Below are 57,671 nucleotides of genomic sequence, written 5' to 3'. Positions count from 1 at the left end.
TTAAGGCAAGAGATGAAAACTCAATCCAAAAGAAGACGGAAACCGAGATTAAGATGCCTGCTAGGATGATAGTTACTAGATTCAGCTTCTTGAATTGTAAGGTGATTCCTGAAGCAAAGGTGCAGGCGGTTGCGATAGATAGGCAGACTAGGTTGATCATTGATGGGGCATAGTTTGCTAAATCACGGAATTCTGAGACCAAAGAAAGCCCCAGAATTAAGGCGATAAGTATTAAAAAATGTCGTGCATAACTGTCTATTTTCTCCATATTGTTTGTTCAACTCCTGTAATCAATGTTAATAGCATATAGAAAAGTGAAAAATTTTTCAAGTTGAGCAAAAAGAGATAGGCGTTTTCTTGTCAAAATTACAAAATGAGACATTTTCTGTAATTTTGCTTAATTTGATAGTATTAATTTTAAAACATAGTTGTAATATTTCTCAGGTAATATATAAAGCGTCGAAAGATAAAAAGTATTTAAGGAGAAATATCAATTGAGTTTTAGACGTAATTTAGTTAAGCTTGCCGCAGTTTTATCAGTATTTTTCACAGGAATTTCTTTTATTAATGTTCCTAATCAAACACAAACTGTGCACGCAGCAGATCAAAGTACTACAGAAAAACGTGAAGCAGTTGCTGATCTTGCTAAAAAACAAGTAGGTAAGCGTTACGTTTACGGCGCTACTGGCCCATCTGCATTTGACTGCTCAGGCTTGACCCAATACGTTTATAAGAAAGCAGCTAACAAGTCATTGCCTAGAACTACTTACACTCAAGTAAACAAGGGGAAGCATGTTTCAATGAAGAACCTTAAGAAGGGGGACTTGTTGTTTTGGGGCTCAACCTCATCTCCATACCACGTAGGTATTTATGTTGGTGACAATAAGTATGTTCACGCTGCAACACCAGGTCAAGGTGTGATTAAGCAAGCTTTGAGTTCATACTTTTACCCATCAGCAGCCAAGCGTGTATTAAACTAATTTGACAAAATAAGCCTAAAAGAAAAGATCAATCGGAAATAATCCGGTTGATCTTTTTATTTTATTCAGCTACTTTTTCTTGTTCGCTAACGCGTTGCTTGTGCCAATCTAAAATCATGTTAACGATGGCGTTTGCTACATTAGTGTTTTTAAGAAGTGGGCCATGTGAATATGAACCGATAAAGTTGCGGTAACGTAAACCTTCAACGTGGTCTTGTGGGTTGTTGCCGTAGCCTTCGATCATGTCGCCGAGGGGATGCAACTTGTTTTTGTTGTCGAAGTAGGTTTGACCTGAGTGGTTTTCAAAAGCCTTAACTTCGCCCCATTCGGTCATGTAACGAGTATCACCGATCATTCTCTTGTCTGACTTGAAGACAGTGTGTAATGGCAAAATATCAAGTCCTGGAATAGTTACACCAGAGTTGGTCTTGTAGTAGCTGCCCATGAGTTGGTAACCACCACAGATGCAGAGCATTGGCTTGTCACTGTTGATGTATTTTTCAAGAGTTTCTTTGTGTCTTGGTAAATCTTTGGCAACCACAGTTTGTTCAAAGTCTTGGCCACCACCAAAGAATACGAAATCGTAGTCAAAAGCATTGAAATCGTCGCCAAGTGAAATGTTATCAACTTGTGTGTCATAGCCTTCACGCTTAAGCAAAAAACGAAGAATTTTAACGTCGCCGGAATCACCATAGGTGTTCATCAAGTCTTCGTAAAGATATGCAATTTTGATTAATTTATCGCTCATTTTATCGTCCCTTAATATGCTAGAAATTTATGTACTTAGTATAACTTAAATCAATAAGTTTTTGCGATAAAACATCTTGAATTCATGTTTCAGTTATAACTGATAAAAATATGCTAAAAGTTTCAGATATAATCGAAACTTTTGCGGTAAATCTTTCAGATATAATAAAAAGAAAATAAATTTTAGGTAAAAAAGATAATTTCATGACCGGAGACTTGTCTATGAAAAATGAAATATATGGTATTAAATTCCGCAAGCTACGTAAACAACAACATCTAAGTCTGAAAAAAGTCGCTGAGGGTATTACTTCAAGACAAACCTTAGGAAACTGGGAATTGGGTAAGGGTGAAATGGATTTTACTAAAGTGTTGCTTTTACTAAGAAAAATCCACGTACAACCAATTGATTTTTTAGAAAATAGTGTATCGGAATATCTACGACAAATTACAAGTGAAATTTCTGGTATGTATGTAAACGATCAAACAGATAGTTTACATCAATATGCACAATATGCTTTAAATGTTAGCCATGATAATGTTAAGGATAAGATTGTTTTCTTTCGAGCATGTGTTGCCTGTAACTATCTATTGGATTCAACTGGAAACGATCTAATGAATAAGAGTGATAAGCTTCGGCTGAATTCATATTTTAATAAAATACAAAATGAGGATGAAAATTGGCACTACGAAGATGTATATTTCTTTGGAAATACGCAAAGTGTTTTGAAGGCAAGAAAAATTTATGAATTAGCTTATTCACTTAGTTATTATGCAAAGGAACATTCAACCCAAAATAAAGAATGGACTACGGCGGTGTTAAATACATTAATTAATGCATTGTTTGTACTTATCAAAAAGGACATTGGTTTAGCACAAAAGTTAGATTCAATTTTAAGTGAGAATTTAAAGCAAATATCGGATGGCTATTCTTTTGAAAAAATCAGATTTAATTTTATGCATAGCTTAATTGAATACATTTTTACCAAAGATAATGCCGAGATACTAAGGCAGTTTGATTTTTTGCAATTTGAAAATCTAGCAGATTTAGAGTCAGGATTTAGAACCGCTTATAAGCAGGTTGAAAGAATTTATTTTGGCTAATATATTGGCATTTTTATAGAGCGACCTATAAAATATGGTATTTTTAAATAAAAATTAGGTAATGTCTTAGGTGTAAACCATTGGGATTGGTGACAATTATGAAAAAGGATCTAAGAATACTGTATTTTGTAATAGCATTTACTCTTTTTGAAGTATTGTATACTACTTACGTTTCACCACATTTGTCTAATTTTTGGATTAATGCTTTGGTGAGTGCATTATGTGGTGGAGTTTTAGCTATTATCCTTTACAAAATTTTTGAAAGTGAGAAATAAATAAAGTTAGAGAACAAAAATAAGCATCGTTAAATAGGATATATATGGATTTGAATGGCACTTTCAACATTCTTTTTGTACATTTTAAATAAAAAGGAGAATAAAATGAATCTTGGCATAATTGTGGGAATAATATTCGTGATAGTTATGTTAGTGCTAGCTTTTACACCGGCTTATCATGAATACAGAAATACATATATAGAAAAAGTGGGATACTGGGATATCCTAATTCAGTTTCTGGTAATTGCTGGGATTAATTTGTATACATATATAAATTATGGCCCTGGGGCGTTATTCTTATTAATTGTTCCAATTCCATTAGATATTATCTTTTTAGGGATGATGATTGCATCGTATTTACGGGTAAGAAAATACGAGCAAGAACATTGAAAATAAGCATCTAGTCGAGAAAAAACTAAAAAATCCTATTAAATCAAGGTTTATTAATACCGAGATTTAGTAGGATTCTTTTAATTTGTGAGTCTTTCTTGTGTTGCTATTTTCTCTTTAAAATAACAAACCAAACTATATAACCAATAATGACAGGAATTGCGAAAATAAGCCAAATTAGTAATGTTATCTCTTTCAGCTGAACTGTCTGAGCTACTCCTGCTCCGTCAACATTTCTAAACCAAATAAGAGCTGCAACTACTATCCAGATTATCAAAACAATTAATCCGCTAATTTTCCATGCTTTCATAATTTTTCTCCATCTAAAAAGAATTACTTACTGTCTACTAACTTAAGTATTGAACTAACAATAGTACAAATAAATGCAACTGTTATCATCCAACCAATAATTCCTTGCGGTCTATTATAAGCAATAAAAGGTGTTAATTGCCAAAACTGATGTCTCGCAATAGCAATTACTATCACTAAAATTACCACAATCCACAATACGACGGCCATAATGCCTACCAATTTTTGTAAAGTTTTAATCATAACTATCCCTTTTCAATTAATCTTACTTCTGTAATAATTGTTGCAACTTTCTTTTTCTTCTAATTGCAACCTTATGCTTGATTTCTTTAGCTTCATCAAAATAGACAATTCTATTTTGATAATCAAAGCTTTTAACAGTATTTACATTAATCAAAGTCTCGCGGTCTACAAAAACCAGGCTTTCATATTGATGCTCTAAGTTCTTTAATACTCCGCTACAATCGAAGATCATATCCTTAGCATAGACACGCAATTGGCCGTACTTCTTCTCATGTAATTCAACATAATAAACCTGGTTCAATGGAATTCTTTCAATCATGCCATTAATTCTACTATACGTAAAATATTGTTCTTTCTCAGAATTATTAATCAACTGAAGATACCATTGATAACCTAAATCAACAGTTTCATAGATACGGTTTTGAATCTCTTCAGGCTCTGCATCTTTAGTGATGTAATCCAATGGAGCAACATGACGCTGAATCGTGTAACGTAAAGAGTCTGCATCCCCAGTAACAAAAACAATTTGGCTATTCAAATTCGATCCTTTAATTCGACTAGCAACTTCAATACCATCAACTGTGGTTTTTAAATCAATATCCAAATAAGCTAGAATTTCTTTTTCATTATTTTCTTTTACAAATGAAATTACTTCCTGCGGCTCTCCTGTACTCAAAACAACCTTGGCATCATATTCTTCAGGGGAGTTATTCACGCTAATTCGATTTTCAATCATTTTTTGAATAATTTTACGTTCGTTTTCATTATCCTCAAGTACGATTATCGCTAGCATTAATTCACCTCCTGAATTAACAATTCAAATGAAATTTGTTTATCAGTTTGTTTTATTTCCAATGATAAATTTGGGTCATTATTCACCATTTCATTTAAATTAGCTAACCCTAGACCTGAATGATGATCTTTACTAGAAAAACCAGTCCGCAAAATTTGTTGGACATCTAGCTTATGACTAATAGAATTCTGAATTGCCAAAGAATAAACGTTTTTACCATACTTTGTCAGCAAAAAATTTAACCATGGATTTGTTTGGCCATCACAAGCTTCAACGGCATTATCAAGTAAAATTCCTACTGCTTTGATAAGCGTAACTATACTTCCAGGTAATTTTGTAATCTCTTGATTTACTTCGGCTTTCACTTTGATATGTTCATCTTGAGCTTTTTGTAGTTTCTCAATGACTAGATATTTTAATTCTTTAATTTTTAAATTAGATAGTTCTAAAGTCATTGTTCTGCTGGCATTTTGGGCCTGATCACTTTCGCCGATAATTTTGGCTAAGTATTTCTTGGCACCATCGACATCATTTTCAAGTAAATAGCCATTTAAGCCCAGAAGACTATTTTTATAATCGTGTCGTGCTTTTCGAAGCGACATATTGGCTTGCTCTAAGCGTTCAGAATATTCTTGAATTTGTTTTAACTCTGCTTTCTTAATTAAAGCATTCATATATTTTTTATTTTGCCGGATGGCTTGATATAAATTGGCTATCGCTACAAAAATCAAAATAAACCATGCTGCAATTATCGCTGTATTTTCACTGAAATATAATGCGATTTCTACAGTAAGTACAGCTAATGTTAATGAAAAGATAACCCAATTAATCGATCTTATAAAAGAAATATTTTGCCCATCAAAAGAGATTACCTTTTTAAAATTAAATCTTCGATAATCTAAGAATTTGAAAATGGCTAAAAGTAGAATTAATGTTGCAAGTCCAGCAATCCAATTGATTTGAAAGTGATCTAAGTATGTATGAAAGAACGTTTTGGCTATTAGCTCAATGATACCTGCAACTCCTTCGGCCAATGAAGGTGTAACTAAAATAGAAATATAATAGGCTATATTCCAATCAAATAATTCTGGATATTTCTTTGAGAAAATGACAACTATGATTTGCATGATAATCAAGAAAGCTAATTGGGCATATGGGTAAAATATATCAGGAATAAACAACAATACTGCAAGTGGAATTTGCCATTTAACAGGTTTAATCAAATAAAAAAATACTAGTGTTTCTAACAAAAATGGCACATAAGCTACAGTATTAAAGAAGTCATAAATTGCCTGCCCCATTATGATGTCCTCCTCAAATAGACTTTTATTTATCATAGCAAAAATTGAGCTTGTTACTTAAAATTTGCGTTCATTGCCTATTTTTCGACGTTCATTATATATTTTCTTTTAAACGTAATTTTCTCAGTAAACTATAGCCAACTGATAGGGATAGAACGGTGGAGAAAGAAAATGAAAAAGAAATTTGTAGTAGCTTTATTAATTTTATGTGGCTGTCTTAGTTTAACAGGGTGTCATATTATATCTGATCTAGCAAGTGCTAATTTTGTGTTAAATAAAGGACCTATGATTACTAAAACATATCGTGAAAAAGTATTTCATAGTATTAATATCGATAGCATCAATGGAGATATTCATTTTAAGAACGCCAATCATTGTCGTGTAATTTACAAAGGTAATAAAAATTTAATGCCAACAGTAAAAATGTACGGAACTACATTAAACATAAAAAACAAGAGAGTAGCCCGTATAAATTCGATACAAGATATCACTGTGGAGATGCCTAAAAGATATCTAAATTTTGTTGACGCTAATGCCTCTAATGGTGATATTTATGGTTCAACAATAATGATGCGTACGGGGACAATTACTTCTGACAATGGAGATGTAGATATAAAAAATCTATTTTTAAAGAAAAAAGTAAAACTCGATTCAGCTAATGGGGATATTAATGTAGATTATTGCAACGCAAAAGGATATAACCTTTCTGCCGATAATGGTGATGTTACCTTCAACGATAAAAACATGGACGACAGTTATAATAAGAATTCTTCAAGTCAGCAATTGTTATCTGCATATTCTGATAATGGAGATGTTAGTGTTAATTAAAAAAGAGTAGTACGAAATTTCATTCGTATTGCTCTTTTGCTTTTTTAAATAGTTATTTATTCCTTCTCATTATTTTGTGCAGCCAAGTGATTGATTGGTCCCCATTTAGAACCAACGTCAATTGGATGTGAAATCGCCTCATAGGTGAAGTCCTTAGCAATTTTTACACTGTCAATCAAGTCGTTACCTTTTGCCAGTTCAGCAGCAATAACGGCAGATAATGTGTCGCCAGTACCGTTTACGCGGTCAGTCTTAAAGTATGGCTTGGTAAAGGTATGAAATTCGCCATCTTCAGTCAACAAAATATCAGTTACCTCAGTTTGCTTTCCGTCATGACGACCCTTCATCAAAACGTTCTTGGCACCCATGTCTTGCAACATTTTAGCACCTTTTTTAACCTCATCTAAATCGTTTAATTCAAGGCCGGTTAATTTTCTTTGTTCATAGAAATTAGGCGTAATGATGTCCGCAAGTGGTACCAGGCGCTTGATAAAGGTGTTGTAAGAATCATCGTCCATTAAGGTATTACCGTGTTTAGTAGAAATCACGGGATCGATGACAATTTTACCGAAGTCGTATTTCTCAAGGTTATCGGCAACTACGTTCATCACTTTAGAATCGGCAACCATGCCAGTCTTAGCGGCATTAATCGTGAAGTCGTCAGCTAAAACATCGAATTGCTTTTGAATGAAATCAAGTGGCATCACTTGTTGAGCATAAATTCCAGTTGTATTTCCCGCAACGGCTGCAGTTAATAAACCCATGCCGTAAACGCCACGTGCATAAAATGAGTGTAAGTCTGCAGGCATCCCTGCGCTACCATCACTGTCATTACCAGCAATAGTTACTGCAATTTTTTGATTTTGATCTTTCATTTGAAGGCCTCTCTTATTAGATATTCACCAAAAATTATAACGCGATTAATTGGACAACTGCTAGCAACTACACTTTAAAAACTGTAAACTAATAAGAAAGCGCTTTTGATAGGAAGAAATAATATGAAAGAAAAATATATTTTATCGATTGATGAGGGAACTACATCAACTAGAGCAATTATTTTTGATCATAATGGAAAAGAAATAGCCTCAGCTCAAAAAGAAATTAAGCAATACTTTCCTGAACCAGGCTGGGTTGAACACGACGCCAATGAAATTTGGATGGCAGTGCAGACCACAATAGCCAATGCTTTTATCCAATCAGGCATTTGGCCAGGACAAATCGCGGCAATCGGAATTACTAACCAACGTGAAACCACCGTTGTTTGGGATAAAGATACTGGCGAACCAATTTATCACGCAATTGTATGGCAATCACGTCAAACCACTGAATTAGCCGAGAAATTAAAAGAAGAAGGCTATGGTGAAAAGATAAGAGAAAAAACGGGTTTAATTATTGACCCATATTTCAGTGCAACAAAGATTCGTTGGATTCTTGATCATGTGCCAGGTGCGCAAGAAAAGGCAGAGCAGGGCAAGCTTTTATTCGGTACAATCGATAGCTGGCTTGTTTGGAAATTGACCGATGGACAAAAGCACGTGACTGACTACACCAACGCTTCAAGAACCATGCTCTTTAACATTCATACTCTTAAGTGGGATAAAGACATTTTGAAGCTGCTCAATATTCCGGAGCAAATGTTGCCAGAGGTGCGTTCTAACTCTGAAGTTTATGGCAAGACTGCAACTTACATGTTCTTTGGTGGAGAAGTACCAATTGCCGGCATGGCAGGTGACCAACAGGCTGCTTTGTTTGGTCAGCTCGCTTTGAAACCAGGCATGGTGAAAAACACTTATGGAACAGGTGCCTTTATCGTGATGAACACTGGGAGCAAACCAACCAGGTCTAACAATAATTTACTAACGACGATCGGCTATGGCATCAATGGCAAAATTACTTATGCCTTAGAAGGTTCAATCTTTGTGGCAGGTAGTGCAATTCAATGGCTACGTGATTCGATGAAACTAATTAAAAATGCGCCTGATTCTGAAAAGGCGGCGTATGAATCAACTTCTGAAAACGAAGTCTACGTTGTGCCTGCATTTACAGGACTTGGCGCACCATATTGGGATGCGGAAGCACGTGGTGCAATTTTTGGTGTTACACGTGGAACTACTGACAAAGATATGATTAAAGCAACGCTGCAATCACTTGCCTATCAAACTAGGGATGTGGTTGATACGATGCAAAAAGATTCTGGTATTGATATTCCATCCCTTCGCGTTGATGGCGGTGCAAGTAACAACAACTATTTGATGCAATTCCAAGCAGATATTTTAGGTAAAAAGATTGAACGTACTAAAGTGCTTGAAACAACGAGTATGGGTGCCGCGTTTTTAGCTGGTCTTGCAGTTGGCTATTGGAAAAATATTGATGAATTGAAACACATTTTTACAATTGGTCAGGCCTTTGAATCTAAGATGGGTAATCTAGAACGAGAGAAGCTATATAACGGCTGGCAGCGTGCGATCAAAGCTACACGTGTTTTTGCTCATGGTGAATAAATATGAATTTGAGTTGACAGCTGTCAGCTCTTTTTTTGGTATAATAAAAGTAATATATTAATTCTTTCACAAGGAAGGCGAGACGCATGGAGCACGATAGAATAGTAGCTTTAGATGGGCCACTTAACTTTAGAGATATTGGCGGCTACAAAAATAATAAAGGCCAGCATGTAAAGTGGAATAAAATTTATCGTTCCGATTCGCTTAGTTCTTTATCAAAAGAAGATGAACAAAAACTAGCTGATCGCCGGATTGTTGTAGATATCGATTTGCGTTCTACCTATGAACAAAATGCCGCTCCAGACAAGCAATGGCCTGGTGTTAGATATGTAGATGCACATATTTATTCGGATAATCCTAAGGAAAATAAGGGTGATAATAAGCTGTTTCGCTTTATTCACCATATCCCCGACATGGGTGACAATTTCCTAGGTAAAATTTACCAACAGGTTTTGCTTAATTCACACAGCCAAGAAGAATTTGCAAAAATCTTCGCGGAGTTAATTGAACTGCCTGAAGAAGATGCTCTTGTCTATCACTGTAGTGCCGGCAAAGACCGTACCGGTATGACATCAGCCTTGATTTTGACTGCACTCGACGTTGATGATGATACGATTGCACAAGATTATCTGTTGACCAATGAACTTTACGATTTTGCTATTTCCAAGCAATATCCTGATGAAAATCAAATTGCTAAGCTTGTTTCAAAGATGAATTTAACTAAAGGTGAAGGACCAGCTATCCGCGGCATTACCGAAACTATTCGTAAAGGTTGGGGCAGTTTTGATAACTTCTTCAAAAAAGAGCTTGGTTTTAGTCAAAAAGATCTAGATAGATTTAGAAAGATGTACTTAGAATAGGAACAAAATGACAACTTTATCTGATGTAGCTAAAGAAGCAAACGTCTCCAAAATGACGGTATCACGGGTAATCAACCACCCTGAACAAGTAACGCCAGAATTGCGTGCCATGGTTGAAAAGGCGATGGAGTCTTTAAACTATCATCCAAATTCTATCGCGCAGGCTTTAGTCAATAATCGTTCTAACGTGGTTAAGTTCGTTACACTAGAAGATATCGATACAACAGAGCCATATTATATGAACCTGCTGTTTGGTTTTGCTCGCGGCTTGAATTCTAAGCAATATGCGATGCAACTGGTAACGGATCCTGATCAGATTGAAAAGGGCCGTGCCGATGGCTATTTGATTACTGGTGCCCGTAACAAAAACTACGATATGTTTGATAAGCTGGATAAGCCATTTGTTTTATTTGGTGAAAATCACCGCGGCTATGATTTCGTTGATAGCGATAATCAAATGGCAGAAAAAATGGCCACGCAGTATGCCTTAGATCGCCTGTATAAGCACGTTATTTTTATCGGGATCGATATTAAGGAACCATTCGAATATTCGCGTGAAGCCGGTTATATCAACACTTTGCAACAACACCAGCTTATTCCACAGATTTACCGTGTAGCTAACCATAGTCATATAGCAGAGAAACTTGTCCATGAGCACTTTAAAGAATTCAAAAAAGATACTTGTTTTATCTGCGCTAGTGATCGTATTGCAATAGGTGTAGTGCGTGCATTGCAAAATGAGGATGCACGTATCCCAGAAGATTTCGGTGTAATTGGCTTTGATGGCGTCTTCTTGGATCAAGTTTCAAATCCTAAGTTAACAACGATTAAGCAGCCAATTTTTGAAATGGGTGAAATGCTAGCTAAGATGCTTTTACAAAAGATCGCTCAATCAGGTTCACCTCAAGGCGAGATTATGCTCAAGCCCAAATTAATTAGACGACAAACAACTAGATAAATGAAAATGCACATTTGACACAAGTCATGTGCATTTTTTGATTTGAAAAAACTTTTCACCTCGTAAATGAAAGCGCTATACTTAAAACTAAGAGATAAATTATAGAGAATCAATTCGGAAACAGAGGTCAGGTTATGAAAAAAGTTTTAGCAATTAATTCAGGCAGTTCATCTTTTAAATACAAGCTATTTTCTTTTCCAGATGAAAGAGTAATCGCTTCAGGTATGGCTGACCGTGTGGGAATGGAAAACGCAGTATTTAAGATTAAACTTAGCAACGGTAGAGAATACATCAGAAACACTGCAATTCCTAATCAAGCTGCAGCCGTTAAATTATTAATGGATGACTTGAAGAAATTCAATGTCGTTAAAGATTTAAAGGAAATTGCTGGTGTAGGCCACAGAGTCGTTAATGGTGGTGAAATCTTTAAGGATTCAGCTGTCATTAATCAAAAGAAACTTCAACAAATTTTTGATTTAGGCGAATTAGCACCATTGCACAATATTCCCGAAGCAACGGGTATTAAAGCCTTTATGGAAACAGTTCCTAATGTACCGCAAGTAGCAGTTTTTGATACTTCTTATCACACAAGCCTTGATCAAGTTCACTATCTTTACTCGATTCCTTATAAATATTATGAAGAAGATGCCATTCGTAAGTACGGTGCTCATGGTATTTCAGTTGAATATGTAGCTCGCCGCGCCGCTAGAATGATGGGCAAAAACCCTAACATTGTTAAATTGATCGTGTGCCACTTAGGTTCAGGTGCTTCAGTTACTGCCGTTAAACATGGTAAGTCATTCGATACTTCAATGGGCTTCAGTCCTTTAACCGGTGTAACGATGGGTACGCGTAGCGGTGACTTTGATCCATCTGCTTTGCAACAATTAATGCATAAAAATAATATGTCAATCGATGATGCGATTGATATGCTTAACCATGAATCCGGCTTGCTCGGTATCTCAGGCGTTTCATCTGATATGCGTGATTTGATTGAGAGTAAAGAAAAGAGAGCTAAGCTTGCTCGTCGTATCTTTATCAACCGCGTTGTCCGCTATGTTGGTGCATATGCCGCAGAAATGGATGGTGTTGATGGTATTATCTTTACGGCCGGTGTTGGTGAACACGATCCAGGTGTCCGTGCCGGTGTAATGTCATATTTGAAGTATTTAGGCTTAAAGCCAGACTACAAAGCTAATAGAACTGACGGTGAAAAGTTTATTTCAATGCCTGATTCAAAGGTGAAAGCATTGATTGTGCCAACTAATGAAGAGCTAATGATTGCTCGTGAGGTTATTCGTTTGACGCGTTAACAATGAAAATAATGCAAGAAGATGAGTGCATCCCCCAACAGGGATGCACTTTTTTGATACCGCTAACATATCGCTACATATTGAAAACGGTTTCTTTAATCAACTAAAATATGCATGGAGGAAAAAATTATGGCACATTGGTACGATCACGCAATTATTTATCAAATTTATCCTAAGTCTTTCCAAGATAGCAACGATGACGGTATCGGCGATCTTAACGGTATTCGCAAACGCATCCCATATTTAAAGAATTTGGGAATCAACGCAGTATGGTTGAATCCGGTCTTCGTTTCACCTCAAGTAGACAACGGCTATGACGTTTCAAACTACTTTGCTATCGATCCTCACATGGGGACGATGGAGGACATGGAGAACTTAATTAAAGACTTACACAAAGCAGGTATCCACATCATCATGGATTTTGTTTTGAACCACACTTCAGACCAACACCCCTGGTTCCAAGATGCGATTAAGAATCCAGACAGCTTGTATCGTGATTATTACATTTTTGCTGGCCACGACAACAAGCGTCTAATAACTGGGGTTCATTCTTTGGTGGCAGTGTATGGGAACCAGATCCAGCAGGTACTGGTCAATCATATTTCCACTTGTTTGATAAGCGCATGCCTGACCTTAATTGGAAGAACCCAGAAGTTCGTCACGGGATGCTTGAAGTGGCTGAATTTTGGCTTAAGAAGGGGATTGATGGTTTACGTCTTGATGCCTTTATTCATATCGGCAAGGCAGATTTAAGACAAAACTATCCTAACGCTGACGGCAGTAATGAACCTGTTATTGCGGAACCATTCTTTGCCAACTTACCACAGGTACAAGAATGGATGAGACCATTCTGTGAACAAATCAAGCAAGATTACCCTGACGCATTGCTTTTAGGTGAAGCTGCTAGCGCAAGTGTCAACTTAGCGGTTGACTATACTTCAAAACGCAATCATTTAATGGATAGCGTAATCACATTCCGTTACTTCACAGAAGATGAAAAAAATGTTGATAAACGCTATTCTGCACAATATCAACCTAAAGAACTGGATATGACGGCTTTTAAGCAAAATCAAGTTGTTTGGCAGCAGACTTTAGCTGGTGTATCTAAACCTACGCTTTACTGGAACAACCATGACATGGCTAGAATCGCAACTAGAGTTGCTAAGACACAAACCCAAGCTAAGAGTTTAGCAATGCTTATGTACTTACAACGCGGTATTCCAGTTATTTATTACGGTGAAGAACTTGGCCTGAAGAACTTGCACTTCAATAGCGTTGACCAATTTGAAGATCAAACTGTTGGTCCTTGGCTTAAAGATGCAGAAAAAGTTATTGGCAAAGATAAAGCACTAGCGATGGTTAGCGACACGCATAAGTTGCCAGCTCGTGGTCCAATGCCATGGAATGACACTAAGAATCATGGCTTTACTGAAGGTACGCCATGGATAAGCGGTACTAGCCAAAATGATGCCACTGTAGCTAGTGAAGTTAATGCCGATGGCAGTATGTTTACTTTCTATAAAGATATGCTGGAACTTAAGAAAGAGAATTTGTTCCAAGACGGTACTTACTACATGATCTCAACTGATAGAGACAGTTACGTATATCAACGAGATTTAAACGACGAAAGTGCCGTCGTAGCCGTTTCATTGAGTGATAAAAAGACAAAAATTAAACTTCCTGCTGGCTATACAACAGAAGTTTTGAAAGCCGGAGAATCCAAATTAACTGACGGAGTATTGACCTTGATGCCTTATGCAGGCGTTGTGTTGAAAAAGGAGAATTAAAATATGCAATTAGCTGCTTTAAAGCACCGAACTGAAAGTGAAGATAGTTTTGTAGTTGATCCAAAGCACGTTCGTGTTCGTTTTCACAGTGCAAAGAACGATGTTGAAAAAGTAATCGTACACTACTGTGATAACTATTTGCCATTGAAATATGCCAAGACGATCGAAATGAAAAAAATCGGTGAAGGTCAAGTAGAAGATCACTGGGGCGTTACACTTGAAGCACCATTTCATCGTTTAAAGTACACCTTTGAAGTTATCGGCAAAGATGGTACTAGCGTAGTTTACGGCGATCGTGCTATCAGTAGCGATGTCGAAGCTGCAGTTAACGAGGATGGCGCATACTTTAAGATTCCTTACTGTCACGAAATCGATATGGTTAAGACACCAGAATGGGTTAAGCACACTGTTTGGTATCAAATCTTCCCTGAACGTTTCGCTAACGGCGACAAGTCTAACGATCCTAAGAATGTAAAGCCATGGAATCCATCCGATCACCCTGGCCGTGAAGACTACTACGGCGGCGACTTACAAGGTGTTTTAGATCACTTGGATTACCTTAAAAAGTTAGGCGTAAATGGTTTATACTTCTGCCCAATTTTTAAGGCAAGTTCTAACCATAAGTACGACACTATTGACTACTTGCAAGTTGATCAAGAATTTGGTGATAAAGACTTATTTGCTAAAGTTGTCAACGAAGCCCATGCACGCGGCATGAAAGTAATGCTTGATGCAGTCTTTAACCACTTGGGTGACCAATCAATGCAATGGCAAGATGTAGTTAAAAACGGTCCAAGTTCTCGTTTTGCTAACTGGTTCCACATTAATGAATATCCGGTTGAACCATATCATGATCCATTGAAGGGCGAAGGCGATCCTCAATACGATACTTTTGCCTTTGAAAAGCACATGCCAAAATTGAACACTGCTAATCCAGAAGTTCAAGATTTCTTGCTTGAAATTGCAACTTACTGGGTAAAATACTTCGATATCGATGCATGGCGTTTGGATGTTGCTAACGAAGTAGACCACCACTTCTGGAAGAAGTTCCACAAGGCAGTTACTGACATTAAGCCAGACTTTTACATTGTCGGTGAAATTTGGCACTCAGCTCGTCCATGGCTTAACGGCGATGAATTCACTGGTGTTATGAACTACCCTTACACTTTGCAAATCGAAGATCACTTCTTTAAGAACAAGTTGACTGCTACGCAATTGACTAGAAGATTGACCGATCAATTGATGAAGTACAGGGATGAAACTAATGCAGGCATGATGAATATGCTTGATTCACACGACACTGCTAGAATTTTGACTGTAGCTAATGGCGATCAAGATTTGGCTTTACAAGCTCTTGCCTTTGAATTTATGCAAAAAGGCAGTCCATGTATTTATTACGGTACTGAAATGGGCATGTCTGGTGGCAACGATCCAGATTGCCGCAAGCCAATGGATTGGTCAAAGGAAGATGGTCCAGTATGGCAAAGAGTTCATAACTTAATTGAATTCCGTTTAAAGCATGATGAAACCTTCGGAAAAGGCAGAATTCAGTTACACGTAACAGAAGATGGCCTAATTGAGGTCGATAGAACGGGCAAAGAACATATTCATGCATACTTTAATACCACAAAAAAGAATGTAAAAATTTCTTGTGAAAATGCATTTAGTCAAAATTATGAAAATGGAGAATTAGCTCCAAAAGGCTTTGTAGTAGAGGTTCACTAAAAGTTACTTTTAATAAGCAATCAAAAAGAAGACAGATTAAGTTCTGTCTTCTTTTTTTATTAATTAATTCTGATACCGGTAACAGGGGTTTTAATATTGTAAACCGCTTTCAATTCAAGGATAATGTAAGCGTAAACAAATGAGACCTCAATATTTGCGGGAGATATGTAATTTATGAAACGAATTTTTGAAATTGACCCTTGGAAAGTAATTACCCATAACTTCGATCCAAAAGATAAAAGATTGCAAGAAAGTATGACTGCAATCGGTAACGACTACATGGGTATGAGAGGAAACTTTGAAGAAGGCTACTCAGGTGACAGTCTTCAAGGTACATACTTAGCTGGTGTTTGGTTCCCAGACAAAACTGTAGTTGGTTGGTGGAAGAACGGTTATCCAAAATACTTTGGTAAGACCCCTAACGCACCAAGTTTTATCGGAATCGGAATTACAGTAAATGGTGAAAAGATCGACTTAGCTAAAGTAAAATTTGATGATTTTGAATTAGCACTCGATATGCACCAAGGCCTTCTTACAAGAAGCTTCGTTTATGAAGGCAAGGACGTTAAAGTAAAATTTGAATTTGAACGTTTCCTTCACATCATTCAAAAAGAAGCTGCTTTGATCAAAGTTAAGGCAACTGTACTTGAAGGTCATGCAAAGATTGACTTTGATTCAACTTTAGACGGTACTGTTGTTAACGAAGACAGTAACTACGGTGATCGCTTCTGGATTCCACTTGGCGAAGACAAGGATGAAAGGAGCATCCAAGTTAAAACTAAGGCAAATCCTTATGACGTTCCACAATTCACTGTTTTGCTTAAGGAAAGCTTACGTCATAACGGTGAAGCAGTTAACGGCGACGTTACTACTGAAGATGCAAAATTAAGCGAAAAGTTCTCAGTAGACTTAAATGAAAACGAAAGCTATGAACTTGAAAAAGATGTCATTGTTGTAACTAGCCGTGACGTTGAAGACAAAGATCAACCTGCTGTAGCTGACAACTTAATGAAGAAACTTCAATCAAAGAGCTTCGATGAAAACTTAGCAGATCATACAGAAGCTTGGAAGAAGCGCTGGGAAACTAGTGATGTCGCAATTGCTGGTGACGATGCAGCTCAACAAGGTATTCGTTTCAACATTTGTCAATTGTTCATGACTTACTACGGTGAAGACAAGCGTTTGAACGTTGGTCCTAAAGGATTTACCGGTGAAAAATATGGTGGTGCTACTTACTGGGACACTGAAGCTTACATCGTTCCAATGTACTTAGCTGTAACTAAGCCAAGCGTTACAAGAGCACTTCTTCAATATCGTCACGATCAATTGCCAGGTGCTTACCACAACGCTAAGGAACAAGGACTTCCAGGTGCATTGTTCCCAATGGTTACCTTCAACGGTATTGAATGCCACAACGAATGGGAAATCACTTTTGAAGAAATCCACAGAAATGCGGACATTCCTCACGCAATCGCTATGTACACTGATTACACTGGCGACGATAGCTACGTTAAGAACGAAGGTATGGACGTTTTAGTTGGTACCGCAAGATTCTGGGCAGCTAGAGTTCACTGGTCAAAGTGGCGTAACAAGTACGTAATGCACGGTGTAACGGGTCCTAATGAATACGAAAACAACGTAAATAACAACTGGTTCACCAACACCATGGCAAGATGGCTTCTCAAATACACTTTGGAACGTTTGCCACTTGCTACTAAGGAAGCTCAAGAAAGAGTTCGCGTAACTGACGAAGAAAAGGCTAAATGGCAAGACATCGTAGATAACATGTACTTACCAGAAGACAAGGAACGAGGCATCTTCTTACAACAAGATGACTTCCTAGACAAGGATATTCGTCCAGTTAGCGAAATCGAAGATCAACGTCCAATTAACCAACACTGGTCATGGGACAAGATCTTGAGATCACCATTCATCAAGCAAGCCGATGTTTTACAAGGTATCTACTTCTTGAACGATGAATACACTATGGAACAAAAGGAAAAGAACTTCGACTTCTACGAACCATTAACAGTTCACGAAAGTTCACTTTCACCATGTATTCACTCAATCTTAGCTGCTGAACTTGGCAAGCAAGAAAAAGCTGTAGAGCTTTACCAAAGAACTGCTCGTCTTGACCTTGATAACTACAACAACGATACAGTTGATGGTTTGCACATCACTTCAATGAGTGGTTCATGGCTTGCAATTGTTCAAGGTTTCGCAGGCATGCGTTACGATCACAACCAATTGAAGTTCAACCCATTTGTTCCTGAAGGTTGGGATCACTACAGCTTCAAGATCAACTACCGTGGTCGCTTGATCGAAGTTTATGTTGATCATGAAGGAACTAAGCTTACTTTGCTTAAAGGTGAAGATTTAGACGTATTAGTTCACGATAAGAAAATTACTCTTAAAGAAGGTGAAACTACAAATGCTTAAAGGATTACTTTTCGATTTAGATGGTGTTTTAACTAACTCAGCTAAGTTTCACCTCACAGCTTGGAATAATTTAGCCAAGGAATTAGGCATTACTTTAACAGATGCTCAACTTGACAGTTTACGTGGTATTTCAAGAATGGATTCACTTAACCTGATCTTGAAGTACGGTGGTCAAGAAGACAAATACACCGAAGCAGAAAAAGAAAAGTTTGCTGCTGAAAAGAACGCTAAGTTTGTTGAACAAGTTGAAACTATGACACCAAAGGATATCTTGCCTGGTATTCCTGAATTGTTAGCAGATGCTAAGAAGCAAAACTTAAAGATGGTAATTGCTTCTGCTTCAAAGAATGCACCTAAGATTTTAACTAGATTGGGTATCATGGATGAATTTGATGGGATCGTTGATCCAGCAACTCTTCACCATGGTAAGCCAGATCCGGAAATCTACATTAAGGCGCAAGAAATTGCCGGCTTAAAGGCAGACGAAGTAATCAGCTTTGAAGATGCCAAGGCTGGTGTTGAAGCGATCAAGGCTGCTCATCAATTTGCAGTTGGTATTGGTGATAAAGAGCTTTTAAAGGAAGCTGACTACATCGTTCCAACAACTGCTGATCTTAAGCTTAGTGAAATTGAAAAAGTTTTTGAAGAAAAAGAATAAAAGTTAGAGAGTAGGGGAAACAATGGTTGAGGTTGATTTAAACCATATTTACAAGAAATACGAAGGCAACGATAAGTATTCTGTAAATGACTTTGACTTACATATTAAAGATAAGGAGTTCATCGTTTTCGTTGGACCTTCTGGTTGTGGTAAGTCAACAACGTTAAGAATGGTTGCCGGCTTGGAAGATATCAGTGAAGGTACCTTGGAAATTGATCACAAGGTAATGAATGATGTCGCTCCAAAGGATAGACACATTGCGATGGTTTTCCAGAACTACGCTTTGTATCCACACATGACTATTTATGACAATATTGCTTTCAGCCTTAAATTACGTCACGTAGATAAAGCTGAAATTGATAAACGTGTTCATAAGGCCGCTAAGATGTTGGGCTTGGAAGAATACTTAGATAAAAAGCCAGGCGCTTTGTCCGGTGGTCAACGTCAGCGTGTTGCTTTAGGGCGTGCGATTGTACGTAGTGCCCCTATTCTATTAATGGATGAACCTCTTTCTAATTTGGACGCTAAGCTTCGTGTATCAATGCGTGCCAACATTGCCAAGCTGCACCAACAACTTGGCACAACCACTATTTACGTAACTCACGACCAGACTGAAGCCATGACTTTGGCTGACAGAATCGTAGTTATGTCAGTAGGTAAGGTTGAACAAATTGGCACACCACTTGAGGTTTACAACCACCCAGTTAACCAATTCGTTGCTGGATTTATCGGTTCACCTCAAATGAACTTCTTTAACGTCCATTACAAAGACCAAAGAATTTCTGATGGCAAGGGTCTGGATATCGAAATCCCTGAAGGTAAAGCTAAGATGCTTGAACAAAAGGGATACAACGATAAGGATGTTGTCTTTGGTATTCGTCCAGAAGACATCCACTCAGAAGAAGCATTTATGGAAACTTGGCCAAACTCAGTTGTTGAATCTAAGGTTGTTGTTTCAGAACTTTTGGGTTCAACCATCCAACTTTATCAAGAAGTTGACGGAACTGAATTTGTAGCCTTGGTAAACGCTCGTGATTATCACAAGCCAGGCGATAAGGTAAAGATGGGCTTCGATGTTAACAAAGCTCACTTCTTTGATAAAGACACCACAAAGGCTATCGTTAACTAATTTTAATTAAAGCTTACAACCATATGTAGCAAAGGCTACTGTTGTTAAGAATTGTTTATTGTTTTGATTTTTAGGAGGAAAAAAGTCATGAAGTTTTGGAAGAAAATGGCTTTAGGTAGTACTGCTGTTTTAGCTGCTATGTCACTTGCAGCTTGTTCAAACGGCTCATCAAATTCATCAAGTAGTAATGGAAGCTCAAGTAAGAGTGCAAATTTGACTCTTTGGGTAGATACTGAACAAGTTCCTTACTACAAGCAAATTGCTAAGGACTTCACTAAGAAGAACAAAAACATCAAGGTTCGTGTTGTTCAAAGTCCTAACGGTTCAGCTAACGCTAAGACTGATGTTGGTAAGGACCCATCAAAGGCTGCCGATGTATTTGAAGTTCCTAACGACCAATTAGGTCAAATGGCTGAAGCTGGTTACATTAACCCACTTTCACCTTCAGCAACTAAAGACATTAAGGCTAACTACATTAGCGTTGCATCACAAGGTGTAACTTGGAAGAACAAGATTTACGCATTCCCATACGCACAACAAGCACAAACTATTTACTACAACAAGTCTAAGCTTTCTGCCAACGACGTTAAGGACTGGAAGACTTTAACCTCTAAGGGTGTTGTAGCTACTGACTTCACTAACGCGTACGTAATGTGGCCAGTAATGTTCTCAGCAGGTACAAAGCTTTACGGTGACAATGGTGAAGACCTTAAGGGCTCAACATTTAACTCAACTAACGGTGTAAACGCATTGAAGTGGTACGCAGCTCAAAAGAACAACAAGGGCGTAATGCAAACTTCAAACGCTTTGAACCAATTGAAGAAGGGTAACGCACAAGCTATTCTTGATGGTCCATGGAACGCAGCTAACATTAAGAAGATCTTAGGCAAGAACTTCGCAGTTGCTAAGTATCCTAAGATTGACGTTGGTGGTAAGAACGTACAAATGGAAGCATTCCTTGGTATCGAAGGCTTCGCAGTTAACTCACACACCAAGAACGCTAAGGCTGCTTCAGATTTAGCTGCTTACATCACTAACAAGAAAGCTCAATTAATTGCCCACAAGGAAGCTGGTCAAATTCCTGTACTTAAGGCTGCTGTAAACTCAAGCGCTGTTAAGAGTGACCCAGTTGCTGAATCTGTAATTGAAATGGCTAAGCCAGGTAACTCAGTATTGCAACCAATGCTTCCACAAATGGCAACATTCTGGAACGAAGCAGCTCCACTTATCAGTGGTACTTACGACGGCAAGATCAAGCCAGCACAATACAAAGCAAAGCTTGCTAAATTGCAAAAAGATATTTCAAAGAAATAATTTAAATCAAATATTTCTTAAAGCATAAGCAAAGGTTGGCAAAAAATTCCAACCTTTTTGCCTAAGAAGGGGAGAAGTTATGTTTCTAAAGAAAAAGCATGTAGCTCCTAAAGCAACATATCGCGAAGTATGGTCTAAGGGTGACATTGCTACCAAATTATCATTCTTCATAATGGGTAGTAATGCTTTAGCCAACAAGCAATGGGTAAAAGGTCTTGCATTCTTAATCTCAGAGATCGTATTCATCGCTTGGTTCATATTAAGTGGTATTCCTACTTTAAACTCATTAGCTACATTAGGTACTGTTAAAACAAAAAAAGTTGTCTACGATGCCGCTCAAGGTGTTTATGTTACTAAACAACCTTCAAACTCAGTTCTGATTTTGTTATTCGGTGTTTTAGCAATTATCTTGTGTATTGCAATAATTGCTCTTTACATCGTTAACTTAAAATCAACAAAACATAATTATATTTTGAAGCGTGACGGTGAACATATTCCTACTAACGTTGAAGAACTTAAGAGTTTGCTTGACACTCGTTTGCATACAACCTTAATGTGTATTCCATTACTTGGTATCTTGTTCTTCACGATTTTGCCAACGGTCTTCATGATTTCGATGGCTTTTACCAACTATGATCGTCAACACCCAATTGCCTTTTCTTGGACAGGTTTTCAAGCATTCGGCAATGTGCTTAGTGGTGACCTTGCTGGTACTTTCTTCCCAGTATTAGGCTGGACTTTGATTTGGGCTGTAGCTGCTACTGCTACTACCTTCTTCTTCGGAGTATTACTTGCCTTATTGATTGAATCAAAAGGTATTAAGTACAAGGCATTCTGGAGAACTGTCTTTGTAATTATTTGGGCTGTCCCACAATTCGTATCACTTTTGATGATGGCTCAATTCTTGGATTACCAAGGTGCTTTAAACAACATCTTGATGAACTTGCACTGGATTAGTTCGCCAATTCACTTTATTGACAACCAAGCTTCTCCATTAGTTGCAAGATTAACCGTTATTATCGTTAACATGTGGATTGGTATCCCAGTTTCAATGTTAGTTTCAACTGCGATTATCCAAAACTTACCACAGGATCAAATTGAAGCTGCCAAGATTGACGGTGCTAATGCAGCACAAATTTTCAGATCAATTACTTTCCCACAAATCTTATTCGTTATGGCACCTTCACTTATTCAACAATTCATTGGTAACATCAACAACTTCAACGTTATCTTCTTGCTGACGGGTGGTGCACCAATGAACAGTAAATATAACGGCGCCGGATCGACTGACTTGCTGGTAACGTGGCTATATAACTTGACCTTCGGTCAAGAGCAACGTTATAACGCATCAGCGGTACTAGGTATCTTAATCTTCATTATTAGTGCGGTTGTCTCGCTGATAGCTTACAGACACACTAATGCTTACAAGGAGGGCTAGACATGAAGTCATATTCAAATCAAAGACGGCTCTCATTAATCTTTCGGTATGTCCTTTTAACAATTTTAGCTATTCTTTGGATTTTACCAATTGTGTGGATCGTCTTAGCAAGTTTTTCATATAACGATACTGGATTTGTTTCGACCTTCTGGCCAGAACAATTCACGTTGCAGAACTATATTGGAATTTTTACAAACCCACAATATCCATTTGGTAACTGGATCATTAACACTTTAGTTGTCTCAATTGCATCAATGATCGTTTCAACATTCTTAACTATTTCAGTTGCTTATGTTCTGTCACGACTTCGTTTTAGATTTAGAAAACCATTCTTGCAAATTGCTTTGGTTCTTGGGATGTTCCCAGGCTTCATGGCAATGATCGCTTTGTACTACATCTTAAAGGGTCTTAACATGTTAAACCTCTTCGGTTTATTCTTGGTTTACGTTGGTGGTGCCGGCCTTGGCTTCTACGTTGCTAAAGGATTCTTCGATACTATTCCTAGATCAATCGACGAAGCTGCCGAAATCGACGGTGCTACTAAATGGCAAGTATTCATCCACATTGGTTTACCACTTTCAAAGCCAATGATCGTTTATACTGCTTTGACTGCCTTCATCGCTCCATGGACAGACTTCATTTTCTCAGGTATTATTCTTTCAACCTCAGGAAATGCCAAGACCTACACGGTTGCCTATGGTTTGTACAACATGGTGCACACAGCCAAAGGTAATGCGACTGCATACTTCGCACAATTCGTTGCAGGGTGTGTAATCATCGCTATCCCTATCACTATCTTGTTCGTATTCATGCAGAAATTCTACGTTAACGGTATTACTGCTGGTGCTGACAAGGGCTAATCAAAAATTTGCTTATGCTAATAATAAAACGTCTTGCTTCGGCAAGGCGCTTTTTGTATATCTTAAAATATGAACAGTTATTTAAGGTCTATTCTAATTATTTGAAGTCTTTAGGTGCTAGAATTAGGGCGGAAGGAAACCAGATTAGTTTCCTAAGGATATAAAAGAATGACAAACATAAAAATAATTCAAGGTGATATTACTAAGATGAAGGCAGATGCAATCGTGAATGCGGCCAATAACTCGCTTCTTGGTGGGGGCGGTGTTGATGGTGCGATTCATGCGGCTGCTGGTCCTCATTTGCTTGAAGAATGTATGACACTGCATGGTTGCCATACAGGGGATGCTAAGATCACATTAGGCTATGATTTACCTGCTAAGCATGTGATTCATACTGTTGGTCCAGTATATTCTGGTGCTCGTAGCGATGATGAGATGCTGGAAGCTTGCTACCGTAATTCACTAGATGTAGCTAAAAATGCGGATTTACATAGCATTATTTTCCCAGCAATCTCAACTGGAGCATTTGGCTTTCCTGCCAAAATGGCAGCTCAAATCGCCTATAAGACGATTACAGACTGGCAAAAGAAAAACAAAACATATAAAATCAAGGTTGCTCTTTGTGCGTATGATGATAAAACTTATCAATTGTACAAACAAATTGCGGCATAATAAAAAGCTGTTTAGTTCAAAACTAAACAGCCTTTTATTTTATCTATCGCGGTAGGATATTCCCCAGGCAAAGATTAATACTAAAATGAAGTTAAGTAAAAGTGTGAATCCTGTTACCCAGAATACTGTCGCATAATTGGATAAACCTGAAATCATAGATCCCATTAACGAACCAAGTACGGCACCAACCGCCTGGAAAGACTGGTTATAAGAGAAAATACGGCCAAAACTTTCACTAGGTGTGTTTAAGGTTAAAACGGTCTGTGCAGCGGGCAACATTCCCGCACTGGCAATTCCTAACAAGAATCTCAAACCTGCCAGAACCCACGGATTATTAGTTAATGCCATTGGAATAAATAGGATAAAGCCAACAATTAAACCAATTCTTAATACTCTCAAAGGTCCAACTTCATCCATCTTATGTCCAATCTTTGATGCAGCAATCAAAGTACCAAGTCCTGGTGTTGCGGCAACAACACCGGCAACCAAAGCCACGTTTTTACCGTTAGGCATCATCGATTTAACATAGAGCGAAACAATAGGATCGATTGACATGGTTGATGATTGAACAAGCATGGTAGTGATGAACATAACGATGATCAATTTTACACTAGGCAAACTCTTCATGATTTCACTCATAGGTTTCATCTTTTCACGAGAAATTGGAGTGAATTCTTCATGAACTAAGAATGTAGTGCCTAAAAAGACGAGGAACATTAAAAGTCCAGTGATAAAGAATGAGATTCGGTAGCCCCAAGCACCGCCAAGCCAGTTACCAAAGAAACTTGATAAAGCACCACCAAGTAATGGGCCAACTAAGTTACCAGCGGTTCCGGCAGTCATCATCTGGCTCATTACCCAGCCGCTTCTTTGGTGAGGCGTTTCACCAGCCATTAATGCCGTTGCATTATTGATATAACCGGAAAAAGCTCCCTGAATAAAACGCATAACGACAATATAAATAGCGTTTGGTGCAAAACCGGTTAAGGTGATGGTCAATGCCATAACACCAGAGGCACGCATACACATTAACTTTCTGCCTTTACGGTCAGCTAAGTTTCCCCAATATGGAGAAACAATTGCCTGAGCAATAAAGGTCATGGCAAAGGCTAAACCAGAGTAGAGGTTGATTTGAAATTTTGAGTAATTACCTAAATCAGAAATAAACAGCGAAACAAATGGCATAGTCATTGAGTAACCCATACCGGTAATAAAACAGCCTAGCCATAGGGTATAAAAGGCCTTATGCCAGCCAGCAGGAAAGGCACTAGATTTTGCAGTTGTCAAAAAGTCATCTCTTTCAAATTAAAAACAATGATTAATTAATAATATTCATTTTAGCACATACAAAAAAGCTAAATTTTCCTCAAATTCTTTCATAAAGCATAACTATTACAATTATAATGTGCTACGATAATGATTCGAGGAAGGAGTTGTCAAAGATGGCACATATGTCACGGCGAGAATACCGGATGAAAAAAGAGCATGGCCAAGCAGGTACTAATCAATCCCGGATTAATTATTCAAGAAGTAAAGTAAATAGCCGAGAAGAATTTAGAAGTAGAAAGATTAGCAATCCTCAACCAATTGATCATGCTAATGTTGCTCGTGCATCTAGAGAAAACACCTCTAGAGAGAATTATCATCACGTTAAGCTAAACTTTTGGACGATTTTCTCAGACCGTCCTTATGTTTCTGTAGCGATCATTGTTCTAGCGCTATTCTTCATCATGATTAAAATGTGGTGGGGTCTAGCTGCTTTATTCGTACTTGTCATCATTGGAATTTTTATTATCGGGCGCAGTCATCACCCAAATCGTGTACTGAGTCTAGAATTCCATATGAAGGCTTCTAGAAAATTGAGCATGCTACGTGCCTTTGAACTTGGTGGTTCAATGGTTATGTTTTTGGCAACTTACATGAAGCAGGTTGTAACGGTTGACTTCTCATCGGCAGGTTCAACCGATAGTTTCCAAATTGTGCAAGGTGTGCTTTCCAATAATGGTGGTTACTACGGCCAACAAGGATCTTATTTCTTAAGTTTGCTTAACACCATAACGGGTGGACAGCTTTGGAGCTCATATCGTTACGCAACTAACAGTGCACAAATGATGAGTAGTAGTTCTGGGCGCTGGATCATTATTTGGATCATGCTTTTGATGATTGCGCCAGCTATTTGCGTTTTGGCTCAATTCTTTAAAGAGCCATATTCAAGAAATGCCACTTTGATTACGTCATTAATTACAACGATCAGTTTTGTTCTAACGCCAGTTTTGATGCGTAGATGGGTTGTCGGTTATGCCATGGAAAATCAAATGACCAGAGCAGGCGCTAATAATGCGGTACACATCGGAACAATGGCTTATGTCGGTATGGCTTGCTCAATCATGGTGTTGGTCATTGCAATTTATCGGTTTGTAAAACAAGATAATTTTGAATAAGGAAAAAACTTTAATTTAGTGTTAGATGAGGATTTGATGGAATCCTCATCTAGCATTTTTATTTTGTCTAAAATAGTCAGCTTACGAATTCATAGATTTATGATCCACCATTTAGTCTAGGAAAATAAAAATACTACTAAAACTTGAATTAATAAAATCAAATGGCCGATTGTAAAATTAAAAGGAATTGGATCGTATCTATCAAACAGCATAAGTGTTCAATTTACGGAGAAATTTATTTACAAGATAATAAATAATGTTATACCTATTGTGGGATGGAGGTGAATCTTCATCCCACAAATTTTTGCCCAAAATAAGATTTAAACGTAACAAAAAAAAGCTTAGTCAATTGGACTAAACTGTTTTTTCTTTTATTTTTCTGGGAATTAAGTAGTGAATAATAAACCTTTATTTTTAATACCAGTTGTGAGCTAACCAAAACTTCTTGGCATTTACCCATGAACCGTAACGGCCGTAAACGTAGTTGTCAGCAGTACGTTCTTGGTTCTTTGGTGATAAGTTGCCACGTAAGTAACTGATATTTAATTGGTACTTACCGTAACAAACACCGTTTCTGGCAGTGTAGCTACCACCTGATTCGCGCATTGCGATCCAGTTCTTAGCAGCTTTTTCTTTCTTTGAAAGCTTTCTGGTTGCGGCTTGTACAGTTTGATTGCCTGAGTTGGTAGAAAAAGTTTCGGCAACTGCGACACATGCAAAGGCAAGTGCTAATGCAGCTAAGATTTTTACTAAAGTAGATTTAACGTGTTTATTCAATTTATTCATTCCTTATTTAAAACTTAAAAAAATTATTTATTTCTTAATGACTATAATTATATAGTACAAGGTCAATGTGACAGCAGTGTTACAAAATGACAACGCCACTCTTACAATCAAGAATAATTAGCCTTTTTTAAGCGTTTACGTCCTTAGTTTGGTAAAATTTAAGGGAAATATGTATTATTTAGGAGGTCAAAATGGCTGTAAAACGTTTTTATGAAATTTTTCACCCAGAACATTACGATTTGCGCATCAATGTAAACCGTAAGAATAAAGAGATTAACGGTACTTCTACTATTACTGGTGACGTAATTGAAAACCCAGTATTCATTAATCAAAAGTTTATGACCATCGACAGCGTTAAGGTTGATGGCAAGGACGTTGATTTTGAAGTAGTTGAAAAAGACGAAGCAATCAAGATTGAAACTGGCGTAACTGGCAGAGCCGTAATCGAAATTGCTTATAGCGCACCACTTACCGACACTATGATGGGTATTTACCCTTCATACTACGAATTAGAAGGTAAGAAGAAGCAAATTATCGGTACGCAATTTGAAACTACTTTTGCTCGTCAAGCATTCCCATGTGTTGACGAACCAGAAGCTAAGGCTACCTTCACCCTTGCCCTTAAGTGGGATGAAGAAGACGGCGAAGTTGCACTTGCCAACATGCCAGAAGTTGAAGTTGACCAAGATGGCTACCACCACTTTGAAGAAACTGTTCGGATGTCAAGCTACCTTGTCGCATTTGCCTTTGGTGACTTACAATCAAAGACTACTCACACTAAGGATGGCGTTTTGATTGGTGTTTACGCAACTAAAGCCACAAGCCTAAGGAATTAGACTTTGCTTTGGATATTGCTAAACGCGCAATTGAATTTTACGAAGAATTCTACCAAACTAAGTACCCACTTCCACAATCATTGCAACTTGCTTTGCCAGACTTCAGTGCTGGTGCCATGGAAAACTGGGGTCTTGTAACTTACCGTGAAGCTTACTTATTGCTTGATCCGGACAACACTAGTCTTGAAATGAAGAAGCTTGTTGCCACTGTTATTACTCACGAATTGGCTCACCAATGGTTTGGTGACTTGGTAACCATGAAGTGGTGGGACAACTTATGGCTTAACGAAAGTTTCGCTAACATGATGGAATACTTGTCAGTTGACGCTTTGGAACCTGACTGGCACATCTGGGAAATGTTCCAAACTAGTGAAGCCGCTGCCGCATTATCACGTGATGCTACAGACGGTGTTCAACCAATTCAAATGGAAATTAACGACCCAGCTGATATTGACTCTGTCTTTGACGGTGCCATCGTTTACGCTAAGGGTTCAAGAATGTTAGTCATGGTTCGTTCACTTCTTGGCGACGATGCTTTGAGAAAGGGCCTTAAGTACTACTTCGATCACCACAAGTTTGGCAATGCCACTGGTGACGATCTTTGGGATGCACTTTCAACTGCTACTGATCTTGATATCGGTAAGATTATGCACTCATGGCTTAAGCAACCAGGTTACCCTGTAGTTAACGCATTTATCGATGAAGATGGTCACTTGAAGCTTACTCAAAAGCAATTCTTCGTTGGTGAAGGTGAAGACAAGGGTAGACAATGGCAAATTCCATTGAACGCAAACTTCGACGCTCCTAAGATTATGTCTGAAAAAGAATTAGACTTAGGTAACTACAAGGTTATCCGTGAAGAAGTAGGTCACCCACTTAGACTTAACATTGGCAACAACTCACACTTCATCGTTAAGTACGACAAGACTTTGCTTGATGATATATTGTCAGAGGTTGACGAACTTGAACCAATTGATAAGTTGCAATTATTGCAAGACCTTAGACTTTTGGCAGAAGGTAAGCAAATTTCATACGCTTCAATCGTGCCACTTCTTACTAAGTTCGCAGATTCTAAGTCAAGTTTGGTAATCAACGCATTGTACACTACTGCTGCTAAATTGCGTCAATTCGTTGAACCAGATTCTGCCGCAGAAAAGAACTTGAAGAAGCTTTACGATCTCTTATCTAAGGATCAAGTTGCTCGCTTAGGCTGGAAGGTTAAGGCTGGCGAAAGCGATGAAGATATTCAAATTCGTCCATACGAATTAAGCGCAAGTCTTTACGCTGAAAATGTGGACTCAATTAAGGCAGCTCACCAAATCTTTACTGAAAATGAAGATAACTTGGAAGCATTGAATGCAGATATTCGTCCATACGTTTTAATCAATGAAGTTAAGAACTTTGGCAATGCTGAATTAGTTGATAAGTTAATTAAGGAATACCAAAGAACAGCTGACCCATCATACAAGGTTGACTTACGCAGCGCTGTAACCAGCACCAAGGATCTTGCAGCTATCAAGGCTATTGTTGGCGACTTTGAAAATGCTGACGTAGTTAAGCCACAAGATTTACGTGGTTGGTACCGTGGTTTACTTGCTAACCATTATGGTCAACAAGCAGCTTGGGACTGGATCAGAGAAGACTGGGATTGGCTTGACAAGACTGTTGGTGGTGACATGGAATTTGCTACATTTATCACTGCTACTACAGGCGTCTTCCATACCCCAGAAAGACTTAAGGAATTCAAGGAATTCTTTGAACCCAAGATTAATGTTCCACTTCTTAGTCGTGAAATTAAGATGGACATTAAGGTCATCGAAGGCAAGGTTAACTTGATCGAAGACGAAAAAGATGCTGTAAACAGTGCAGTTGCTAAGGCAATTGACTAGAAAATAAATAGCTAAAAAGAATAAGGATTCACTCTGTAGAAAGTGGATCCTTATTTTTTCGTGGTATAATAACTTTTATTGCTTACCTTAGATAAGAAGGGAGTTTTTCTTTGGGTAAACGAGATTTAGATACAGCATTTTTCGGACAACCAAAGGGTTTGTCCACTTTATTCTTTACTGAAATGTGGGAGCGCTTCAGTTACTACGGCATGCGTGCCATCTTACTTTTCTACATGTATTACGCAGTTACCAAGGGTGGTCTTGGTATGGACCAAACTACCGCTGCTTCAATCATGTCAATTTATGGTTCGCTTGTTTATTTATCTACCTTAGTTGGTGGTTGGCTCTCAGATAGAGTATGGGGTTCAAGAAAGACCGTCTTTTATGGTGGTGTCTTGATCATGCTCGGTCACATTGTTTTGGCCTTGCCAGCTGGTGTTAGTGCATTGTATGCCTCAATCGCTTTGATCGTGGTTGGTACCGGGTTACTTAAGCCTAACGTATCTTCAATGGTTGGTGGCCTTTATTCTGTAGAAGATCGTCGTCGAGACGCTGGTTTTAGTATTTTTGTTTTTGGTATTAATATTGGTTCATTCCTTGCACCACTCCTTGTACCATGGGCAGCACAAGGCTTCGGCTTTAACGTTTTTGGCACCGAATGGAACTTCCATGCCGGCTTCTCACTTGCCGCTGTTGGTATGTTCTTAGGGTTAGTGCAATATGCTCTTGGCGGTAGAAAGTATCTTTCAACTGATAGTTTGACGCCAAATGATCCTATTGATAAAGGCGACTTGCTCAACATTATTAAATGGGTAGTTATTGGTATTGTCGCAATCGCTATTGCATTAGCTGCAATGGCTGGTGTAGGTCAATTAAACGTTAATAACGTTATTACTTTGCTTACTATTTTGGCTATTGCGTTGCCAATCTACTACTTCGTCATGATGCTCCGGAGCCCTAAGGTTACTAAGATTGAACGTTCACGTGTTAAAGCTTATATTCCATTATTCTTCGCCGCAGCTATTTTCTGGGGAATAGAAGAATCTGGTTCAGTTGTTTTAGCACTTTTTGCGGAACAAAGAACTGTGCTTCATGTTGGCAGCTGGCACTTTGCGGCAGCTAACTTCCAGTCACTTAATCCATTGTTTATTATGATTTTGACACCAGTATTTGTTTGGCTTTGGGAACACTGGAAGAAGCAACCAAGTGCACCAGGTAAGTTTGCTGCAGGTCTTGTATTTGCAGGTCTTTCATACATGTGGATGGCTTTGCCAGGGATGCTCTTCGGCACCAGTGGTCGAGTTAGTCCATTATGGCTTGTGGGTTCATGGTTCTTAGTTGAAATCGCTGAAATGTTAATTTCACCAATTGGTTTATCAATCACCACGAAACTTGCACCAAATGCATTCCGTTCACAAATGATGAGTATGTGGTTCATGGCCGATGCGACCGGTCAGGCTGTTAACGCCCAAATTGTTAAATTCTATTCTTCTGGCACCGAAATACAATACTTCTTGGCTGTCGGTGTAGTTAGTGTAATCTTTGGTATAATCATGTTTGCACTAGTTAAGAAGATTAATGTTTTAATGGAAGGTATTCACTAATTAATTAAATAATTGAAAAATAATCCTACTGAAAAAGTAGGATTATTTTTATTTGTTAAAAAGCGAATATTAATTCAAAATTAAACACCAAAAAGGGGAAGAAATTATGAAAAAGAAAAAGATTAATTGGGCGAATATTGCTATAAGACATTAATGTCGTTTATTGGTGTTGCCATTTTATCAATGGGGAACCACGTTCTTACGTGGAGGTAATGTGAGTCTAGATCCATTTACTGCGGTTAACACGGGTATTTCTAATTGGACTTGGTGTTTATCAATTAGCCGTAAACTTGGTAATATTCATTTTTATTTTGTGGCTTGACCGTAAACAAATCGATATCGAGACTATTTTAAACATGGTCTTGGTCGGATTTGAAATTCAATGGTTTACTACGATTTATCACCAATTATTTGGCTATCGTACCACTTTCTTGATTGTGGCGGCCGATACTTTGAATGGTTTAATTTTGTTCACACTTGGTGCGTCACTTTACATGGCACCAGACTTGGGCGCTGCACCATATGATGCCATTGCGCCAATTATTACGTAGAGAACCAAGCTATCTTACAGAACTGCTAGAATTACACAAGATGTTTTATTCATGGTTGCTGCCGTTATTGTGGGTGGTCCTGTTGGCTTCGGTACCATCATCGTTGCCTTCTTTACTGGTCCGCTTATCTCATGGTGGAATGATCACGTATCTAACCCAATGGTTAAGACAATTAATGACGCTACTAAGCCTAAGGAAGAGTGTAATCAAAACTCTGCCGTTATGCTTTTGTCTCACATCGGTAAGCATACTTATCACACCATCTATAACGCATTACAAACAACTGAAACGATGCGTAACCATATGGATCAATACTTCACTTCTGAATTAAGAAGTCAATTGAAAATTGTTCGTCGTAACATGGCCAACTCTAAGGAAATGTATGATTCATTTGTTGAACAAGAAAAGCTTTTGCAAAATCAATTGAATAAGAGAATAGCTAAAGCAAAGAATAAGTAAATAAAATCAAAAAAATAAAGCTCTACGAAAGTAGGACTTTTTTTGCCACTTAGAAACAAAAAATGACCACTTAGTTCAAAAGGGTAGAAAATAGACAAAAATTATATTTTAATTAAAATATCAAGTGGAAGGAGTGAGAAACATGAAAGTAAAACTTGAAATTGATCCTGATGCAGATGAAACAGAAGTTGTGATCAAAGCTAAAAGTATTTCCTCGGAAATAAAACAGCTCTACCAAAGTTTGCAAAAGAAGCAACATGCTGATGAAATTGAATGTTTCAAGAATCATGTTTCTTACTATTTGCCAATTGATGACATTTTGTTCTTCGAAACGGATGCTAAACAGGTAATGGTACATACGAAAAATCAGGCCTATTTAGTGAAATATAAATTGTATGAACTTGAAAATTTGTTGGGTACAGGTTTTATGCGAATATCCAAATCAACGATTGTAAATCTGGATAATATTTATGGCTTAACGCGTTCGATTTCAAATTGTAAGATTCAATTCCACGATTCGTATAAAACAATTTATGCTTCACGGCGTTATTACAAAGATTTGTGTCATCGCTTAAATGAAAGAAGGTTTTAATGATGAAAAAGAATTTTAGCAGGATTCTCCTGGGTGTAGGATTCATTGCAGCAGCTGTACTGTTGGTAGTTGATCAACTGCAACTATTTGATTTTCAAATTGGCTTCACAACCATTATTTTTACTGCGATTTTTGTAGCTTTATTCATTAAAGGATTGTTTGATCGTAGTATTTATCTATCGGTCTTCTCACTCGCATTTTTAGCAATTTTGTACTCGAAAAAGCTTCATTTTGCTTCCATGCTATCACCAATGATGATTTTATTCGTAGCCTTATTGGTTTCAATTGGACTGAGTTTGCTTTTTACCAAAAGTGTTAAGCCAAAAGTAGTTATCAACGGAGACATTGGAGAAAACACTATTGATGAAAATTCAGATGATATCGTAATTGATCACAGAATGGGTGATACTTCTCGTTATGTTCATTCACAACACCTAAAATCAATCACTATCAATGCTTCAATGGGTGACGTGAATGTTTACCTTGATGATGCCCAAGCTGCAGGAGACCGCGTTAATGTTAATATGAGCGCATCGATGGGTGACGTTGATTTCTTTATTCCATTATCTTGGCAAGTTGAAAATCACTTAAATGCAACCTTGGGTGATATAACAGTTAAAGGTAAAAGCAATGGTGGTGGTCCAACACTAGTTTTGCGGGGTAAGGCTAATATGGGTGATGTAACTATTAATTACATATAAAAAAGACGTGGTATAAAACCACGTTTTTTTAAAATCTGTGCAAAGCAATTGCATAAATTATTAAGATTAAACCCAAGATTAAGAAAATAATTGCAAGGCTGCGTTGCCACTTGGCTTCGTTTTTGCTATCTTCTTTATTCTTATTAGTATTATTTTGTTTTTCATTTACATATCTAAGGTATGAAATTACCGCTACAAGCAGGCAAAGAATTCCAATTATTAACATAAAAATCCTCTCAAAAATCTATATCTTTTTTATCCTAATTTTACGCAAAAAAATAAAGCTCTTCAAACCCGAAAAGCTTTATTTTTGTATTTTAGTAGACGATTACTGGTTCATTAGTTATAACGTTGTTCCAAACGCTTCTAATTTCTGCAGGACGAATGTTAACACAACCGTGTGAACCACCTTGTAAGTAAGCTGTCTTGCTCCAGTCAGTTCTCCAACTAGCATCGTGAAGACCACAACCACTTAAAGTAAATGGCATCCAGTATTGAACCTTTGATGCGTATTTAGAACCATCATCGTTAAGTCCACGAAGTACACTTGGTGATTGCTTGTACATGATGTACCAAACGCCTTTAGGAGTTTGGTTGCCTTTACCGCCTTCAAGAGTACCGGTAACGACATCGTTTAAATGAACAGCAACACGGCCTTTGCGTACGATCCATAATTCTTGGTTCTTAATAGATACAACAACGTAGTTTTTACCAATACCGTTATTGCTCTTGCCGTAGCCGTGAGCGTAAGTACTGTAACCCTCGCCGTAGATGTATTTACTACCATCAACAGTAGTGTCGCCATTCATAAAGGCCTTTTCTACAGCCTCTGCAGCCTTCTTTACATAAACACCCCACCCGTAACTTTCGTTAGTAGTAGTGATTGTCTTACCGTTGACCTTATTGCCAACAGGAACAGTGACTTTATAAGTCTTCTTAAGAGTCTTAACTTCGTTATTGATTTCTTTTAATCGTTTGGTTAAGCCCTTAACATCAGTAAATTGATATTTGCCATCTTTATAAGTAACTTCACTAATCAAATCAGCGGCATTTAATTTGTAGCTCTTACCATTAATGTTGTAAGTAACTGAGGCCTTTTGCATCTTTTGCAAGTTCTTCTTAGCGTCGCTTAAATCCTTTGAATTGTAAGTGTACTTTTGTTTGTTAGGCAAGTCTGTATGTTGTTTATCGAAGTAATTCTTTACAGTTTGACTATCAATTGTTTGGATGTTTGCATCCCTTTCAGAAACTAATTTCTTGTTTCTTAAGAAGAATACGTTGTCTGCCTTTTCGTTAATCTTATCGGTAGCCTTGTTAACAGTTAAATTGCCAACTTTAACTCCATAGATTGTAACGTTAGGGTTGAAGTGGGTAGTCGCAAAAGTACGTTGCTTTTGTTCGGCTTGAACCCTCTTGTTGTGAATAAACACACCACAAATAATTGCAATTATGATAATTACGCCGATAATTATTAAATAGAGATTATTGCGGCTATTATGTTTTCTAAGTTCTCTTCTAGATTGCATATTGTTATTACCCATCTCTTTAATTTTCGAATAAGTGTTTGCTTTGACACAGTATAGCAAGTATTACTAATATAGTAAAGTTACTTACTTATTTTACCTTAATTGACATTATATGTAACATTGTTTATTTTTTCGATGGGGGGAAGAATATGAATAACGATCCATTAGTTTTTCAATTAAGTGTAGCAAAGGATAAACCCCAATCTTACCGTAAGGATAAGAAAAAAGACATTTGTCCTTTTTGTGACGTTGAACATTTAACCGATATTTATAAAAAAGAAGACGACATTATTTGGTTGCACAATAAGTTTCCAACGTTACGTGATACTGTTCAGACCGTTTTAATCGAATCAAGCGACCATAACGGCGATATAAGTACTTACACTAAGGAACACAACCGCAAATTGATGCGTTTTAGCTTGGATTGTTTTGATCAAATGAATCAAGATACCAAGTATGAATCAGTAGTCTGGTATAAAAACTACGGCCCACATTCTGGTGGTTCATTGATTCACCCGCACATGCAAATTGTTGGCTTTGAGCATGAAGATGGCTATAAGTACATTCATCCTAATAACTTTGAAGGTGAAACTCTATTTGATGAAAATGGTGTAGAAGTAAACATTGCGGAACACCCAGTACAAGGTTACACCGAGTTGAATATCAACTTGATTGACAGAAATAATGTTGACCTCTGGGCTGATTGGATTCAAAGCGGTGCAAAGTACCTGCTCAACATCATGTATAACGGTAGATGCGATTCTTATAATTTATTCTTCTATCCACGTAACGATGGCGGTATTTGTGCTAAGTTTGTAACGCGCTTTGAGGCGCCACCTTATTTTGTGGGCTATAAATTGTCCCAGGTAAATGATGAGATCACGTTGGATAAAGAAGCACACCGCTTTAGAAAATTTTTTGATGAAGGATCTAAACTAGAATAGAATAAAAAAAGCATTCTCAATCGAGAATGCTTTTTCGTTAAAATTCAGTATGAATAATGTCGTCTTCAGGACGGTGAGCTTGGATCCGGAGTACGTTCCAGTCAAAGACGTCGTCTGACTTAATCAAATTGATGGTCAATTTGCCATCTTTCATGGCAAAATCAAGTTCAGTTCTGTGCTCGATCCATTCAACGCGGTTAGGCTCTTTATCTAGCCTTCAACTACGATCTTAGCCGGAATATCCTTCAAGAAGACATATTTCTGATAATCAGCATGGCGGTTTTCTAAAATGAAACCATCACTGACAGTTAAAGGGCTAGGCTTGCCTTCGTTAAAGGCATGACCAAATTGGTGCATCCATGAATTAATGGTATCAAGCAACTTTTGGGTAGCTTCATTGAATTTACCGTCATTAACAGGGATGTTAATAATGGTAGCTTCACCATTTTTACGATTATTAACCATCGTATCAATTACGTTAACGCTGGTTAAATCGAGGCCAGCTTGCTCGTCAGCTAAAAAGATCGTGTACTTTTCGCAGGCTTCTTTAAAAGCGGCAGGATCGCTACTCATAACGGCACGGGCACCAATGTTACGTGCAGTTTTAACTAAAAAATCGGCGTCAAAGTCACTAGTTGTTTTAAAATTTAAGATAATTGCAAAATCAGGATTCATCTTTTTGTCCTCCTTGTTAATTACTAATTTAGTTTACCGTAAAGGAATAAAAATGAAAATTATTATTGCCCCAGCAAAAATTATGAAAATTGACCGTGATTCATTTCCCGTGCAATCAAAGCCGGAGTTTTTGACTAAGATCAGAATACTAGAGCATTTTTTGAAGTCACGCACGAAAGAGCAACTAGATACTTTGTGGCATGCTAGTCAAAAGGTGACGGAACAGAGCATTCTTCAATTAAAAAATATGGATTTGGATGATCGCTTAACACCAGCAATTTTAGCCTTTTCGGGCATTCAATATCAGTACATGGCACCAGACATTTTTACCCAGCCAGCGCTTGATTATATCCAAAAGAATTTGCGCATTCTTTCCGGTTTTTACGGGATGCTCAGGCCATTTGACGGTGTTTGTCCATATCGCTTGGAATTAAACACAAGATGATCGGCTTTCGTGACTACAGTCTCTACCACTTTTGGTGCGATGACATTGCTAATAGTTTGTTTAAAGAAGACGATATAGTAATCAATTTAGCCTCAAAGCAGTATATGCGCTTGATCAAGCCATATTTAAATGAAAAACGTAGAATGATAACCATTGATTTTCAAGAATTAAAAAATGGTGAATGGAAAACCGTTGGTGTCCACGCTAAGATGGCGCGCGGTGAAATGGTGCGTTTTATGGCAGAAAACCAAATAAAAAATCCCGCAGATTTGCGAGATTTTCATGATTTTGAATTTCAATTTGAGCCAGAAGTTAGTTCAGATGATCATTATATTTTTAGAACTGACTTCGATTTTAGTCAGCGCTAGAATAATGGTTTTAAAAATTGTGCGGTTAGATCAGCTGCTTCATATTTGTATTGACCAGTAAAGCTATGATCTGCATTTTCGATAGTATGCATTTCACTATTTGCGTAAACTTCGTCATACTTTTTAGCATACTTAGGATCAACGACTTGATCGTTAGTGCCAACAATGACTGATACCGGACCGGTGAAGCGCTCAGATACTTCGTAAATTGGCAAAACTTGTGCAGTTCTTAAGTAGAAGCCGCCTAATTTTTTATCGCCAAAAGGCACAGTTGCAGGAATGCGATCAGGATTGTAAGTTGCGCCTTGTGTATTGCCCTTTAATGCATCATCCTTAAGTTGAGCTGCAGGGGCCAAAAGCACAACCTTTTTGATAATGTCGGGATAAAGTCCAGCGAGCATTGAGGCAATTACGCCGCCTTGAGAATGACCTACTAAAAAGATATTGCGCACGTGTGGATCGGTACGGGCATATTCCAAAATAGCTTGACCATCGGCAATTTCGTTGCACACAGTCATATTTTCAAATTTACCGTTGCTTTCACCATGACCATTGAAGTCAAAACGTACGCTGGCTACATTTTTGTCACGTAAGTCGTCAGCAATCTGTCTTAATAGATCAGTATTTCTATTTGCAGTGAAGCCGTGCATAAGTATAGCCATGTCATAAATTTCGCCAAAAGGCTCTTCACGATCTCCTACTAAGGTGAGACCATCTCTTTCAATTATAATGCGGGACATAGATTTTCCCCTTTCTTCATGCTTTACATTTATTGTAAGCTTTTTAAGTTTAAAAACGGTAAAAATAGAGATTAAGAAATTGGAAAGATTCGCACAATGAGCGTAATATTTAGCTATTGAATACGGGAGGAACAGGTAATGGAAATTGTATTTATCCGTCATGGTCAAACAGATGTAAATAAAGATAACCGACTTCAAGGTTCAAAAATTGATGCAGAATTAAATGATTATGGCCGCGAATATGCTAAAAAGGCAGCTGAAAATTTTGATGAAAGTGAATTTGATGCTGTTTACTCGAGTCCAATGAAGAGAGCGGTAGAGACAGCTAAGATTTTTACTAAGGGCAAGAAAGAGATCAATTTAGATGATCGCTTACTTGAATTCGACTTCGGCGACTGGGACGGCATGAAGATGGATGAAATTGGCGAAAAATATCCAGATGTCGTAGATCTTTGGGGTAAGGTAAATCGTCACTATGTTAAATATTCTAAGAATGGTGAAAGCTACGAAGACTTTGATAAGCGTTGTGGCGAATTCCTAGATGAAATGTACCGCAAGTATCCTGACAAAAAGGTGTTAGTTGTAGCTCACGGTCGTTTAATTAGAATGATGGCAGCTCACTATTTGACTAATGGTGATATGGATAAAATTGATACGCCAGACAACAGCGCATTAACTAAATTTAGCGTAAGAGGCGGCATTGCACGTTTGGTATACTACAACCGTGTACTTGCTTAAGAGAGATTAAAAAATCTCTCTTTTTTTATATGTATGTATTGACAACATGTCACAATGAGTTATTATATTACATAAGTGACAATTCGTCACCGATAGGGAGAGAAAGGAGAATAACGATGGTTAAATCCACTTTTACAAATTTGCCGGCTGCTAAACGACAAAAAATCGAAGAGGTATTACGAGAGGAATTCTGTACTTACCCTTTAGCAGAAGCTAGGGTTTCACATATTGTCAAAAAAGCAGGTATTGCTCGTGGAGCATTTTATAAATATTTTGATGACTTAACAGATGCATATCTTTATATGTATCATCTGGCAATCGATAAGATTCATATGAACATGACTCCTGGCCACAAATTCGATCCGGAGTTTTTCTATGATCGTGTAGTTAAATTTATCGATAAAACAGAATATAGCCAATATGAGCCAATGATGAAACTGCATATGGCACAAAATGAGTATCTGATCCCAGATAACTTTAAGATCTACTCTAGACAAATGCTTAATATGAGCCCAGAAATCTGGAGTGCAATGGTTTTGAGCCATGAGGTAATCAACCTTTGCTTATCTGATCCTGAAAATAAAGATAAAAATTTGGCCCGCTATAAAAAGAGCTTAGAAATAATTGCGAAGGGGATGGACTAGTTGTTTTTAGCAATTAAGGAAATTAAGCATGAAAAACTACGCTATGGTTTGATTATTTTGATGATCTTTTTGATCAGTTACCTGATTTTCATGTTGTCATCATTAGCTGTGGGATTGGCTAGCGAAAATACGCAGGCAATTTATAGTTGGGATACACAAAAAGTTGTGCTGAACAAAAATTCCAATGTAATCATGACTCAATCTGTTTTAACTAAAAAAGATTTAAAGAATGCCAAGATTGGCAAAAGTGAAGCCTATGTTGGTCAACTAGGAATGGTAGTTAAACACAAGAATCGTGATACCGTTTCTGCACAATTTTTAGGTATTAAAAAAGATCAATTTATTTATAAAGAACAAAAATTGGCTTCAGGTAGAAAAGCCAAAAACAGCGATGAAGTAACCGTTGATTCAAGCTTTAAGAATAAGGGCTACAAATTGGGCGACAAGATCAAATTAAATGGCTCAAGCCAGAAATATAAGATCGTTGGTTTTGTTAATAACGCCAAGATTAATATTGCGCCAATTGTTTATGGTTCATTATCTACATGGAAAAAGATGCGCATGGCCGCTCCAAATGTAGTTACTTCAGCTATTATTTCCAAAAATGGTGATTATAAATTTAACCACCGCAATGCCAAGACTTACCCAATTAATAAATTCATCAGTAAGCTACCTGGCTACACTGCTCAAAATATGACTTTTGAATTAATGATCGGCTTCTTGTTTGTCATTTCACTCATCATTATCGCGGTCTTCTTGTACATCTTAACCATGCAAAAGATGCACAATTTTACCGTAATGTGTGCACAAGGTATTCCAAGCAAGACTTTAGTTGGTGCAACAGTTAGCCAATCAATTATTTTGGTGGCTATCGGTGTCATCATCGGTTTGATTTTAATGTGGATCACTAGTGCAGCCTTGCCAGCAACAGTTCCAATGAGTTTCACACCAACAATTATGATTAGTGGAACAGTTGGCATGCTTGTAATGGGCGTCATCGGTAGTTTGATCCCAATCAGATCTATTTTGAAAGTTGATCCAGCAAAGGCGATTGGTGAATAAAATGGCAGTAATTGAATTAAAGAATGTAAAAAAAGTCTATGGTAAGGGCAATGCACAAGTTGAGGCTTTAAAGAATATTAATTTTAAAGCGGACAAAGGTGAAGTTGTTTTGATTATGGGACCTTCAGGTGCCGGTAAAAGTACTTTTTTAACCATTGCCGGTTCACTGCAAAAGCCAACCTCAGGTGAGGTCCTAATTAACGGTGAAGATATCAGCAATTTTTCTGCGAAAAAGCGCAACGAATTACGTTTAAACAGAATCGGCTTTGTCTTGCAAGCCTACAACTTAGTTCCATTTTTGACGGTGGAAGAGCAATTCACTTTAGTTGATAAGGTGAAGAAGCAAAATAATTTATCACGAGATGAATTGAATGATTTACTCAAGCAACTTGGTATCACTGATTTAGTTAAAAAATACCCAAGTGAATTATCAGGTGGTCAACAGCAACGTGCCGCTATTGCACGAGCACTTTATGCCAATCCTGAAATTCTGCTTGCAGATGAGCCTACTGCTTCGCTTGATACGAAGAATGTAGAAGAGGTAGGACAATTGTTCAAGGATCTGGCTAAAAAGCGTGACAAGGCCGTTATGCTTGTTACACACGATCCTAGACTTGAAAAGTATGCCGATCACATCTATGAAATGATGGATGGGCAAATGACTCAGAAAAAATAGCAAAATAAAAAAGCCACTAATGTGGCTTTTTGTTTTGGATTTATAAGTTTGGATCCATCTTGAATCTAAGTGGTGAGTCACCAGTTTGTTGCGTGATCAATTTGGCAATAAGTTTCTTGTAAATATCAAGAGCAGCCTTAGCCATCTTGTCGTTAGCTTCATTAACCAGATCAGTTTGCTTAGCTGGATCAGTTTCGCTAGCTAATTTTTCGTCATATTCATGACGTAAACGCATTGTCTTTTCACGAGCTTCGGTTTGAGCTGAACTTAATTCGCTGCCGTATTTACCCCAGTTACGGTCAACCAAAACGCTAGCAAGTTTGAATACCCAGTAAGCTGAATTTGAAGAATAGCTTTCTTTACCATATTTGTACATGGTAGGAACCTTAGTGCCTTGTGGGTAAAATGGCACATAAACGCTTTGTGCACCAACGCCCATAGCCAACCAGTGAACCATCTTTTCGCCGTTTAATTCGAGCAAGTGTGATTCTTGCGTAGTAGCCACAGAGATGGGACGGTATGTCGCATTGTCCTTGTTCTTAGGATTAGTTAAATCGTAAGGCGTATTTTGATAGTGGTTGCACAATACGTCTTGAGCGTCGCGGATAGAGATTGGCTTGTCTGCTTTTTGAACAAATGGCAAATCAAAACTTTCAGGCTCTTGTGCGACTGATGGGGTTAATAATTTTTGCCCAATCCAGACACGTGGCGTGTTGTAGTGAAGGTCACTGTCGTCATGTGTACCAAAAATTTCTCTAAAGTTGAATGGACGATCTGCTGGCCATAATTTATTTTCTTTAACAAATTCTTGGATGCCTTTAGAGAACAAGAAATTCTTTGAGTCGTTAAAGTCGATCTCTTGGATGGCAAGTTGGTTAGCGATAACAGCGTATGAGTCGTCGGGGATGCGCATAGCTACCCAGTGGTGACCTGAACCAATTTCCATGTACCAAGCTTCGTCGCGATCGCCGAATAAAATGCCGTCAGCTTCTGCAGCACCGTGTTTTTCAACGATATCACCAAGATACTTAACACCTTCACGCGCAGTTTTTACGTAAGGTAAAACTACAGTAACCATTGCTTCTTCCAAGATACCTTTCTCAGTATCGAAAGGATCTGCGGCAAGCACTCTTTCATTAGCATAGGCACTTTCGGTAGCACTCATTGCGACGTGATATTCGTTGATACCGTCTTCTTCAAAAACGCCATACTTGTCAGTCCATTCTGGTGTTGAAGAATAAGAAAAGCGCTCTTCGGGTAAATCCATTTCAAATTTGTTATCCTTAGACTTGAAATGATTATTCGGAATTGCCTTATGTGCATTAAAAGCAAGGTGCTTAGGCCAGGCAGTTTTGGCGTCTTCATTACGTCCAATGACTACGCTGCCGGTCAAAGAAGCCTTCTTGCCGATTAAAATTGAAGTACATGATGAACGACCAATTGTAGTATTCATTTTTAACACTCTTTCTAAATTAATTTGTAATATAATTATAATGTAAAACGGAAGTTTTATATTATATTATATTTCATGGGAAAATGAGGTTTTGAGATGAACGATAAACCGGAAGATAAATCGATCGAATTAACTACAGATTATGCGGCTCATACGATCAATATGAAGTTCTCAGATAATCTGACGAACGATCGTGAGCGAGGTTACATTTTATCTGCTGCTTTCTTCTCCTTCTGCGCAGCACAAGGCTTAGACAAACAAGCAGTTATTGAAATGGTGTCTTCACATTATGACCAATTTACCGCAGACAATGATTCATCATTATTCAAGCGACTATAAAAAATAATGTATTTGACTTGCATTTGTTATTTTTAGGATATATGATGTTCATGAAAAGAAAAATAACAAGCGTATTGAAAAGCTCGCTGGGATAAAAATGATTGAGGTACATTAAAATGGCAAGAAAGAAAGAAATCAGTAAAGACAAAATTTTAGACACAGCTTATAAGATGGCAATTAAGGATGGTATTGAAGGCTTAACTGCTCGTAGCATTGCGAAAGCAGGTCACTTTTCAACCCAACCTTTGTATCTTGAATTCGACAACATGGAAGATCTTCGTGCTCAAGTATTGAAGAGAATCTCTGATGACTTGAGAGCTCACATCTTACAACAAAAGTACACTGGCGAACCATTAATTGATCTTGACTTGTCATATATTGATTTTGCAAAGAAGCATGTTAACTTGTTCCGTGCAATGTTTGTTGACGGCAAATTCGGTAGCAAGATCATTGCTGACACTTTAATGGACTTAGGCGTTGAAAAATTCAACGAACAATATCCTGATACTGATTATGACCAAGACAGGATCCACAACATCGTTGTAGCAAACTGGATTTCAACTACTGGTATGGCTGCACTTGTGGTTAACGAAATTGCAAGCTTTAGCCAAAACCAAATTATCAATGTGTTGAACGCTCAGATTCACGATGCTATGCTTAATGATCGTCTTAGCGAAACTCAAGAGGACTCAATGTTTGCCGCAGACGACGAAGCTTCTCTTAAGGATAACTTGGCATAACAATTCGCCAATCATTTGCGCTTTTCATCCTCCAAAAAGACATTTTCTGATTTGAAAATGTCTTTTTTCTTGTGTTATTAAAATCTATTTTCGCTTACTTTTAGAAGCATTAAGTTATAATTGGTATGAAGTTATTTTCGAAAGGTGGTTTTTATGAAGGTATTAGCTTTATCTGGCTCTAATGCCGGTAACTCATTTAACGAAAAGTTGCTCAGAGTTATCATGAAGAATTTAGACAATAAATATGATTTTGACTTTGCGACAGTTAAAGGCTTGCCAATGTTTAAAGAAGGCGTTGAAGCACCTCAAAATGTACTCGACTTGGGTAAGAAAATTGAAGATGCTGATATGGTTTTAATCGGTTCACCAGAACAACAACACTCAGTAACTAGTGCATTAAAAAGTGCTCTTGAATGGCTTTCAAGTTCTGTCCACCCCTTCCACGATAAGCCAGTAGTAATTGTTTCAACCTCACCAATGCCACAAGGTGCTGCTCGTTCACAAACTCGTTTAAAGAGTATCTTGCTGCTCCAGGCTTTAGTGCACACGTATTTAACGGTGACGAATTCATGATGGGCTTTGCACCAAAGCAATTTGATGACGAAGGACGTTTAACAGATGAAGGTACGCTTAAGTTCTTGAAGCACTTCTTTGATGAAGTTGATGAATGGTACGCACAACTTGTTAAGTAGGGGGCTTATTAAATGAAATTATTAGCAATCGTTGGTACAAATGCTCCATTTTCATATAATCGTTTTTTAGCAAAATTTATTGCTAAGCGTTATGCTGAAAAAGCCGATATTGAAGTAAGAGAAATTGATGATATCAAGCCATTCTGCAGAACTGAAGAACCAGACGAAGCTACTAAGAAGTGGATTAAAGATATCAAAAATGCAGACGGCATTATTTTGACTACACCAGAATATGACCACTCAATTCCTGCCGCATTGAAGAGTGCTCTTGAATGGTTAGGTTCACACGCTGGTCCTAACGTAATGAAGATGAAGCCAGCTGCAGTAGTTGGTACTTCATACGGTGTTCAAGGCTCAAGTCGTGCTCAAGAAGATGCACGTGAAATTTTACTTTCACCAGACATGAGCGCAAATGTTTTGCCAGGTAACGAAATTTTAATCGGTGGTGCTGCTAGAAACTTTGATAAGGAAAGCGGCGACTTGACTGATGAAGCTTCTATCAAGCAATTGGATGCGATGATGGACAACTTCGTAAATTTTGTAGCACAAGCAAATAAATAATTTTGTCAGTTGGCTAACTGAATAGTAAAATTACCGAATAGGAATACTATTCGGTTTTTTCATTAAAAAATGAATCGTAAAGAGGTGAAAAGAATGATAAACCCTAATGTTTTACCATTAGAAAAAGTCCGCAATCCGCGTGATATAGGTGGCTATGTTGGCTATCAAGGACGCAAAGTAAAAATGCATCGTTTAATTAGATCAGGGAAGATTAGTAATATCACCTCAAAAGATGAAAACTTTTTGCTTGATTATGGTCTGACTAAAATTATCGACCTGCGTTCACCACTCGAATGTCATAAGATGCCAGACAGTCAGATCCCTGGTGTAGAGCATCTGGATATTTCTATTGCCGAAGATGACAACACCAACGGTGGGAAGAAAGATTTGGACAAGGTTTTTGCGACTTACCGTAAAGACCAATACGCTGGTTTTAAAATGATGTGTGATCGCTATCGTTCACACGTTGTAAAAGAACATGCACAAAATAGCTTGCACAAGATTCTCGAAGTACTTGCTAATACTAAAGAAGGTGCTATTTTATATCACTGTTCTGAAGGAAAAGATAGAACGGGTATTGTAACGGTAATGATCTTGTATATCTTAGGCGTCGATATGGAGACGATTAGACAAGATTACCTTTACTCTAACTACATGCTCGATGGGTATCGCGCTAAACGAGACCGCATTATCCAAGAAAAGGGCGGCAACCTTTGTCTTCGTGCTAACATGCGTATCTTGGGCTCAGTAAACGATGCATTTTTGGATACATCATTAATTGCGATTGAAAAAGAATTTGGCGGGCTCGATAATTATCTAAGAGAGAAAATTGGTTTAACGCCACAATTGCGTGATGCATTGCGTGAATTATATTTGGAAGACTAGAAAAATGATTAAAGATTTAGCACTAGAACAAGTAGTTGGACATCATCATGCTTTAGGTACATCAATTACGTTGCAGATTTTTGGCACGCAAAAACGAGACCTATTGCAAAAATCATTTGAATTGATTGATCATTATGAAGATTTATTGACTGTTAATAGGGATGAATCCGAAGTAATGGACATCAACCATGCAGCGGGTGATCATCCGGTTCAAGTTTCAAGCCCAGTTTATGGCTTAGTAAAATTAGCGGTTGAAAAAAGTCGCGAGAACTTTGGCTTTAACGCTTTGATTGGACCTGTCGTTAAACTATGGCATATTGGCTTTAAGGGAGCACATGTGCCAAAAGACAGCGAAATTAAAGAAAGAATGCTTTTAACCGATCCATTCAAAGTGGTTTTAAATGATCAAGATCAAACTGCTTTCCTCAAAATGAAAGGAATGGAACTTGATTTAGGTGGTATCGCTAAAGGCTGGATTGCTGATAGAATTCGTGATTTATGGCTGGCTTATGGCGTAGAGGCCGGAATCATCAATTTAGGCGGTAATATTTTACTTGTGGGTGATTCACCTAAGAGAGCCAATGGTCAATGGGTAATTGGTATTCAAGACCCTAAGGAACCACGTGGCGATAATATTACCTCGGTAATGGTGTCACAATGTTCTGCTGTTACAAGCGGTACATATGAGCGTTATTTAGTCGTTGATGGCCATAAGTACCACCACTTGATCGATCCTAGAACAGGCTATCCTGTTGAAACGGATCTAGCTGGCGTTACAACGTTTACTAAGACTTCAGTTGAAGCAGAAATTGAATGTAAACGACTATTTTTCGCAGGTCATCCAATGAAAAATTGGCATGATGATTCAGATCGTATCGGTGCAATTTTTGTTTATAACGACGAACATGTCGAATACGATAATTTCAATAAATAAAGCCAAAACAAAAAAGAGGACTGAGCTTGCTTAGTCCTCTTTTAGTTTGGTTATCCAACCGTTTTACTAATATTAAAGATATTATTGAAGACACCGTTGGAAAGACCTGGCGTGTTGTAAATGATAAACCGTAAGAACGATGAATCAATTGTTTGTTGCATGAACCATGGATTCTGCAGTGCGTTGAACATTGACAAGACAACGTAAACGATAAAGTAGCTAGCAATTAGTGAAGCTAAAGCACCTAAAACGTTGTCTAGAATACTGCCCAAATTTGTTGCATGTGGGTTCTTGGCTGGAATCCAATTCTTGAAAATCTTCATAATCATTTTTCCAACGAAGAAAACAAGGAAGAAGGCAGCAAAACGTGCGATCATTAATTCCACGTTGTTCGTAGAATTGCTTCTAATCATTTCTCCGGTAAATTGAGTGTAAAGCCAATTGCCTAATGGGTTTTGTGCAAAAATCGCTACCATGAAGACAATTGCGGAACAAATTAGTACGATAACGTATCTCGTAAAGCCGGTTTTATAACCCGTATAAGTTTTATAAGCTAAGTAAGCTAAAACTATCAAAGTAACAATCATTTTAAAAACTCTCCTTGCGCCTAATTATACCCTATTTTTCAGGCTGCAAAACTTTGACGATTGCAATAAAATACTTCATAATTATAAAGACGATCTGTCTTTACTTATAAACGCATTTGGCGTTAAATTTAGAATGTGAAACAAGGTTCCACGGGTGAAAAATGAATCCTGAAAAATTTGTCTTAGAACTATCAAAACATAATTTTGAATTAACTGATAAACAAAAGCAGCAATTTAAACTTTATTTTAAAATGTTGATCGAAGTTAACGAACACGTTAACTTGACTAGAATCACAGAAGAAGACGAAGTATATCTTAAGCACTTTTATGATAGTATTACGCCTCTTTTTACTTTTGGCGAAGTTTTTAAAGATGGTGCAACGCTATGTGATGTTGGTGCAGGTGCCGGTTTCCCTTCGATTCCACTCAAGATTTTAAAACCAAGTCTTAAAGTAACAATTGTTGACTCTCTTCAAAAGAGACTAAATTTCTTAAAAGATTTAATCAGCGAATTAGGTTTAACCGATGTAGAGTTAGTTCATGGTCGTGCCGAAGACGTTGGTCAAAATAAGCTTTACCGTGAAAAATTCGATATTGTAACTGCTCGTGCCGTAGCTAGAATGTCAGTTTTAAGCGAATACTGCTTGCCTTTAGTTAAAAAAGGTGGCTATTTCGTTGCCCTAAAAGGTCCTAAAGCTGAAGATGAATTAGATGATGGTAAGAAGGCACTTGAAGTCTTAGGCGGCAAGCTGATCAAAGATGAAGAGCTCACTTTACCAGAAAGTGAAGAAGAGAGAACTTTAGTCTTAGTTCAAAAAGTAAAATCCACGCCGAAAAAGTATCCACGTCAAGCTGGTACGCCACGGCGCAAACCAATACATTAATTTAGGAGGAAAATTATGTCATTATTTTCTTTTATGCGTCATGATGAAGAAGTTCCTAAAAATAAGCAAATTCAAGATATTGAATTAGATAAAATTGTTCCTAACCGTTATCAACCACGTCGTGAATTTTCAGACGATTCAATCAAAGAATTAGCTGAAACGCTTGATAAGGACGGTTTGCTTCAACCAATCGTTGTGCGTGAAGATGGCGAAGACCACTATGAAATTATCGCAGGTGAACGTCGTTATCGTGCAGCTAAGAGTTTAGGCTGGGAAACTATTCCAGCAATCGTCAAGAACATGGACGACGATCAAGCTGCTTCACTTGCTTTAATTGAAAACTTGCAACGTGAAGACTTGAACCCAATCGATGAAGCTAAAGCTTACACCAATTTGATGAAATTAAATGATTTGACTCAAACTGCATTAGCTAAAGACATGGGTAAGTCACAATCTTACGTCGCAAACAAGTTGCGCTTATTGAAGCTTGACGATGATGTACAAAAGGCTTTGATCGAAGGAAAAATCACTGCTCGTCACGGCCGTGCTTTGCTTAACTTAAGCGAAGACGATCAAGAACGCGTTTTGAAGGAAATTGAAGAAAAAGGCTTAAACGTAAAGCAAACTGAAGAAATTGCTAAAGATGTAGATGCTTACTTTAACCCTAAGCCTAAAGAAACTAAGCGTGAACGTGTTGTAAAGCGTATACCTAAGGATCTTAAGGTACAAATCAATACCATTAAGAAGGCCGTTAAGTTAGCCAAGGATTCAGGTATCGTAGTCAAAGTTAAGGAAGACAAAAACCCTGATGACTACAAGATAACTATTGAATTAAAGAGAAAGTAGAAGGATGGAAAATATGGTAAATGTAATTTCGGTTGCTAACCAAAAAGGTGGCGTAGGTAAAACTACTACTACCATTAACTTAGCAGCCTCAATTGCCGACCGTGGTTATCGCGTGTTAATTGTGGACATTGACCCACAAGGTAACGCTACCTCTGGTTTAGGAATTGAAAAATCAGAGATTGACCAGGACATTTACAATGTTTTGATTGACGAAGTTCCTATTCAAGATACAATCCACCATACTTCAACTCCTAAGTTAGATATGGTTCCAGCAACTATCAATTTGTCAGGTGCTGAAACTGAACTTATCAGCATGATGGCGCGTGAAACTCGTCTTAAGTCAGCACTTGATGCAGTTAGCGATCAATATGATTTTGTCTTTATTGACTGTCCACCATCATTAGGTCAGCTTTCAATTAATGCCTTTACTGCATCAGACTCAATTTTGATTCCAGTACAAAGTGAATACTACGCTATGGAAGGTTTGAGTCAGCTTTTGAACACTATCCGTTTGGTACAAAAGCACTTCAATAAAGACCTTGGCGTTGAAGGCGTACTTTTGACTATGCTGGATGCCAGAACTAACTTGGGTGCTGAAGTTGTTAAGGAAGTTCAATCATACTTTAGCAAGAAAGTTTACAAGACAATTATTCCAAGAATTACCAAGTTGGCAGAAGCTCCAAGTTACGGTCAACCAATCACGGAATATGCTCCAAAATCACGTGGTGCGAAGGTATATGATGATTTAGCAAAAGAGGTGTTAAAAGGTCATGGCAAGAGACTCAAGAAGTAAAGAGCCGAGAAAAAAAGGCGGCTTAGGCCGTGGTATTGAAGCCCTTTTTGAAGATGAACCACAAATCGAGGAAGTTGAAGAAGTTAAAGAACTCGATTTAAGCGATATTCGTCCTAATCCATATCAGCCTAGAAAACGATTTGACGATAAGAGCTTAAAGGAATTATCTGACTCGATTAAAGAAAACGGCGTTTTTCAACCAATCATTGTTCGCAAGTCTGTTAACGGCTATGAAATCATTGCTGGTGAACGCCGCTACCGTGCTTCCAAGTTAGCTAAAAAGAAGACGATTCCAGCAATCATCCGTAAATTTGATGAAAGTCAAATGATGGAAGTTGCAGTGCTGGAAAACTTGCAGCGTGAAGATTTAACTCCACTTGAAGAAGCACAAGCTTACGAGATGCTTCAAAAGAATCTTGGTTTGACTCAAGAAGAAGTTTCCAAGCGAATGGGTAAGTCTCGTCCGTATATTGCTAACTACTTGCGTTTACTTACTTTGCCAAGTAAGACCAAGCGCTTGCTCCAACACGGTGATTTATCAATGGGACAAGCCAGAACTCTTTTGGGTTTGAAGGATAAGGATAAAATCGACGCCTTGGCTAAGCGAGTAGCTAAGGAAGGGATGCCTGTTCGCAAGGTTGAAGCTTTGGTTAGCGAAATGAATGCGAAGAAGCCACAAAAAAAGACGGTTAAAAAGTCCGCATTTATTCGCGCAAGTGAAAATCAACTTTCAAACAAATTCGGCTCAAACGTTAATATTTCTGAGACGAAGAAGGGTAAAGGACATCTTTCAATCGATTTTGCTTCTGCTGATGAATTGAATAGAATTCTTGATCTGTTAGGTGTTGATTTAGATGATTAAAGAAATTTCCTACAATTTGGCTGATACGGTTCAAATGAAGAAGCCCCATGCTTGTCAAACTAACGACTGGGAAATCTTGCGCATGGGTGCAGATATTAAATTGAAGTGCATGGGATGCGGACACATGGTAATGATGCCACGCAGCGAGTTCAATCGTAAGTTAAAAAAGGTTTTAACCAAGGCTAATGACCCGGTTAATGCAAAAAAAGAACAATATGTGCCAAAAGATCGTATCGCTCGCCCAAATTTTAGATAAAATAGACAAGTAAGAAAAATATAAAATAATAGATTTTTAGAAAAAGAGGACAACAAATGTCATTAACTGCTGGTATTGTTGGTTTGCCAAACGTTGGTAAGTCAACTTTGTTCAACGCAATTACTAAGGCTGGTGCCGAAATGGCCAACTACCCATTTGCCACCATTGAACCAAACGTCGGAATGGTTGAAGTTCCTGACGAACGTTTAGCTAGAATCCAAGAATTGATTCCTGCTAAGAAGATTGTTCACACTACTTTTGAATTTACCGATATTGCCGGTTTGGTAAAGGGTGCTTCAAAGGGTGAAGGTCTTGGTAACAAGTTCCTTGAAAACATTCGTCAAACTGATGCAATCGTTCACGTAGTACGTGCTTTCGATGACGACAACATTACTTCAGTTACTGGTAAAGTTGACCCAGAAGAAGATATCAACACTATCAACTTGGAACTTGCCATTGCTGACCTTGACGCTGTTAACAAGCGTATCGGTAAAGTAAAGAAGGTTGCTCAACAAGGCGATAAGGAAGCTAAGGCTGAAATGGCTGTACTTGAAAAGCTTAAGCCAGTCCTTGAAGAAGGTAACGCAGCTCGTTCAATCGACTTTAACAAGGATGAACAAAAGATTGTTAAGGGGCTATTCCTTTTGACTGCTAAGCCAGTTATTTACGTTGCTAACATCGCTGAAAGCTCAATGGCTGACCCAGAAAGCGACAAGTACTTCCAAATCGTTAAGAAGCACGCTGAAAAGGAACATGCTGAAGCTTTGGGTATTTCTGCATCTGCCGAAGAACAAATTGCTGGTCTTGACGGCGATGAAAAGAAGGAAATGCTTGAAATGGAAGGCGTTAAGGAACCAGGTTTGGACCGTTTGATTCGTGCCGCTTATCACATTTTAGGTCTTAGAACATTCTTCACTGCTGGTGGTCCTGAAACTCGTGCATGGACTTTCCACGAAGGTATGAAGGCTCCTCAAGTTGCTGGTATTATTCACTCAGACTTTGAACGTGGTTTCATTCGTGCCGAAGTTGTTTCATTCGACGACTTAGACAAACTTGAAACTATGCAAAAGGTTAAGGAAGCAGGTAGGCTTCGTCTTGAAGGTAAGGACTACGTGGTTCAAGACGGTGACATTATCGAATTCAGATTTAACGTCTAGGAGTAAGAATGGCTGAAAAAGAGCAAGAAAAGAATAATTCAAATATTAATGCTGAAAAGCAAGAAAAATTAAAGAAGAAGTCTGAAGTTGACGCTAAAGACGAAGAATTAAAGAATGAAGATCCCAAAGCTCTCCGTCAAAAGTTAAGCAACAAGAACCAAGATTACGTTTTCCGCTTGGAAAAAGAATTGCAACGTCAAGGTTCACTTTCACGTGAAGAAGCAGTTACAATGACTGACGGTTTGCTTAGTGAAATCGTAATTGCGCAACGTCATGGTCAACCAGCTAACGGTCTTTACATGGCTTCACCACAAATTAAGGCTGAAGAAATGCTTCACCCACATCAAAAACCAGTAGAAACTCCATTCTGGCAACGTGCTGTTGATGGTGCACTTCTCTACTTAGCGATCTTCGTTGGTTTATTTGGTGTCATTGCCTTGTTTGAAAACAATAGTAAAGCTCAAAATAATTCTCAAATGGGTATTTTGACCTTAGCCAGTGTTGGTATCTTGATGGGTGTCTTCATGGTTAAGTACAATGACTGGGTAATGCCAAAGAATGGTCAACGAATTGGTTTGCCAAAATTACTGTTAAGTGGTTTGGGAATTGCCGTCGTATTGTTTGTTTGGATCTGGATTTTATCATTACCAGCGATCCGTGTGATCAACCCAATATTACCAGGTGCTGTTGATATCGTAATTGCCGCAATTGCTTACGGTGTACGTTACTTATTTAGACAACACTACCACATCACCGGTTCTTCATTTGCTTCTCATCCACAACAACACAAGTAGCAAATAACTTGCTTCTTTAAAAAAATAAGCACATACTAAACTAGATAACTATAAAAAAGATAAATGGAATAGTCCATTTATCTTTTTTTACGAGAATGCATAAAAATAGAAGGGTGGTTTTATATGGTCAAAACATTGAGCCAATCGATTCGACAATATAAAAAATTGTCGCTGCTCTCACCAGTATTCGTTATTGGTGAAGTTATTATTGAAATGCTGATTCCATATTTAGTTGGTATTTTGATCGATAACGGAATTATGAAGGGAAACATGGCCTACATTAGTAAGCTAGGCTTGATTTTGTTTGTATTGACAATCATTTCATTAGCATTAGGTGCAAGTGCCAGTTATGTTTCTGCCCATGCAGCTGCTGGTTTCGCGGCTAACTTGCGTAAGGACATGTTCTATCACATGCAGGATTATTCATTCGAAAACATCGATCACTTTTCAAGTGCCAGTTTGGTTACGCGTTTGACAACTGACGTTAACAACGTGCAATTGGCTTACCAAATGTTGATCAGAATCGCTGTTAGAGCGCCAATGATGTTCATCGTTTCAATTATCATGTCTGTGATTATCAGTCCACGCTTGTCACTTATTTTCTTAGTATTAGGACCAATTTTTGCAATTGCCTTAGGCTTAATTATTAGATCGGCTTACCCATATTTCCCTAAGATTTTTAGAGGATATGACCGCATGAACCAAGTGGTTCGTGAAAATGTACGTGGTATTCGTGAAGTTAAGACTTACGTTCAAGAAAAGCCACAAATCGAAAAATTTGAAAAGTCATCAGGCCTTATTTACAAATTATTCGCAACTGCTCAAAAGATTATGTCTTTAAACGCTTTAGTGGTTGCAGCCGTTTTGAATATTTCAACTTTGGCAATTTGCTGGTTTGGTGCTAGAGAAATTGTTGGCGGTAGCTTACAAACTGGTCAACTTATTTCAATGTTTACGTACTCAAACTCAGTTTTATTCAGTTTGAACATTTTGGCTATGATTACCACCCAGTTGGTTATTTCAGGTGCTAGTGGTCGTCGTATCGCTTCTGTAATCACTGAAGAACCAACTATTGAAAATCCTAAGAAGCCACTTAAGCGTTTGACTAACGGTGAAGTTATTTTCGACCACGTTAGCTTTAAGTATGAACCAGCTGATAAAACTGATGCTCTTGATGATATCAACTTGCGGATCCATCCAGGTGAAACAATTGGGATCATCGGTGAAACGGGTTCATCTAAATCAACCTTGGTTTCAATGATTCCACGTCTTTATGATGTAACGTCTGGTGCCGTTCGCGTTGCGGGACATAACGTTAAGTCATACGACTTAAAGACCTTGCGTGACAACGTTGCGATGGTCTTACAAAAGAACGTTTTGTTCACCGGTACGGTTAAGGACAACTTGAAGTGGGGTAACGAAAACGCCACTGACGAACAAGTTGTTGCGGCGGCTAAGATTGCGCATGCTGATGGCTTTATCCGTGAAATGCCAGATGGCTACGACACAATGATCGAACAAGGCGGTAACAACGTTTCAGGTGGGCAAAAGCAAAGAATTACTATTGCCAGAGCCTTGTTAAAGAACCCTAAGATTTTGATCTTGGATGATTCAACCTCAGCTGTTGATACTAGCACGGAACGTGAAATTAGAACGTCACTTGCTAAAGACATGCCAGATACGACCAAGATCATCATTCTCAGAGAATTGTCTCAATTAAAGACGCCGATCGGATCATCGTTATGAACCACGGTAAGATTCAAGATATTGGAACGCATGAAGAATTGATGAAGACTAACGAGCTTTACAGTTCAATCGCTAAGTTCCAAGAAGAACAAGGAAAGTAGGTGAGCAATTTGGATAAAGCTTTAGAAAATAAAGATCAAGCTAATGGTCACAGAATGAAAACTTTGGGCCGCTTGCTTAAGCTGATTGCGAAGACTAGTCCGTGGATGCTCATCATTTCCATGATTACGATTGTCTTGGCAGCAGCCAGCAACGTTATCGGTTCACTCTTTATTGAGCGTTTGATTAACAACTACATTGTTCCATTAACTAGAGAAAAGGTGCCAAACTATGGTCCATTGGAAACGGCCATTGCGGTAATGTTTGGTATTTATGCTATTGGTTTTCTTTCCAACTACCTCTTTAACATGTTAATGGGTGTCTTAGCTCAAAAAGTACAATATCGTGTTCGTAACGAAATGTTTACGCACATGGAGAGTTTGCCAATTTCATACTTTGACCAAAATGAATTTGGTGATATCATGTCGCGTTACACCAACGATATTGATACCTTGATGCAGATGATTTCACAATCAATCCCACAATTTACTAACTCAGCCTTGAGTTTGCTATTCGTTGTATGTGCGATGTTTAGTTTGAGTTGGCAATTAACACTCTTCTCATTCATCATCTTTGCGTTGTCAATCGGGATTGTTCGTTACCTTACTGCTAGATCAGGTCACTACTTCCAAATTCAACAAAAGAAGCTTGGTCAAATTAACGGTTATAACGAAGAAATGCTTAATGGTTTGAAGGTTATCAAGGTCTTCAGCCACGAACCAGAATCAAAAGCTGGTTTTGACAAGTACAACGAAGAATTACGTCAAGCTTCAGGTAGAGCTAACACTTACGCAACTGTTCTTTTCCCAATCATGGGTAACATTGGTAACTTGCTTTACGTATTGATTGCCTTTATTGGTGGTGCTGTTGCGATTAACCGTTGGGCTCCACTTTCACTTGGTGCTATTGGTTCATTCTTGCAATTATCAAGACAGTTCAGTATGCCTATTGCCCAAATTTCACAACAATTGAACTCAATCGTTATTGCCTTGGCTGGTGCCGAAAGAATCTTCAATTTGGAAGATCAAGCTTCAGAACCAGATGATGGTACAGTTACTATTTCTAAAGGTGACGAAGTCGGCAGTAACTGGAATTGGAATGTCCCACAAAAAGATGGCTCAATTAAAAAGGTTCCAGTTCGCGGTCATATTGTCTTTGATCACGTTAACTTCAGTTATGTGCCAGAACACCAAATTTTGCACGACATTTCAATTGATGCTAAGCCAGGTATGAAAGTAGCTTTAGTTGGTGAAACTGGTGCTGGTAAGACCACCATTTCAAACATGCTTAACCGTTTCTATGAAATTGATTCAGGCACGATTACTTATGATGGTATTCCAATCAAGAATATTAAAAAGGACGACTTGCGTCAGTCATTATCAATCGTTTTGCAGGAAACACACCTGTTTACTGGTACGATTATGGATAATATTCGCTTCGGTAATCCAGAAGCTAGCGATGATGATGTCTACCAAGCGGCCAAGTTGTCTCACGCCGATGAATTTATCCATGACCTTGATCATGGCTACCAAACTGTGATTGATGGTGATGGCGGTGATTTGTCACAAGGACAAATGCAGCTGCTCAGTATTGCCCGGGCAATGATTGCCGATGAGCCGGTAATGATCTTGGATGAAGCTACATCAAGCATCGATACTAGAACTGAAAAGATGGTTCAAGCTGGTATGGATAACTTGCTTGCTGGACGTACAAGTTTCGTTATTGCCCACCGTTTATCAACTATT

At 38.0% G+C, this 57,671-nt stretch carries 53 protein-coding genes and 7 pseudogenes (2 of these 60 cut by a window edge); 45 read left to right on the top strand and 15 right to left on the bottom strand.

All coding sequences use genetic code 11. The features are described 5' to 3' along the window. Positions 1 to 268: the 5' portion of a hypothetical protein gene (locus JCM1039_RS12415; protein ID WP_034532841.1), read on the bottom strand. Its footprint begins 89 nt before the window's first position; the window shows 268 of its 357 coding nt (coding positions 1-268); its start codon is at positions 266 to 268; its stop codon lies beyond the left edge, outside the window. Between the two features lie 226 nt (positions 269 to 494). Here JCM1039_RS12415 and JCM1039_RS00650 point away from each other — a divergent pair, with 226 nt between their 5' ends. Then, positions 495 to 980 carry a C40 family peptidase gene (locus tag JCM1039_RS00650; protein ID WP_025014222.1) on the top strand — a complete coding sequence of 162 codons (486 nt, stop codon included), beginning with the start codon at positions 495 to 497 and terminating at the stop codon, positions 978 to 980. 61 nt (positions 981 to 1,041) lie between these two features. Here JCM1039_RS00650 and JCM1039_RS00645 read toward each other — a convergent pair whose 3' ends face one another. After that, positions 1,042 to 1,728, bottom strand: a complete 687-nt coding sequence (locus JCM1039_RS00645; protein WP_025014221.1) for a type 1 glutamine amidotransferase — start codon at positions 1,726 to 1,728, stop codon at positions 1,042 to 1,044. A 221-nt stretch (positions 1,729 to 1,949) separates the two neighbouring features. Between JCM1039_RS00645 and JCM1039_RS00640 the strand changes: the two genes are divergently transcribed. The 3 genes from JCM1039_RS00640 (at position 1,950) to JCM1039_RS00630 (ending at position 3,493) form a co-directional block, all read left to right on the top strand. Further along, complete coding sequence (locus tag JCM1039_RS00640) at positions 1,950 to 2,828, top strand: helix-turn-helix domain-containing protein (protein WP_025014220.1); 879 nt, start codon at positions 1,950 to 1,952, stop codon at positions 2,826 to 2,828. 98 nt (positions 2,829 to 2,926) lie between these two features. Then, entirely contained in the window at positions 2,927 to 3,103 is a 177-nt protein-coding gene (locus tag JCM1039_RS12110) for a hypothetical protein (RefSeq protein WP_155831077.1), read from the top strand. Positions 3,104 to 3,157: 54 nt separating this feature from the next. Then, a complete protein-coding gene (locus tag JCM1039_RS00630) occupies positions 3,158 to 3,493 on the top strand; it encodes a hypothetical protein (RefSeq protein WP_236692529.1) in 336 nt (111 codons plus the stop codon). A 106-nt stretch (positions 3,494 to 3,599) separates the two neighbouring features. On the opposite strand, the gene JCM1039_RS00625 is transcribed toward JCM1039_RS00630, so the two are convergent. Genes JCM1039_RS00625 through JCM1039_RS00610 form a run of 4 tightly spaced genes read right to left on the bottom strand, consistent with a single transcriptional unit; the run spans position 3,600 to position 6,139 of the window. Further along, positions 3,600 to 3,803: a DUF3923 family protein gene (locus JCM1039_RS00625; RefSeq protein ID WP_025014218.1), complete on the bottom strand. Its 204-nt coding sequence runs from the start codon at positions 3,801 to 3,803 to the stop codon at positions 3,600 to 3,602. A gap of 23 nt (positions 3,804 to 3,826) precedes the next feature. Continuing rightward, complete coding sequence (locus JCM1039_RS00620) at positions 3,827 to 4,045, bottom strand: hypothetical protein (RefSeq protein ID WP_025014217.1); 219 nt, start codon at positions 4,043 to 4,045, stop codon at positions 3,827 to 3,829. A 22-nt stretch (positions 4,046 to 4,067) separates the two neighbouring features. Next, entirely contained in the window at positions 4,068 to 4,838 is a 771-nt protein-coding gene (locus JCM1039_RS00615) for a LytR/AlgR family response regulator transcription factor (protein ID WP_025014216.1), read from the bottom strand. Beyond that, a complete protein-coding gene (locus JCM1039_RS00610) occupies positions 4,838 to 6,139 on the bottom strand; it encodes a sensor histidine kinase (protein ID WP_025014215.1) in 1,302 nt (433 codons plus the stop codon). The genes JCM1039_RS00615 and JCM1039_RS00610 overlap by 1 nt, the downstream gene beginning before the upstream one ends. A gap of 171 nt (positions 6,140 to 6,310) precedes the next feature. Here JCM1039_RS00610 and JCM1039_RS00605 point away from each other — a divergent pair, with 171 nt between their 5' ends. Further along, positions 6,311 to 6,967: a DUF4097 family beta strand repeat-containing protein gene (locus JCM1039_RS00605; protein ID WP_025014214.1), complete on the top strand. Its 657-nt coding sequence runs from the start codon at positions 6,311 to 6,313 to the stop codon at positions 6,965 to 6,967. Positions 6,968 to 7,023: 56 nt separating this feature from the next. Here the strand turns inward: JCM1039_RS00605 and thiD are convergent, their stop codons facing one another. Beyond that, a complete protein-coding gene (gene thiD, locus JCM1039_RS00600) occupies positions 7,024 to 7,842 on the bottom strand; it encodes a bifunctional hydroxymethylpyrimidine kinase/phosphomethylpyrimidine kinase (protein ID WP_025014213.1) in 819 nt (272 codons plus the stop codon). A 123-nt stretch (positions 7,843 to 7,965) separates the two neighbouring features. Here thiD and glpK point away from each other — a divergent pair, with 123 nt between their 5' ends. The 13 genes and pseudogenes from glpK to JCM1039_RS00535 all read left to right on the top strand — a co-directional run bounded on the left by glpK (position 7,966) and on the right by JCM1039_RS00535 (position 24,621). Next, complete coding sequence (glpK, locus tag JCM1039_RS00595; RefSeq protein WP_025014212.1) at positions 7,966 to 9,468, top strand: glycerol kinase GlpK; 1,503 nt, start codon at positions 7,966 to 7,968, stop codon at positions 9,466 to 9,468. Between the two features lie 86 nt (positions 9,469 to 9,554). Next, positions 9,555 to 10,328, top strand: coding sequence for a tyrosine-protein phosphatase (locus JCM1039_RS00590; RefSeq protein WP_025014211.1), 774 nt, complete (start codon positions 9,555 to 9,557; stop codon positions 10,326 to 10,328). Positions 10,329 to 10,335: 7 nt separating this feature from the next. Then, a complete protein-coding gene (locus JCM1039_RS00585; protein WP_025014210.1) occupies positions 10,336 to 11,286 on the top strand; it encodes a LacI family DNA-binding transcriptional regulator in 951 nt (316 codons plus the stop codon). Between the two features lie 134 nt (positions 11,287 to 11,420). Next, positions 11,421 to 12,599, top strand: a complete 1,179-nt coding sequence (locus tag JCM1039_RS00580) for an acetate/propionate family kinase (RefSeq protein WP_025014209.1) — start codon at positions 11,421 to 11,423, stop codon at positions 12,597 to 12,599. A 129-nt stretch (positions 12,600 to 12,728) separates the two neighbouring features. Next, positions 12,729 to 14,386, top strand: a pseudogene (locus JCM1039_RS10110) (alpha-glucosidase). Positions 14,387 to 14,389: 3 nt separating this feature from the next. Beyond that, positions 14,390 to 16,111 (top strand): glycoside hydrolase family 13 protein, encoded by a 1,722-nt coding sequence (locus JCM1039_RS00570; RefSeq protein ID WP_025014208.1) that lies wholly within the window; start codon positions 14,390 to 14,392, stop codon positions 16,109 to 16,111. Positions 16,112 to 16,285: 174 nt separating this feature from the next. Continuing rightward, positions 16,286 to 18,550, top strand: a complete 2,265-nt coding sequence (locus JCM1039_RS00565) for a glycoside hydrolase family 65 protein (RefSeq protein WP_025014207.1) — start codon at positions 16,286 to 16,288, stop codon at positions 18,548 to 18,550. Beyond that, positions 18,543 to 19,208, top strand: a complete 666-nt coding sequence (gene pgmB, locus JCM1039_RS00560; RefSeq protein WP_025014206.1) for a beta-phosphoglucomutase — start codon at positions 18,543 to 18,545, stop codon at positions 19,206 to 19,208. Before JCM1039_RS00565 ends, pgmB begins: the two co-directional genes overlap by 8 nt. A 22-nt stretch (positions 19,209 to 19,230) precedes the next feature. Next, entirely contained in the window at positions 19,231 to 20,337 is a 1,107-nt protein-coding gene (locus JCM1039_RS00555) for an ABC transporter ATP-binding protein (RefSeq protein WP_025014205.1), read from the top strand. A gap of 87 nt (positions 20,338 to 20,424) precedes the next feature. Continuing rightward, positions 20,425 to 21,651 carry an extracellular solute-binding protein gene (locus tag JCM1039_RS00550; protein WP_025014204.1) on the top strand — a complete coding sequence of 409 codons (1,227 nt, stop codon included), beginning with the start codon at positions 20,425 to 20,427 and terminating at the stop codon, positions 21,649 to 21,651. Positions 21,652 to 21,730: 79 nt separating this feature from the next. Then, positions 21,731 to 23,089, top strand: a complete 1,359-nt coding sequence (locus tag JCM1039_RS00545) for a carbohydrate ABC transporter permease (RefSeq protein ID WP_025014203.1) — start codon at positions 21,731 to 21,733, stop codon at positions 23,087 to 23,089. Between the two features lie 2 nt (positions 23,090 to 23,091). Beyond that, on the top strand, positions 23,092 to 23,949 hold the full coding sequence (locus tag JCM1039_RS00540; protein ID WP_025014202.1) for a sugar ABC transporter permease: 858 nt from the start codon (positions 23,092 to 23,094) through the stop codon (positions 23,947 to 23,949). A gap of 168 nt (positions 23,950 to 24,117) precedes the next feature. Then, the gene (locus tag JCM1039_RS00535; protein WP_025014201.1) at positions 24,118 to 24,621 is read left to right on the top strand and encodes an O-acetyl-ADP-ribose deacetylase; all 504 of its coding nucleotides are present in this window, start codon (positions 24,118 to 24,120) and stop codon (positions 24,619 to 24,621) included. Between the two features lie 39 nt (positions 24,622 to 24,660). On the opposite strand, the gene JCM1039_RS00530 is transcribed toward JCM1039_RS00535, so the two are convergent. Beyond that, positions 24,661 to 25,908 (bottom strand): MFS transporter, encoded by a 1,248-nt coding sequence (locus JCM1039_RS00530; RefSeq protein ID WP_025014200.1) that lies wholly within the window; start codon positions 25,906 to 25,908, stop codon positions 24,661 to 24,663. 155 nt (positions 25,909 to 26,063) lie between these two features. On the opposite strand from JCM1039_RS00530, the gene JCM1039_RS00525 reads away from it, so the two are divergent. Beyond that, on the top strand, positions 26,064 to 27,062 hold the full coding sequence (locus JCM1039_RS00525; RefSeq protein WP_025014199.1) for a hypothetical protein: 999 nt from the start codon (positions 26,064 to 26,066) through the stop codon (positions 27,060 to 27,062). Between the two features lie 414 nt (positions 27,063 to 27,476). On the opposite strand, the gene JCM1039_RS00520 is transcribed toward JCM1039_RS00525, so the two are convergent. Further along, on the bottom strand, positions 27,477 to 27,839 hold the full coding sequence (locus JCM1039_RS00520; RefSeq protein WP_025014198.1) for an aggregation-promoting factor C-terminal-like domain-containing protein: 363 nt from the start codon (positions 27,837 to 27,839) through the stop codon (positions 27,477 to 27,479). 200 nt (positions 27,840 to 28,039) lie between these two features. Here JCM1039_RS00520 and JCM1039_RS10105 point away from each other — a divergent pair. The 5 genes and pseudogenes from JCM1039_RS10105 to JCM1039_RS00495 all read left to right on the top strand — a co-directional run bounded on the left by JCM1039_RS10105 (position 28,040) and on the right by JCM1039_RS00495 (position 34,480). After that, a pseudogene (locus JCM1039_RS10105) lies at positions 28,040 to 30,573 on the top strand (M1 family metallopeptidase). Positions 30,574 to 30,683: 110 nt separating this feature from the next. Beyond that, positions 30,684 to 32,177, top strand: a complete 1,494-nt coding sequence (locus JCM1039_RS00510) for a peptide MFS transporter (protein ID WP_025014197.1) — start codon at positions 30,684 to 30,686, stop codon at positions 32,175 to 32,177. Positions 32,178 to 32,467: 290 nt separating this feature from the next. Next, positions 32,468 to 33,187, top strand: a pseudogene (locus JCM1039_RS13005) (YczE/YyaS/YitT family protein). A 142-nt stretch (positions 33,188 to 33,329) separates the two neighbouring features. Then, a complete protein-coding gene (locus JCM1039_RS00500; RefSeq protein ID WP_025014196.1) occupies positions 33,330 to 33,779 on the top strand; it encodes a LytTR family DNA-binding domain-containing protein in 450 nt (149 codons plus the stop codon). A gap of 2 nt (positions 33,780 to 33,781) precedes the next feature. Then, the gene (locus tag JCM1039_RS00495) at positions 33,782 to 34,480 is read left to right on the top strand and encodes a LiaF transmembrane domain-containing protein (protein WP_025014195.1); all 699 of its coding nucleotides are present in this window, start codon (positions 33,782 to 33,784) and stop codon (positions 34,478 to 34,480) included. Between the two features lie 28 nt (positions 34,481 to 34,508). Here the strand turns inward: JCM1039_RS00495 and JCM1039_RS00490 are convergent, their stop codons facing one another. Further along, positions 34,509 to 34,706 (bottom strand): hypothetical protein, encoded by a 198-nt coding sequence (locus tag JCM1039_RS00490; protein ID WP_025014194.1) that lies wholly within the window; start codon positions 34,704 to 34,706, stop codon positions 34,509 to 34,511. A 91-nt stretch (positions 34,707 to 34,797) separates the two neighbouring features. Further along, on the bottom strand, positions 34,798 to 36,006 hold the full coding sequence (locus tag JCM1039_RS00485; protein WP_025014193.1) for a L,D-transpeptidase family protein: 1,209 nt from the start codon (positions 36,004 to 36,006) through the stop codon (positions 34,798 to 34,800). A gap of 149 nt (positions 36,007 to 36,155) precedes the next feature. Here JCM1039_RS00485 and JCM1039_RS00480 point away from each other — a divergent pair, with 149 nt between their 5' ends. After that, entirely contained in the window at positions 36,156 to 36,950 is a 795-nt protein-coding gene (locus JCM1039_RS00480; protein WP_025014192.1) for a DUF4931 domain-containing protein, read from the top strand. A 37-nt stretch (positions 36,951 to 36,987) separates the two neighbouring features. On the opposite strand, the pseudogene JCM1039_RS10095 reads toward JCM1039_RS00480, so the two are convergent. After that, positions 36,988 to 37,625: pseudogene (locus JCM1039_RS10095) on the bottom strand (hypothetical protein). Positions 37,626 to 37,677: 52 nt separating this feature from the next. Between JCM1039_RS10095 and yaaA the strand changes: the two are divergent. After that, a pseudogene (yaaA, locus tag JCM1039_RS10090) lies at positions 37,678 to 38,438 on the top strand (peroxide stress protein YaaA). Here yaaA and JCM1039_RS00465 read toward each other — a convergent pair. Continuing rightward, positions 38,435 to 39,178 carry an alpha/beta hydrolase gene (locus JCM1039_RS00465; protein WP_025014191.1) on the bottom strand — a complete coding sequence of 248 codons (744 nt, stop codon included), beginning with the start codon at positions 39,176 to 39,178 and terminating at the stop codon, positions 38,435 to 38,437. The pseudogene yaaA and the gene JCM1039_RS00465 overlap by 4 nt on opposite strands. A gap of 138 nt (positions 39,179 to 39,316) precedes the next feature. Between JCM1039_RS00465 and JCM1039_RS00460 the strand changes: the two genes are divergently transcribed. The 4 genes from JCM1039_RS00460 (at position 39,317) to JCM1039_RS00445 (ending at position 42,298) form a co-directional block, all read left to right on the top strand. After that, positions 39,317 to 39,916: a histidine phosphatase family protein gene (locus JCM1039_RS00460; RefSeq protein ID WP_025014190.1), complete on the top strand. Its 600-nt coding sequence runs from the start codon at positions 39,317 to 39,319 to the stop codon at positions 39,914 to 39,916. Between the two features lie 116 nt (positions 39,917 to 40,032). Then, positions 40,033 to 40,560, top strand: a complete 528-nt coding sequence (locus tag JCM1039_RS00455) for a TetR/AcrR family transcriptional regulator (RefSeq protein ID WP_025014189.1) — start codon at positions 40,033 to 40,035, stop codon at positions 40,558 to 40,560. After that, positions 40,561 to 41,622 carry an ABC transporter permease gene (locus JCM1039_RS00450; protein WP_025014188.1) on the top strand — a complete coding sequence of 354 codons (1,062 nt, stop codon included), beginning with the start codon at positions 40,561 to 40,563 and terminating at the stop codon, positions 41,620 to 41,622. 1 nt (position 41,623) lies between these two features. Then, on the top strand, positions 41,624 to 42,298 hold the full coding sequence (locus JCM1039_RS00445; protein WP_025014187.1) for an ABC transporter ATP-binding protein: 675 nt from the start codon (positions 41,624 to 41,626) through the stop codon (positions 42,296 to 42,298). A 40-nt stretch (positions 42,299 to 42,338) separates the two neighbouring features. Here the strand turns inward: JCM1039_RS00445 and JCM1039_RS00440 are convergent, their stop codons facing one another. Then, positions 42,339 to 43,751, bottom strand: coding sequence for a C69 family dipeptidase (locus tag JCM1039_RS00440; protein ID WP_025014186.1), 1,413 nt, complete (start codon positions 43,749 to 43,751; stop codon positions 42,339 to 42,341). Positions 43,752 to 43,847: 96 nt separating this feature from the next. On the opposite strand from JCM1039_RS00440, the gene JCM1039_RS00435 reads away from it, so the two are divergent. From JCM1039_RS00435 to JCM1039_RS00410, 6 genes and pseudogenes are all read left to right on the top strand, one after another. Next, entirely contained in the window at positions 43,848 to 44,090 is a 243-nt protein-coding gene (locus JCM1039_RS00435; RefSeq protein WP_025014185.1) for a hypothetical protein, read from the top strand. A gap of 116 nt (positions 44,091 to 44,206) precedes the next feature. Then, on the top strand, positions 44,207 to 44,830 hold the full coding sequence (locus tag JCM1039_RS00430) for a TetR/AcrR family transcriptional regulator (RefSeq protein WP_025014184.1): 624 nt from the start codon (positions 44,207 to 44,209) through the stop codon (positions 44,828 to 44,830). 153 nt (positions 44,831 to 44,983) lie between these two features. Further along, a pseudogene (locus JCM1039_RS10085) lies at positions 44,984 to 45,522 on the top strand (NADPH-dependent FMN reductase). 12 nt (positions 45,523 to 45,534) lie between these two features. Further along, positions 45,535 to 46,083 (top strand): NADPH-dependent FMN reductase, encoded by a 549-nt coding sequence (locus tag JCM1039_RS00420; protein WP_013438688.1) that lies wholly within the window; start codon positions 45,535 to 45,537, stop codon positions 46,081 to 46,083. Positions 46,084 to 46,176: 93 nt separating this feature from the next. After that, positions 46,177 to 46,968: a tyrosine-protein phosphatase gene (locus JCM1039_RS00415; RefSeq protein WP_025014183.1), complete on the top strand. Its 792-nt coding sequence runs from the start codon at positions 46,177 to 46,179 to the stop codon at positions 46,966 to 46,968. 4 nt (positions 46,969 to 46,972) lie between these two features. After that, positions 46,973 to 47,902 (top strand): FAD:protein FMN transferase, encoded by a 930-nt coding sequence (locus tag JCM1039_RS00410; RefSeq protein WP_025014182.1) that lies wholly within the window; start codon positions 46,973 to 46,975, stop codon positions 47,900 to 47,902. A 50-nt stretch (positions 47,903 to 47,952) separates the two neighbouring features. Here JCM1039_RS00410 and JCM1039_RS00405 read toward each other — a convergent pair whose 3' ends face one another. Next, entirely contained in the window at positions 47,953 to 48,489 is a 537-nt protein-coding gene (locus tag JCM1039_RS00405; RefSeq protein ID WP_025014181.1) for a CvpA family protein, read from the bottom strand. A gap of 161 nt (positions 48,490 to 48,650) precedes the next feature. On the opposite strand from JCM1039_RS00405, the gene rsmG reads away from it, so the two are divergent. The 9 genes and pseudogenes from rsmG to JCM1039_RS00360 all read left to right on the top strand — a co-directional run. After that, a complete protein-coding gene (rsmG, locus tag JCM1039_RS00400) occupies positions 48,651 to 49,373 on the top strand; it encodes a 16S rRNA (guanine(527)-N(7))-methyltransferase RsmG (protein WP_025014180.1) in 723 nt (240 codons plus the stop codon). Between the two features lie 15 nt (positions 49,374 to 49,388). After that, positions 49,389 to 50,219, top strand: a complete 831-nt coding sequence (gene noc, locus JCM1039_RS00395; protein WP_025014179.1) for a nucleoid occlusion protein — start codon at positions 49,389 to 49,391, stop codon at positions 50,217 to 50,219. Positions 50,220 to 50,232: 13 nt separating this feature from the next. After that, positions 50,233 to 51,012: a ParA family protein gene (locus tag JCM1039_RS00390; protein WP_025014178.1), complete on the top strand. Its 780-nt coding sequence runs from the start codon at positions 50,233 to 50,235 to the stop codon at positions 51,010 to 51,012. Continuing rightward, positions 50,990 to 51,874 (top strand): ParB/RepB/Spo0J family partition protein, encoded by an 885-nt coding sequence (locus JCM1039_RS00385; protein WP_025014177.1) that lies wholly within the window; start codon positions 50,990 to 50,992, stop codon positions 51,872 to 51,874. Before JCM1039_RS00390 ends, JCM1039_RS00385 begins: the two co-directional genes overlap by 23 nt. Beyond that, positions 51,867 to 52,130: a DUF951 domain-containing protein gene (locus JCM1039_RS00380; protein WP_025014176.1), complete on the top strand. Its 264-nt coding sequence runs from the start codon at positions 51,867 to 51,869 to the stop codon at positions 52,128 to 52,130. Before JCM1039_RS00385 ends, JCM1039_RS00380 begins: the two co-directional genes overlap by 8 nt. A 56-nt stretch (positions 52,131 to 52,186) precedes the next feature. Further along, entirely contained in the window at positions 52,187 to 53,287 is a 1,101-nt protein-coding gene (ychF, locus tag JCM1039_RS00375; protein WP_025014175.1) for a redox-regulated ATPase YchF, read from the top strand. Between the two features lie 8 nt (positions 53,288 to 53,295). Then, entirely contained in the window at positions 53,296 to 54,081 is a 786-nt protein-coding gene (locus JCM1039_RS00370; RefSeq protein ID WP_025014174.1) for a DUF1129 domain-containing protein, read from the top strand. Positions 54,082 to 54,204: 123 nt separating this feature from the next. Next, a pseudogene (locus tag JCM1039_RS10080) lies at positions 54,205 to 55,928 on the top strand (ABC transporter ATP-binding protein). Positions 55,929 to 55,982: 54 nt separating this feature from the next. Then, positions 55,983 to 57,671, top strand: partial view of an ABC transporter ATP-binding protein gene (locus JCM1039_RS00360; protein WP_155831080.1) — the 5' portion only. Its footprint extends 126 nt past the window's final position; 1,689 of the gene's 1,815 nt are visible here — the first part of the coding sequence; its start codon is at positions 55,983 to 55,985; the stop codon falls past the right edge of the window.

Origin of the sequence: Lactobacillus kitasatonis DSM 16761 = JCM 1039, from assembly GCF_000615285.1 — a bacterium.
In the GTDB taxonomy this organism is placed as follows: Bacteria; Bacillota; Bacilli; order Lactobacillales; family Lactobacillaceae; genus Lactobacillus; species Lactobacillus kitasatonis.
This window is presented reverse-complemented; position numbering and strand designations above follow the sequence as displayed.

Bases quoted from the DNA above. Each gene is read 5' to 3' on its own strand.
- JCM1039_RS00645 (WP_025014221.1), bottom strand. From the start codon at position 1,728: ATGAGCGATAAATTAATCAAAATTGCATATCTTTACGAAGACTTGATG.
- JCM1039_RS00640 (WP_025014220.1), top strand. From the start codon at position 1,950: ATGAAAAATGAAATATATGGTATTAAATTCCGCAAGCTACGTAAACAA.
- JCM1039_RS12110 (WP_155831077.1), top strand. From the start codon at position 2,927: ATGAAAAAGGATCTAAGAATACTGTATTTTGTAATAGCATTTACTCTT.
- JCM1039_RS00630 (WP_236692529.1), top strand. From the start codon at position 3,158: ATGGCACTTTCAACATTCTTTTTGTACATTTTAAATAAAAAGGAGAAT.
- JCM1039_RS00625 (WP_025014218.1), bottom strand. From the start codon at position 3,803: ATGAAAGCATGGAAAATTAGCGGATTAATTGTTTTGATAATCTGGATA.
- JCM1039_RS00620 (WP_025014217.1), bottom strand. From the start codon at position 4,045: ATGATTAAAACTTTACAAAAATTGGTAGGCATTATGGCCGTCGTATTG.
- JCM1039_RS00615 (WP_025014216.1), bottom strand. From the start codon at position 4,838: ATGCTAGCGATAATCGTACTTGAGGATAATGAAAACGAACGTAAAATT.
- JCM1039_RS00610 (WP_025014215.1), bottom strand. From the start codon at position 6,139: ATGGGGCAGGCAATTTATGACTTCTTTAATACTGTAGCTTATGTGCCA.
- JCM1039_RS00605 (WP_025014214.1), top strand. From the start codon at position 6,311: ATGAAAAAGAAATTTGTAGTAGCTTTATTAATTTTATGTGGCTGTCTT.
- thiD (WP_025014213.1), bottom strand. From the start codon at position 7,842: ATGAAAGATCAAAATCAAAAAATTGCAGTAACTATTGCTGGTAATGAC.
- glpK (WP_025014212.1), top strand. From the start codon at position 7,966: ATGAAAGAAAAATATATTTTATCGATTGATGAGGGAACTACATCAACT.
- JCM1039_RS00590 (WP_025014211.1), top strand. From the start codon at position 9,555: ATGGAGCACGATAGAATAGTAGCTTTAGATGGGCCACTTAACTTTAGA.
- JCM1039_RS00585 (WP_025014210.1), top strand. From the start codon at position 10,336: ATGACAACTTTATCTGATGTAGCTAAAGAAGCAAACGTCTCCAAAATG.
- JCM1039_RS00580 (WP_025014209.1), top strand. From the start codon at position 11,421: ATGAAAAAAGTTTTAGCAATTAATTCAGGCAGTTCATCTTTTAAATAC.
- JCM1039_RS00570 (WP_025014208.1), top strand. From the start codon at position 14,390: ATGCAATTAGCTGCTTTAAAGCACCGAACTGAAAGTGAAGATAGTTTT.
- JCM1039_RS00565 (WP_025014207.1), top strand. From the start codon at position 16,286: ATGAAACGAATTTTTGAAATTGACCCTTGGAAAGTAATTACCCATAAC.
- pgmB (WP_025014206.1), top strand. From the start codon at position 18,543: ATGCTTAAAGGATTACTTTTCGATTTAGATGGTGTTTTAACTAACTCA.
- JCM1039_RS00555 (WP_025014205.1), top strand. From the start codon at position 19,231: ATGGTTGAGGTTGATTTAAACCATATTTACAAGAAATACGAAGGCAAC.
- JCM1039_RS00550 (WP_025014204.1), top strand. From the start codon at position 20,425: ATGAAGTTTTGGAAGAAAATGGCTTTAGGTAGTACTGCTGTTTTAGCT.
- JCM1039_RS00545 (WP_025014203.1), top strand. From the start codon at position 21,731: ATGTTTCTAAAGAAAAAGCATGTAGCTCCTAAAGCAACATATCGCGAA.
- JCM1039_RS00540 (WP_025014202.1), top strand. From the start codon at position 23,092: ATGAAGTCATATTCAAATCAAAGACGGCTCTCATTAATCTTTCGGTAT.
- JCM1039_RS00535 (WP_025014201.1), top strand. From the start codon at position 24,118: ATGACAAACATAAAAATAATTCAAGGTGATATTACTAAGATGAAGGCA.
- JCM1039_RS00525 (WP_025014199.1), top strand. From the start codon at position 26,064: ATGGCACATATGTCACGGCGAGAATACCGGATGAAAAAAGAGCATGGC.
- JCM1039_RS00500 (WP_025014196.1), top strand. From the start codon at position 33,330: ATGAAAGTAAAACTTGAAATTGATCCTGATGCAGATGAAACAGAAGTT.
- JCM1039_RS00495 (WP_025014195.1), top strand. From the start codon at position 33,782: ATGAAAAAGAATTTTAGCAGGATTCTCCTGGGTGTAGGATTCATTGCA.
- JCM1039_RS00490 (WP_025014194.1), bottom strand. From the start codon at position 34,706: ATGTTAATAATTGGAATTCTTTGCCTGCTTGTAGCGGTAATTTCATAC.
- JCM1039_RS00485 (WP_025014193.1), bottom strand. From the start codon at position 36,006: ATGCAATCTAGAAGAGAACTTAGAAAACATAATAGCCGCAATAATCTC.
- JCM1039_RS00480 (WP_025014192.1), top strand. From the start codon at position 36,156: ATGAATAACGATCCATTAGTTTTTCAATTAAGTGTAGCAAAGGATAAA.
- JCM1039_RS00465 (WP_025014191.1), bottom strand. From the start codon at position 39,178: ATGTCCCGCATTATAATTGAAAGAGATGGTCTCACCTTAGTAGGAGAT.
- JCM1039_RS00460 (WP_025014190.1), top strand. From the start codon at position 39,317: ATGGAAATTGTATTTATCCGTCATGGTCAAACAGATGTAAATAAAGAT.
- JCM1039_RS00455 (WP_025014189.1), top strand. From the start codon at position 40,033: ATGGTTAAATCCACTTTTACAAATTTGCCGGCTGCTAAACGACAAAAA.
- JCM1039_RS00445 (WP_025014187.1), top strand. From the start codon at position 41,624: ATGGCAGTAATTGAATTAAAGAATGTAAAAAAAGTCTATGGTAAGGGC.
- JCM1039_RS00440 (WP_025014186.1), bottom strand. From the start codon at position 43,751: ATGAATACTACAATTGGTCGTTCATCATGTACTTCAATTTTAATCGGC.
- JCM1039_RS00435 (WP_025014185.1), top strand. From the start codon at position 43,848: ATGAACGATAAACCGGAAGATAAATCGATCGAATTAACTACAGATTAT.
- JCM1039_RS00430 (WP_025014184.1), top strand. From the start codon at position 44,207: ATGGCAAGAAAGAAAGAAATCAGTAAAGACAAAATTTTAGACACAGCT.
- JCM1039_RS00420 (WP_013438688.1), top strand. From the start codon at position 45,535: ATGAAATTATTAGCAATCGTTGGTACAAATGCTCCATTTTCATATAAT.
- JCM1039_RS00415 (WP_025014183.1), top strand. From the start codon at position 46,177: ATGATAAACCCTAATGTTTTACCATTAGAAAAAGTCCGCAATCCGCGT.
- JCM1039_RS00410 (WP_025014182.1), top strand. From the start codon at position 46,973: ATGATTAAAGATTTAGCACTAGAACAAGTAGTTGGACATCATCATGCT.
- JCM1039_RS00405 (WP_025014181.1), bottom strand. From the start codon at position 48,489: ATGATTGTTACTTTGATAGTTTTAGCTTACTTAGCTTATAAAACTTAT.
- rsmG (WP_025014180.1), top strand. From the start codon at position 48,651: ATGAATCCTGAAAAATTTGTCTTAGAACTATCAAAACATAATTTTGAA.
- noc (WP_025014179.1), top strand. From the start codon at position 49,389: ATGTCATTATTTTCTTTTATGCGTCATGATGAAGAAGTTCCTAAAAAT.
- JCM1039_RS00390 (WP_025014178.1), top strand. From the start codon at position 50,233: ATGGTAAATGTAATTTCGGTTGCTAACCAAAAAGGTGGCGTAGGTAAA.
- JCM1039_RS00385 (WP_025014177.1), top strand. From the start codon at position 50,990: ATGGCAAGAGACTCAAGAAGTAAAGAGCCGAGAAAAAAAGGCGGCTTA.
- JCM1039_RS00380 (WP_025014176.1), top strand. From the start codon at position 51,867: ATGATTAAAGAAATTTCCTACAATTTGGCTGATACGGTTCAAATGAAG.
- ychF (WP_025014175.1), top strand. From the start codon at position 52,187: ATGTCATTAACTGCTGGTATTGTTGGTTTGCCAAACGTTGGTAAGTCA.
- JCM1039_RS00370 (WP_025014174.1), top strand. From the start codon at position 53,296: ATGGCTGAAAAAGAGCAAGAAAAGAATAATTCAAATATTAATGCTGAA.